The organism is Achromobacter sp. 2789STDY5608621 (assembly GCF_001299375.1).
Lineage (GTDB): Bacteria > Pseudomonadota > Gammaproteobacteria > Burkholderiales > Burkholderiaceae_B > Achromobacter > Achromobacter insuavis.
The window spans coordinates 402,795-459,077 of the sequence record NZ_CYTU01000001.1 but is presented as its reverse complement, the minus strand read 5'-3'; the positions used below and the strand labels follow the sequence as shown (position 1 = coordinate 459,077).

51 protein-coding genes are annotated in these 56,283 nt (G+C 69.6%); 27 read left to right on the top strand and 24 right to left on the bottom strand.

What is annotated here, in order from left to right; genetic code table 11:
• Positions 1-168 precede the first annotated feature (168 nt).
• Genes AOZ53_RS02160 through AOZ53_RS02130 form a run of 7 tightly spaced genes read right to left on the bottom strand, consistent with a single transcriptional unit; the run spans position 169 to position 7,090 of the window.
• Positions 169-720: a hypothetical protein gene (locus AOZ53_RS02160; protein ID WP_054431868.1), complete on the bottom strand. Its 552-nt coding sequence runs from the start codon at positions 718-720 to the stop codon at positions 169-171.
• A 58-nt stretch (positions 721-778) separates the two neighbouring features.
• The gene (locus AOZ53_RS02155; RefSeq protein WP_054486699.1) at positions 779-2,941 is read right to left on the bottom strand and encodes a TonB-dependent receptor; all 2,163 of its coding nucleotides are present in this window, start codon (positions 2,939-2,941) and stop codon (positions 779-781) included.
• A gap of 44 nt (positions 2,942-2,985) precedes the next feature.
• Positions 2,986-3,624 carry a hypothetical protein gene (locus AOZ53_RS02150; protein ID WP_054486698.1) on the bottom strand — a complete coding sequence of 213 codons (639 nt, stop codon included), beginning with the start codon at positions 3,622-3,624 and terminating at the stop codon, positions 2,986-2,988.
• A complete protein-coding gene (locus AOZ53_RS02145; RefSeq protein WP_054486697.1) occupies positions 3,621-4,223 on the bottom strand; it encodes a hypothetical protein in 603 nt (200 codons plus the stop codon). The genes AOZ53_RS02150 and AOZ53_RS02145 overlap by 4 nt, the downstream gene beginning before the upstream one ends.
• A 6-nt stretch (positions 4,224-4,229) precedes the next feature.
• Positions 4,230-4,967: an ABC transporter ATP-binding protein gene (locus AOZ53_RS02140; RefSeq protein WP_054486696.1), complete on the bottom strand. Its 738-nt coding sequence runs from the start codon at positions 4,965-4,967 to the stop codon at positions 4,230-4,232.
• On the bottom strand, positions 4,960-6,036 hold the full coding sequence (locus tag AOZ53_RS02135; RefSeq protein ID WP_231689782.1) for a FecCD family ABC transporter permease: 1,077 nt from the start codon (positions 6,034-6,036) through the stop codon (positions 4,960-4,962). Before AOZ53_RS02135 ends, AOZ53_RS02140 begins: the two co-directional genes overlap by 8 nt.
• Positions 6,020-7,090 (bottom strand): ABC transporter substrate-binding protein, encoded by a 1,071-nt coding sequence (locus AOZ53_RS02130; RefSeq protein WP_082385472.1) that lies wholly within the window; start codon positions 7,088-7,090, stop codon positions 6,020-6,022. The genes AOZ53_RS02135 and AOZ53_RS02130 overlap by 17 nt, the downstream gene beginning before the upstream one ends.
• A gap of 99 nt (positions 7,091-7,189) precedes the next feature.
• Here AOZ53_RS02130 and AOZ53_RS02125 point away from each other — a divergent pair, with 99 nt between their 5' ends.
• The gene (locus AOZ53_RS02125) at positions 7,190-7,888 is read left to right on the top strand and encodes a Crp/Fnr family transcriptional regulator (protein ID WP_054431873.1); all 699 of its coding nucleotides are present in this window, start codon (positions 7,190-7,192) and stop codon (positions 7,886-7,888) included.
• 76 nt (positions 7,889-7,964) lie between these two features.
• Here the strand turns inward: AOZ53_RS02125 and AOZ53_RS02120 are convergent, their stop codons facing one another.
• Positions 7,965-8,738, bottom strand: a complete 774-nt coding sequence (locus AOZ53_RS02120) for an alpha/beta fold hydrolase (protein WP_054431874.1) — start codon at positions 8,736-8,738, stop codon at positions 7,965-7,967.
• Positions 8,739-8,896: 158 nt separating this feature from the next.
• On the opposite strand from AOZ53_RS02120, the gene AOZ53_RS02115 reads away from it, so the two are divergent.
• A complete protein-coding gene (locus AOZ53_RS02115) occupies positions 8,897-10,342 on the top strand; it encodes an HD domain-containing phosphohydrolase (protein WP_054486695.1) in 1,446 nt (481 codons plus the stop codon).
• A 68-nt stretch (positions 10,343-10,410) separates the two neighbouring features.
• Here AOZ53_RS02115 and AOZ53_RS02110 read toward each other — a convergent pair whose 3' ends face one another.
• On the bottom strand, positions 10,411-11,598 hold the full coding sequence (locus AOZ53_RS02110) for a serine hydrolase domain-containing protein (RefSeq protein ID WP_231690540.1): 1,188 nt from the start codon (positions 11,596-11,598) through the stop codon (positions 10,411-10,413).
• Between the two features lie 169 nt (positions 11,599-11,767).
• On the opposite strand from AOZ53_RS02110, the gene AOZ53_RS02105 reads away from it, so the two are divergent.
• The 3 genes from AOZ53_RS02105 (at position 11,768) to AOZ53_RS02095 (ending at position 15,131) form a co-directional block, all read left to right on the top strand.
• Complete coding sequence (locus AOZ53_RS02105) at positions 11,768-12,811, top strand: alpha/beta hydrolase (RefSeq protein WP_054486693.1); 1,044 nt, start codon at positions 11,768-11,770, stop codon at positions 12,809-12,811.
• Between the two features lie 317 nt (positions 12,812-13,128).
• Positions 13,129-13,998, top strand: coding sequence for an RNA ligase family protein (locus AOZ53_RS02100; RefSeq protein WP_054486692.1), 870 nt, complete (start codon positions 13,129-13,131; stop codon positions 13,996-13,998).
• Entirely contained in the window at positions 13,995-15,131 is a 1,137-nt protein-coding gene (locus tag AOZ53_RS02095; RefSeq protein WP_054486691.1) for an AAA family ATPase, read from the top strand. The genes AOZ53_RS02100 and AOZ53_RS02095 overlap by 4 nt, the downstream gene beginning before the upstream one ends.
• 26 nt (positions 15,132-15,157) lie before the next feature.
• On the opposite strand, the gene AOZ53_RS02090 is transcribed toward AOZ53_RS02095, so the two are convergent.
• A complete protein-coding gene (locus AOZ53_RS02090; RefSeq protein ID WP_231690223.1) occupies positions 15,158-15,910 on the bottom strand; it encodes a GntR family transcriptional regulator in 753 nt (250 codons plus the stop codon).
• 94 nt (positions 15,911-16,004) lie between these two features.
• On the opposite strand from AOZ53_RS02090, the gene AOZ53_RS02085 reads away from it, so the two are divergent.
• The 4 genes from AOZ53_RS02085 to AOZ53_RS02070 all read left to right on the top strand — a co-directional run bounded on the left by AOZ53_RS02085 (position 16,005) and on the right by AOZ53_RS02070 (position 21,041).
• Positions 16,005-17,360 (top strand): class-II fumarase/aspartase family protein, encoded by a 1,356-nt coding sequence (locus AOZ53_RS02085; RefSeq protein WP_054474160.1) that lies wholly within the window; start codon positions 16,005-16,007, stop codon positions 17,358-17,360.
• Positions 17,361-17,410: 50 nt separating this feature from the next.
• Positions 17,411-18,391, top strand: coding sequence for a Bug family tripartite tricarboxylate transporter substrate binding protein (locus tag AOZ53_RS02080; protein ID WP_054431881.1), 981 nt, complete (start codon positions 17,411-17,413; stop codon positions 18,389-18,391).
• A gap of 12 nt (positions 18,392-18,403) precedes the next feature.
• Complete coding sequence (locus AOZ53_RS02075) at positions 18,404-19,906, top strand: fumarate hydratase (RefSeq protein WP_054486690.1); 1,503 nt, start codon at positions 18,404-18,406, stop codon at positions 19,904-19,906.
• Between the two features lie 139 nt (positions 19,907-20,045).
• Entirely contained in the window at positions 20,046-21,041 is a 996-nt protein-coding gene (locus AOZ53_RS02070; RefSeq protein ID WP_231689779.1) for an AraC family transcriptional regulator, read from the top strand.
• Between the two features lie 17 nt (positions 21,042-21,058).
• Here the strand turns inward: AOZ53_RS02070 and AOZ53_RS02065 are convergent, their stop codons facing one another.
• Genes AOZ53_RS02065 through AOZ53_RS02055 form a run of 3 tightly spaced genes read right to left on the bottom strand, consistent with a single transcriptional unit; the run spans position 21,059 to position 23,598 of the window.
• A complete protein-coding gene (locus AOZ53_RS02065) occupies positions 21,059-21,907 on the bottom strand; it encodes an IclR family transcriptional regulator (RefSeq protein ID WP_054474162.1) in 849 nt (282 codons plus the stop codon).
• A gap of 28 nt (positions 21,908-21,935) precedes the next feature.
• Positions 21,936-22,790, bottom strand: coding sequence for a fumarylacetoacetate hydrolase family protein (locus AOZ53_RS02060; RefSeq protein ID WP_054431885.1), 855 nt, complete (start codon positions 22,788-22,790; stop codon positions 21,936-21,938).
• Positions 22,791-22,827: 37 nt separating this feature from the next.
• Positions 22,828-23,598 carry an SDR family oxidoreductase gene (locus AOZ53_RS02055; RefSeq protein WP_054431886.1) on the bottom strand — a complete coding sequence of 257 codons (771 nt, stop codon included), beginning with the start codon at positions 23,596-23,598 and terminating at the stop codon, positions 22,828-22,830.
• Between the two features lie 249 nt (positions 23,599-23,847).
• Here AOZ53_RS02055 and AOZ53_RS02050 point away from each other — a divergent pair, with 249 nt between their 5' ends.
• Genes AOZ53_RS02050 through AOZ53_RS02020 form a run of 7 tightly spaced genes read left to right on the top strand, consistent with a single transcriptional unit; the run spans position 23,848 to position 29,496 of the window.
• A complete protein-coding gene (locus tag AOZ53_RS02050) occupies positions 23,848-24,174 on the top strand; it encodes a UxaA family hydrolase (RefSeq protein ID WP_054431974.1) in 327 nt (108 codons plus the stop codon).
• A 10-nt stretch (positions 24,175-24,184) separates the two neighbouring features.
• Complete coding sequence (locus AOZ53_RS02045) at positions 24,185-25,417, top strand: UxaA family hydrolase (protein WP_054431887.1); 1,233 nt, start codon at positions 24,185-24,187, stop codon at positions 25,415-25,417.
• Between the two features lie 22 nt (positions 25,418-25,439).
• On the top strand, positions 25,440-26,123 hold the full coding sequence (locus tag AOZ53_RS02040) for an amino acid ABC transporter permease (RefSeq protein WP_006387173.1): 684 nt from the start codon (positions 25,440-25,442) through the stop codon (positions 26,121-26,123).
• Positions 26,124-26,133: 10 nt separating this feature from the next.
• Positions 26,134-26,793 (top strand): amino acid ABC transporter permease, encoded by a 660-nt coding sequence (locus AOZ53_RS02035; protein ID WP_020928764.1) that lies wholly within the window; start codon positions 26,134-26,136, stop codon positions 26,791-26,793.
• Complete coding sequence (locus AOZ53_RS02030) at positions 26,777-27,508, top strand: amino acid ABC transporter ATP-binding protein (RefSeq protein ID WP_020928765.1); 732 nt, start codon at positions 26,777-26,779, stop codon at positions 27,506-27,508. Before AOZ53_RS02035 ends, AOZ53_RS02030 begins: the two co-directional genes overlap by 17 nt.
• Before the next feature lie 52 nt (positions 27,509-27,560).
• Positions 27,561-28,379 (top strand): transporter substrate-binding domain-containing protein, encoded by an 819-nt coding sequence (locus AOZ53_RS02025; RefSeq protein WP_054431888.1) that lies wholly within the window; start codon positions 27,561-27,563, stop codon positions 28,377-28,379.
• Positions 28,380-28,392: 13 nt separating this feature from the next.
• The gene (locus AOZ53_RS02020) at positions 28,393-29,496 is read left to right on the top strand and encodes a mandelate racemase/muconate lactonizing enzyme family protein (protein WP_054431889.1); all 1,104 of its coding nucleotides are present in this window, start codon (positions 28,393-28,395) and stop codon (positions 29,494-29,496) included.
• Positions 29,497-29,534: 38 nt separating this feature from the next.
• Here the strand turns inward: AOZ53_RS02020 and AOZ53_RS02015 are convergent, their stop codons facing one another.
• Genes AOZ53_RS02015 through AOZ53_RS02000 form a run of 4 tightly spaced genes read right to left on the bottom strand, consistent with a single transcriptional unit; the run spans position 29,535 to position 33,862 of the window.
• A complete protein-coding gene (locus AOZ53_RS02015; protein ID WP_054486689.1) occupies positions 29,535-31,133 on the bottom strand; it encodes a GMC family oxidoreductase in 1,599 nt (532 codons plus the stop codon).
• A gap of 18 nt (positions 31,134-31,151) precedes the next feature.
• The gene (locus AOZ53_RS02010) at positions 31,152-31,961 is read right to left on the bottom strand and encodes a shikimate dehydrogenase family protein (RefSeq protein ID WP_054486688.1); all 810 of its coding nucleotides are present in this window, start codon (positions 31,959-31,961) and stop codon (positions 31,152-31,154) included.
• A 56-nt stretch (positions 31,962-32,017) separates the two neighbouring features.
• The gene (locus AOZ53_RS02005) at positions 32,018-33,004 is read right to left on the bottom strand and encodes a transketolase family protein (RefSeq protein WP_054431892.1); all 987 of its coding nucleotides are present in this window, start codon (positions 33,002-33,004) and stop codon (positions 32,018-32,020) included.
• Positions 33,005-33,862, bottom strand: a complete 858-nt coding sequence (locus tag AOZ53_RS02000) for a transketolase (RefSeq protein WP_054431893.1) — start codon at positions 33,860-33,862, stop codon at positions 33,005-33,007.
• Positions 33,863-33,997: 135 nt separating this feature from the next.
• Here AOZ53_RS02000 and AOZ53_RS01995 point away from each other — a divergent pair, with 135 nt between their 5' ends.
• Positions 33,998-34,702: a GntR family transcriptional regulator gene (locus AOZ53_RS01995; RefSeq protein ID WP_054431894.1), complete on the top strand. Its 705-nt coding sequence runs from the start codon at positions 33,998-34,000 to the stop codon at positions 34,700-34,702.
• Between the two features lie 9 nt (positions 34,703-34,711).
• Positions 34,712-35,779 (top strand): glycerol dehydrogenase, encoded by a 1,068-nt coding sequence (locus tag AOZ53_RS01990; protein WP_054486687.1) that lies wholly within the window; start codon positions 34,712-34,714, stop codon positions 35,777-35,779.
• Between the two features lie 40 nt (positions 35,780-35,819).
• On the opposite strand, the gene AOZ53_RS01985 is transcribed toward AOZ53_RS01990, so the two are convergent.
• The 3 genes from AOZ53_RS01985 to AOZ53_RS01975 are packed head-to-tail and all read right to left on the bottom strand — an operon-like array spanning position 35,820 to position 38,492.
• Positions 35,820-36,755: a 3,5-dioxohexanoate:acetyl-CoA acetone transferase gene (locus AOZ53_RS01985; protein ID WP_054417316.1), complete on the bottom strand. Its 936-nt coding sequence runs from the start codon at positions 36,753-36,755 to the stop codon at positions 35,820-35,822.
• The gene (locus AOZ53_RS01980; protein WP_054486686.1) at positions 36,748-37,710 is read right to left on the bottom strand and encodes a 3-hydroxyacyl-CoA dehydrogenase; all 963 of its coding nucleotides are present in this window, start codon (positions 37,708-37,710) and stop codon (positions 36,748-36,750) included. The genes AOZ53_RS01985 and AOZ53_RS01980 overlap by 8 nt, the downstream gene beginning before the upstream one ends.
• A complete protein-coding gene (locus AOZ53_RS01975; RefSeq protein WP_054431896.1) occupies positions 37,710-38,492 on the bottom strand; it encodes an SDR family oxidoreductase in 783 nt (260 codons plus the stop codon). The genes AOZ53_RS01980 and AOZ53_RS01975 overlap by 1 nt, the downstream gene beginning before the upstream one ends.
• Before the next feature lie 332 nt (positions 38,493-38,824).
• Here AOZ53_RS01975 and AOZ53_RS01970 point away from each other — a divergent pair, with 332 nt between their 5' ends.
• The 6 genes from AOZ53_RS01970 (at position 38,825) to AOZ53_RS01945 (ending at position 45,323) form a co-directional block, all read left to right on the top strand.
• On the top strand, positions 38,825-40,024 hold the full coding sequence (locus AOZ53_RS01970; protein ID WP_054431897.1) for an ABC transporter substrate-binding protein: 1,200 nt from the start codon (positions 38,825-38,827) through the stop codon (positions 40,022-40,024).
• Between the two features lie 152 nt (positions 40,025-40,176).
• Positions 40,177-41,043, top strand: coding sequence for a branched-chain amino acid ABC transporter permease (locus AOZ53_RS01965; protein ID WP_006390231.1), 867 nt, complete (start codon positions 40,177-40,179; stop codon positions 41,041-41,043).
• Positions 41,044-41,065: 22 nt separating this feature from the next.
• A complete protein-coding gene (locus AOZ53_RS01960; RefSeq protein ID WP_054431898.1) occupies positions 41,066-42,847 on the top strand; it encodes a branched-chain amino acid ABC transporter ATP-binding protein/permease in 1,782 nt (593 codons plus the stop codon).
• On the top strand, positions 42,840-43,544 hold the full coding sequence (locus tag AOZ53_RS01955) for an ABC transporter ATP-binding protein (protein WP_054431899.1): 705 nt from the start codon (positions 42,840-42,842) through the stop codon (positions 43,542-43,544). The genes AOZ53_RS01960 and AOZ53_RS01955 overlap by 8 nt, the downstream gene beginning before the upstream one ends.
• Positions 43,545-43,563: 19 nt before the next feature.
• On the top strand, positions 43,564-44,559 hold the full coding sequence (locus AOZ53_RS01950; RefSeq protein ID WP_054486685.1) for an NAD(P)H-quinone oxidoreductase: 996 nt from the start codon (positions 43,564-43,566) through the stop codon (positions 44,557-44,559).
• Positions 44,556-45,323: an SDR family oxidoreductase gene (locus AOZ53_RS01945; protein WP_054486684.1), complete on the top strand. Its 768-nt coding sequence runs from the start codon at positions 44,556-44,558 to the stop codon at positions 45,321-45,323. Before AOZ53_RS01950 ends, AOZ53_RS01945 begins: the two co-directional genes overlap by 4 nt.
• A gap of 64 nt (positions 45,324-45,387) precedes the next feature.
• On the opposite strand, the gene AOZ53_RS01940 is transcribed toward AOZ53_RS01945, so the two are convergent.
• Both AOZ53_RS01940 and AOZ53_RS01935 read right to left on the bottom strand, forming a co-directional pair.
• Positions 45,388-47,586: a TonB-dependent receptor gene (locus AOZ53_RS01940; RefSeq protein ID WP_054486683.1), complete on the bottom strand. Its 2,199-nt coding sequence runs from the start codon at positions 47,584-47,586 to the stop codon at positions 45,388-45,390.
• Positions 47,587-47,852: 266 nt separating this feature from the next.
• Positions 47,853-48,830 carry a pirin family protein gene (locus AOZ53_RS01935; RefSeq protein WP_054486682.1) on the bottom strand — a complete coding sequence of 326 codons (978 nt, stop codon included), beginning with the start codon at positions 48,828-48,830 and terminating at the stop codon, positions 47,853-47,855.
• Positions 48,831-48,948: 118 nt separating this feature from the next.
• On the opposite strand from AOZ53_RS01935, the gene AOZ53_RS01930 reads away from it, so the two are divergent.
• Both AOZ53_RS01930 and acnA read left to right on the top strand, forming a co-directional pair.
• Positions 48,949-49,857: a LysR substrate-binding domain-containing protein gene (locus tag AOZ53_RS01930; protein WP_054474179.1), complete on the top strand. Its 909-nt coding sequence runs from the start codon at positions 48,949-48,951 to the stop codon at positions 49,855-49,857.
• A 259-nt stretch (positions 49,858-50,116) separates the two neighbouring features.
• Entirely contained in the window at positions 50,117-52,822 is a 2,706-nt protein-coding gene (acnA, locus tag AOZ53_RS01925; protein WP_054486681.1) for an aconitate hydratase AcnA, read from the top strand.
• Between the two features lie 170 nt (positions 52,823-52,992).
• Here the strand turns inward: acnA and AOZ53_RS01920 are convergent, their stop codons facing one another.
• Both AOZ53_RS01920 and AOZ53_RS01915 read right to left on the bottom strand, forming a co-directional pair.
• Complete coding sequence (locus tag AOZ53_RS01920) at positions 52,993-53,943, bottom strand: OmpA family protein (protein ID WP_231689778.1); 951 nt, start codon at positions 53,941-53,943, stop codon at positions 52,993-52,995.
• A 206-nt stretch (positions 53,944-54,149) separates the two neighbouring features.
• On the bottom strand, positions 54,150-55,043 hold the full coding sequence (locus tag AOZ53_RS01915) for a LysR family transcriptional regulator (RefSeq protein WP_231690539.1): 894 nt from the start codon (positions 55,041-55,043) through the stop codon (positions 54,150-54,152).
• 97 nt (positions 55,044-55,140) lie between these two features.
• On the opposite strand from AOZ53_RS01915, the gene AOZ53_RS01910 reads away from it, so the two are divergent.
• A partial coding sequence (locus AOZ53_RS01910; RefSeq protein ID WP_054486679.1) for an efflux transporter outer membrane subunit occupies positions 55,141-56,283 on the top strand: 1,143 nt, incomplete at its 3' end.

Here is a 56,283-nt window from a genome sequence, read left to right as displayed (position 1 = left end):
CGATCGCCGCGTGCAGGCACACGGCGCCAAGAATGGCCAGGGCGATTCCGATCCCGAACATGAGGGGTTCCTTGATCTGTTGGGCGGACTGGCCGGCGGCCAATCCGTTGGCTATGGACCGGGCCCAATCCTTTCAGTTCCCTGAATAAATAAATGACCGGATCCGCGTCAAGGAGCCGTAACGGCCTGGTCGAGCTGGTTGAACACGAACAACGCCTCCGGCGCCTGCCCCAGCACCGTTTCCGCGATCCGCGCCCGCAGCCGCGCATGTTCGCGCTGCGCCTCGGGCGCCGGGTTGCCCAGCAGGGCGAAGAACTCAGGCGGCAGCACGCCTTCGCGCAGCACCGCCTGCACCCGCCGCTCGCCGCGCGCCAGCCAGAAGCTGTACGACTTGTCCGCGGCCTGGCTGTAGCGCGCCTCGGGCAGCGACAGGTCGATCCGGTAACAGCCGCGGGTGACGGCGCGGGTGGCGAACTCGATGGCATCGCGCACGCCCGGCCCGGGATGGCCGCTGACCACGCTCAGTTCGCCGCGCGGCACCGGCGCCCCGCCCTCTTCCAGCCGGGCCAGCGCGCCGCGCAGCCCCTGGAAGATCAGCGCCAGCATGGCGAGCGCGCCGTGGCCGTGATAGGCCATGACGGCGTCGAACGGAATCCGCAGGGGGCCCTGCTCGCCCTGCACGCGCAGCTCGCTGCCGGCGGGAATGGTCGGAATGGTCATGAAGGTCTCCATAAGAAAAAAAGCCGGCCGCGCCAGGCGGCCGGCCAGCGGGGGGCTATCAGAAGCGCGTGCGCAGCGTCAGGCTGAAGCTGCGGCCCGGCTCCAGCAGCGGGTTCAGGTCGGTCATGGCGTAGGCCACGTTGGACGAGGTCGCGGCCGTGCGGTAGGCGCGGTCGAACAGGTTGTTCACGCCCAGCACCACCTGGGTATTGCCCAGTTGCGGCAGGCCCAGGCGGTCCAGCTGCAATTGCGCGTACAGGTTGACCACGCCGTAGCCGGCCGCCGGGTATTCGGTGCGGGCGTCATAGCGGCTCTGGCCCTTGGCCCACTGCACCTCGCCGCTCAGCGCGTAGGCCTCGTTGGCGCCCACATACTGCAGGCCCACGATGCCGCTGAGCGGTGCGATGGAGGCCAGCGGCCGGTCGGTGTTGCGGTTGGTGGCGTGCAGATAGCTGGCGTTGCCGTACAGGTTGACGGTGCGCGTCAGCTGCCAGCGCCAATCGGTCTCCACCCCCTGGATGCGCACCTTGCCGACGTTGCGGCGCTGGGTCGCGGGCAGGCCCAGGTAGGTCGTGGTGGCGTTCTCCAGGAAGTCGCGGTAGTCGCTGCGGAAAGCGGTCAGGCCGACCGTGGCGCTATCGAAGTGCAGGCGCGTGCCGCCCTCGACGGTGGTGCCGCGCTCGGGCTTCAGCTCGGGGTTGGGAATGGTGTAGCTGGTGCCGGTGTAGCCGGCGCTGAACATCTCGGACGTCCACGGCATGCGGAACGAGGTGCCGACGCTGCCCAGCAGTTCGACCACGTCGGTGGCGCGATACGACAGGCCCAGGCTGCCGGTGGTGGCGGTCTGCTTGCTGTCCTGCGCGGCGCGGAAGGCCGGCAGCAGGTTGGGCGACGGCAGCGCATCCAGGCCCACGTCGGAACGGAACCAGTCGAAGCGGCCGCCGGCGGTCACGGTCCACTTGGGCGCGGGCTTCCACTCCGTCGTCAGGAAGGCGCCGACGTTGGTCTGGTACTGATTGGGGCCGGTCTTGGCGTAGGGCGTGCTGGTGGTGGTCGAGGTGCCGTTGGGCCGGTAGACAGTGATGTCGCTTCGGCTTTCCGAGCCGGGCCGGCGCTCGTGCATGAAGTCCAGGCCGAAGGTGGTGGTGGTCTGCGCCCACGGCACCGTCGCGGCCACGCTGCCGCCATAGACCACCGGGCCGATCACATGGCTGCGGGTCTCGACCAGGCGCGCCGGGTTGGTCTGGTTACGCGCCGACATCCAGGTATCGAACTCGTTGACGTAGACGCTGGCCTTGAGCGCGCTGATGGCGCCGTCGAATTCGCCGGTATAGGCCAGCCGGGCCTGCTTGACGCGGTTGGGGTCGCGCCGGCTGCTGGCGGCGGGATACGGCGGCACGGTGCCGGCGGCGCCGTCCTTGACGTAGGCCACGCGCGCGCTGGCCTCGATGCGCTGGCGGGCATCGGGCATGTAGCCCAGCACGATGCCGCCGCCCGCGCCGCGGAAGTCGCTGTTGGGCACCTCGCCCGTGGCGCTGTCGTAGTTGCTGGCGCGGCGGCCGGTGGCGTAGACGCGCAGGTCGAAGCCATCGCCCGCGCCTTCCACCGCCACGTTGCTCTGCACGCCGTGGCCGTTGCTGCGGTACGTGACCGAGGCTTCGCCGCCGTTCAGGCTGAACGGCTGCTCCAGGTTGCCATGGCCGCGCTTGGTGACGAAGTTGATCAGGCCGCCCAGCCCGTCGCTGCCGAAGCGCGACGAATCCGGGCCGCGCACCACCTCGACCTGTTCGATCTCGGTCGGGCTGATCAGCATGAACTGCAGCGTGTTGCGGCCGCGGAAGCGGTCGCCGTCGATGAACATCGGCACCCGCATGTCGTTGGTGTTCAGCCCGCGCAGGAAGATAGTGCCGGCGATGCCGCCGCTGCGGCTGACGGTGGCGTTGGGCACGCGGCCCAGCAGGTCGAGGGTGCTGTCGGTGTTGAGGCGCTCGATGTCCTGGCGCTCGATCACCGTGACCGGCTGCGTCACCGCGTGGTCGATGGTGGCGGGCGCGGGCGTGGCGCCCAGGGGCCGCAGGCGTCCGTCATCGGCCGGACGCTCGGCGCTGACCTGGATGGCGGGAAGTTGCGGCGCGTCGGCGGCGGCCGCCGGCGCGCCAATGGCCGCGGCGGTCAGCAGGCTGGCGCGGACGAGGGGCGAGAGAGAGGAAGGACGTGACATACGTGGACGCGATAGAAAAGACCAAGGGGTCGGACCGCGCCGCCTCAGGCGGCGGGAGTGGAAGCTTTCAGCCAGGGCAGGAAGCCCCGCAGGAAACGGGACGCGGCGGGCATGAAATAGCTGCCGTGGTGGTACATCGGATCCAGCGAGGTCACGATCAGCCGCCCCGCCGTGCTGTGGCGGTCCTCGTACAGCACCGAGCCCGCGCCGGCCTTGTCGATCAGCGAGACCGCGCCCGGCGGCGGCGTGAAGGTGCCGTGCTGGTGCCAGGTGGCATCGGCCAGCGTCAGGTGCGAAAACAACGGGTGTTCCGGCCGCGCCAGGCGCAGGCCCGAATCGGCGCCCGGGGTCTTCCACCACCAGAAATTCACTTCGCAATCGGTCCAATGCACGCCGTCCAGCCAGCGGTGCGAGCCGGTCTCGCCCATCGCCACCAGCGTCCTGCCCGAGGCCAGGAAGCGGGCGAAGCGCGCGCGGTGCGGCACGAGCAGGTCCGGATGGGTCCGGCACGACACGATCAGGGCGTCGCAGTCCGCCAGCGCGGCGGCGTCCAGCTCGGGCAGGTAGATGAAGCGGTCGAGATACGGCGTCAGTTCGGGCGTATGGAAGGTGCGGTGGTGGTAATACGTGCCGGCGTCCAGCGCCGCGATCACGGGGGTGCGCGAGGTCATGGCGGCGGTCATGCGGCGTCTCCCCACAGCCAATCGAACAGCTGCGGCACGATGCGCCCGGCGCTGTCGGCGCTGCCCGCGTACATCCACAGGTCGTTGCCGCTGTGCGTCAGCAGGCGGCCGCCGCCGGGCAGCGCGAGCACCCAGTCCACCGGCAGGGCGTCCGGGCCCAGGGTGTTCAGCACCCGCGCGCCGTCGGGCGGCGGGTTGCCGCCCCGCGCGTAGAAGCCCGCCACGCCGCGCCGGAAGGTCAGGTGTTCGGGATCGACGCCCTCGAACACCGGATGCGCGGCGGCGCGATGCACCCGCAGGCCCTCCAGGCCGCGCACCGCCCCCGGCGCGAACGGCCGCAGCCAGCGCAGGAACGGATAGGCGACGTGGCCGTTGAACACCATGGCGCCGCCGGCCAGCAGCCAGGCTTCAAGCCGGTCGCGTTGCCCTAGCAGATAGCGCTGGTCGACGTTGGCGGGCACCAGCAAGGCGCGCACGCGCGCCAGGTCGAGCCGCGCCAAGCCATACAGCGGTTCGGCCACGGCGCGCGGCCGCTCGCCGCCAGTGAGCGCGGCAGGGCCATTGCCGCTCCAGTGGTTCAGGTAGACGATGGAGGTCATCAGGGATCAACGGAAAAGAGGAATCACGCCGCGCACCTCGCCGGCCTCGCCCGCCAGCGACGCCACCCGCACCGGCATGCGGTACAGGCGGCTCAGGCGCTCGTCGGTGCACATCAAGGGGGTCGGGCCGACCTCGCAGGCGTCGTCGTGCATCAGCAGGGTCTGGTCGGCGATGTGCTGCGCGTGCTGCGGCTGGTGGGTCGAGAACACCACCGCCAGGCCTTGCTCGCGCGCCAGCCGGCGCAGGAGCGACAGGATGATGTCCTGGTTGCGCAGGTCCAGCGCCGCGCCCGGTTCGTCGAGCACGATGACGGAACTGGCGCTGGCCATGGCCCGCGCGATGCACACCAGTTGCTGCTGGCCGCCGCTCAAGGCCTGGAACGGCCGCCCGGCCAACGGCTCCAGCCCCACCGCCCGCAGGCAGTCGCGGGCGATCTCGCGGTCGCGCGGGCCCGGCGACGCATACCAGCGCAGATGGCGGGCGCGGCCCATTGTCACCATCGCCAGCACGTCGTAGGCGAACAGCGCGTCGGTGCGCTGCGGCACGTAGGCGGCGTGGCCTTGCAGGCGCACCGCGCCGGCGGCCGGCGCCCGCAGGCCCAGCAGGGTCTTGAGCAGCGAGGTCTTGCCGCGGCCGTTCGGTCCCAGCACCGCCAGGATCTCGCCGCCGCGCACGCGCAGCGACAGGTCCGACAGCAGGCGGCGGCCGCCCGCCTGCACCGCCAGGCGATCGAGCTCAAGCATGGTGCGCTCCCCCGCCCTGCGTGCGGCGCAGCAGCCAGGCGAACAGCGGCGCGCCGATCAGCGCGGTGATCACGCCCAGCGGAATCTCGGCGCTGGTGGCGCTGCGCGCCACCGTATCGACCCACACCATGTAGGTGCCGCCGATGAGCGCGCTGGCCGGCAGCAGCGCGCGGTGATCCGGGCCGACCAGCATGCGCGCGATGTGCGGCACCACCAGCCCGACCCAGCCCACCGTGCCGGACACCGCCACGCTGGCCGACACCACCAGCGTGGCGCAGCCCAGCAGCAGCCAGCGCAGCGGCTCGACCGCGATGCCCATGGCGCTGGCCTGCTCATCGCCCAGCGACAGCACGTTGATGCGGAACCGCAGCGCATACAGCAGGCCCATGCCCGCCGCGATCGGCAGCGCGGCCGCGGCCAGCTTGACGTACGAGGCCGTGGCGAAGCTGCCCATCAGCCAGAACACGATCGCCGGCAGGCTGTCGTTGGGGTCCGCGAAGTACGTGGCCAGCGAGATCAGCGCGGAGAAGAAAGCGCTGGTGACCACGCCCGCCAGCACCAGCATCAGGATGGTGGTGCGGCCCTGCGTGCGTCCCAGCAGATAGACGATGGCCACCGCCAGCAGGCCGCCGGCGAAGGCCAGCCCCAGCGTCGCCCACAGCGACGAGAACAGCAGGATCGCGGCGCAGCCGCCGAACGCCGCGCCGGACGAGATGCCAAGGATCTGCGGCCCCACCAGCGGATTGCGGAACGCACCCTGCAGCGCCGCGCCGCACAGCGCCAGGCTGGAACCGGCCAGCACCGACAGCAGCACCCGCGGCAGCCGCACCTGCAGCACCACGCGCTGTTCGGCGCCGCTGACGGCCGGCAGCCAGTCGGCCAGGCCGTCGGGCAGCGCCAGCCCCGCCAGCACGCTGGACACATGCGCCAGCGGCAGCGGGTAGCGGCCCACGCACAGCGCCGCCAGCATCGACGCCGGCAACGCCAGCGCCATCAACAGCCACGGCCAGGCCAGGCGGCGGCGCGCCACGCCCGCCTCGAGCGGCACGGATTCAGCGCAGGCGGTCATAGCCGGCGGCTCCCAGGTTCTGCCGCGCGTGCAGCACGGTGTCGATATCCGCCGCATCGGGCGTGTGGCCATACAGCTGCGTGTAGGCCTGCGCGATGTGCTCGCGCAGCGGCCAGTCGAAGCGGTCCGGGTGCAGCAGCTGGCTCAGCCACTGCCAGTACAGCGGCGACTCCTGGCTGGGCGGATCCCACAGGTAGCCGCCGGCCGGGATCTTGTAGACGCGATGGTTGCGCACCGCCGGAATGTCGGCGAACAGGGGGTCTTGATACAGCATGGCCGGCGTCAGCCCGGGCTCGAAGTTGTTCAGCAGGATCACGTCCGGCGCCCACGCCATGAGCTGTTCGATGTTGATCGTCTGCCCGCTGCCGATCGCCGCCGCCACATTGCGGCCGCCGGCCAGGCGGATGTCATCGTCGAAGCTGGTGCCCGCGCCCGAGGCGCGCAGCTGCGGCGCGTAGCGCGCCAGGTACAGCACGCCCGGACGCTGGTCGGGCCGCAGGCCGTCGGTCACCTTGGCGATGTCCGCCCGCACCTGGTCGCGCCACGCCAGCTGCGCCGCGGCGCGCGCCTCCTGCCCCAGCGACCGGCCCATCAACCGGATCCATTCGCGGCTGCGCGCCTCGTCGCCATACAGCAGCGCCGCCACCGGCAGGCCGGCGTTGCGCAGCGGCGCGATCAGGTCGTCGCCCATGTGCCCCCACTGCCACACCAGGTCCGGCTGGATCTGCAGCAGCGTCTCGACGTTGGGCGCGAAGCCCGAACGCGTGATGTCCGTCCGGACGGCGGCGAGGGCCGGGAACATGCGCGCCAGCAGGCCGTCCTTCATCAGTTCATGGGCGTTGGGGTGCATGCCGGCCAGATGCTGCGCGCCGCCGTCCAGCGAAATCAGCAGCGAACCCGCGGGCATCGGCAGCGTGACCACGCGGCGCGCGGGCGCAGCCAGCGGCACCGGGTTGCCCAGCATGTCGGTGAAGGCGGTGGGGGCCGGCAGGACGGCGGGCGGCAACAGGACCAGCGCCGCGAACGCGGCACTGCGCAGGAATCGGATAGCCATGGGAAATGAGGGGAACGGACGGCGCCGGCTGGCGCGGTGGTACCATTACAAATAAGAATCAATCTTATTTAATTCTAAGCGGCGGGGCCGCTCCCTCAAATGACTATTGTCAATTCGTCAAAGTCCCTCCTGACGGCCGCCCTGCGCCGCCATCCCTGGTTCGACGGCGTCGGCGACGCGGCGCTGGCCACGCTGGCGGAACGCAGCCGCTGGCTGCGGTTCGAGGCCGGCGACACGCTGTTCTCGGAAGGCCAGGCCGCGACCTCGTGCCTGCTGGTCTGCGAAGGGTCGGTGCAGGGCCTGCGCTACACCGCCGACGGCGGCGACAAGGTCTTCGGCCACGTCGGGCCGGGCGGCTGGCTGTCGGCGCTGACGCTGTTCGAGACCTCGCCGCGCCACCTGCACAGCGTGCGCGCCCGCACCGACGGCAACGGCTGCCTGCTGCAGGCCGACGCCTTCCGGCAGCTGTGCCTGGACGACGCCCGCTTCGCCTGCCGCGTCATGACGCACGCCGCCAACCTGGTGCGCCACCACACCGACCAGATCGACTGGCTCACCTCCAGCTCGGCCGAGGAACGGCTGGCCGAATACGTGCTGCGCGCCGGCAAGCCACAGGCCGACCAGCCACTGGCGCTGCCGCTCAGCCACTCGCAGATCGCCGTCAAGCTCGGCATGCGGGCCGAGACCCTCAGCCGCATCTTCTCCAAGTGGCGCCGCGAAGGCATCATCGCCAGCCGCCGCGGCACGCTCTACGTGCTGCGGCTCGCGCCGCTCGAACAACTGGCGTCCGGATGCTGAAACGCCGCGCGTCCCGACGGACGCGCGGCGTTCATGCGTGACCGCCCGATGTCACGTCACCGGGCGGTCACAGCCCTCACTTCACGCTGGCCACCGCGTCCAGGATCACCCGCGCCACCGCTTCCGGCTGCGATTGCTGCGGCACGTGGCTGGTCTGCAGGTCGGTGACCTTGGCGCCGATGCGCTTGGCCATCTGGTGCTGCAGCGCCGGCAGGATCATGCGGTCATGGTTGCTGACCACGAACCACGACGGCTTGGTTTTCCACGCGGCGGTCGACACCGGTTCGCCAAAGGCGCTGGCCTTGATGGGACCCTGCGTGGCCGCCATCACCCTGGCCTGCGCGGCCGGCACGTCCTGCGCGAAATCGCGCGCCAGGCCGGCGGCCGACAGGCTCAGCCAGCCGTGGCTGTCGGCGCCGATGCTGTCCGAGCCCGGCGCCTTGGGCGTGCCTTCGGTCAGCGTCGCCACCGACTGGCCGGCGTCGGGCGCGAACGCGGCCACGTACACCAGGCTGGCGACCTTGGGATGGTTGCCGGCCTCGGTGATCACCGTGCCGCCCCACGAATGGCCGACCAGCACCACCTTGCCGGGCTGGTTGTCGATGGCGCGGTTGGCCGCGGCCACGTCGCCGGCCAGCGATTCGAGCGGGTTCTGCACCGCCTGCACCTGCACGCCCTTGGCCTGCAGCAGGGCGACCACCTTGGCCCAGTCCGAGCCGTCGGCGAAGGCGCCGTGCACGATGACGACGGACGGCCGCGCGGCGGCCGGCTCGGCGGCGAACGATTGCGAGACGGGCGCGGCGAACAGGCCGGCGACCAGGAGGGAGGCTGCGATAATATGGCGCTTCATGGAGATTCCTTTTTCGGGATCAAACGCCGACGTGGCGCTTGGTTGACGCCAGTGTCGTTTTCCCGCCGGTCGCGCGGTATCGGATGATTGACCGATGCGCCGGTCCCCGCCTTCCCGCCCTCTCCTGTTGCCGCCCATTCATCGCCCCGCCTGGCCCCATGATCGCCGATAGCGCCATTGAACTGACCGACGCCGTGCTGGCCATGGCCTTCATCGGCGACCTCAGCATGGGCCGCGCCACCGACCATTCGCGCCGCACCGCCTGCCTGGCGGGACTGCTGGCCGCGGCGCAAGGCCTGGACGCGGCTGGCCAGGACCACGCCCGCGCGGTGGCGCTGCTGCGCTGGTCCGGCTGCACCGCCAACGCCGGCGGCTTCGCCGAACTGCTGGGCGACGACATCGCCTCGCGCGAGGCCATGATGGCGCACACCCTGCCACCGCTGGATGCACGCACGCAGTCGCTGATCGTGCCGCTGGCGCTGATCCATTGCGAGATCTCCGGCGACGTCGCCGTCAGCCTGGGCATGCCCGACGCGGTGGTGGCCGGGCTACGCCACGCCTTCGAGCGCCACGACGGCAAGGGCATGCCGCAGGCGCTGGGCGGCGACGCCGTCTCGCCGCTGGCGTTCATCGTCAACGCCGCCAGCGACCTGGAGATCCTCAGTCGCGCCCATGGCCGCGACAGCGCGCTGGACTTCCTGCGCCAGCAGGCCGGCGCCAAGTATCCCGCCGACGTCGCCGCGCTGGCCGTGCGCCACGGCCCGGCCTGGCTCGACCGGATCGACGCCGATCCGCCCGACGGCGCCGACTGGAACCTGGCCGGCGGCCGCCCCGGCGCGCCCGCCGCGCTGACGCTGCTGGCCGACGTGGCCGAACTCAAGCTGCCCTGGCTGGCCGGCTATTCGCGCCGGGTGGCGGCGCTGGCGGTGGCCACCGCCGCGCGGCTCGACCTGGACGCGGCGACGCAGGCGCGCTTGCAGGCCGCCGCGCTGGTCCACGGCATCGGCCGCGCCGCGCTGCCGAACCGCCTGTGGAACACCGCCGGCAAGCTGTCGCCGGACCAATGGGAGCAGGTGCGCCTGATGCCCTACTGGACCGCGCGCGCGGCGCGCCAGATCAAGGGCCTGAGCGAGGCCGCCGAACTGGCCTCGTATGCCTACGAACGGCTGGACGGCAGCGGCTATTTCCGCGGCGCGGCGGGCGCGGCCCTGGGCTTGCCCCAGCGCGTGCTGGCCGCCTGCGTGACCTTGCAGGCGCTGCTCGAGGACCGCCCCTGGCGTCCCGCGCTTGCGCTGGCGGACGCGGCGCGGCAACTGCGCCGGGAGGCCGCCGCCGGCCGCTACGACGCCGACGTGGCCGAGGCCGCCATCGCCGCGGCGGGCGGCGAGACCGCCGCCCCGCGCCGCGCCGTCTCGCCGCTGTCGCAACGCGAACTCGAGGTGCTGCGGCAGATCAGCCTGGGGGCCAGCAACAAGGAAGCGGCGCGCGCCCTGAACATCAGCCCCAGCACGGTGCGCACCCATGTCGAAAGCGTGTTCCGCAAGCTGGAATGCTCGACCCGCGCGGCCGCCACGCTCAAGGCGCTGACCTCGGGTCTGCTGTAGCCGGCGTCACGCGCCGGCGGGGCAGGCAGTGATCGTGCCAGGCCCCCCGCCCCCGGCACGGCGCCGGCTCAACGATCGGCGATCGCCCGCAGGACCGCGTAGGTTTCCCGCTCGTCCTGGTTCTCGCCGTAGTCGCTGAGCTTGACGATCACCACGCGCCGGCCAGGATGGACGTACAGGTACTGGCCATGGATGCCCACGGCCGCGAAGTCCGGCCCGCCTGCGGGGTCCAGCTGCCACCATTGCGCGGCGTAGCCCCAGCCGTCGACCGGATGCGGCGCGGGACGCGCGATGCGCGCCACCCAGGCGGCCGGCACCAGGCCGCCGCCCTGCCCGGCCTCCAGCACGCGCTGCCCGACCCGGGCGAAGTCGCGCGCCGTGGCGTTCAGGCAGCAGAAGGCCTTCTCGATGCCGCCGGGCCGGTCCACGTTCCAGGTGGCGGCGGACTCCGCGCCCATCGGCCCCCAGAGCCGCTCGGCGAGCAGGTCGGCCAACGGCTTGCCGGTCGCCCGCGTCAGCGCCATGCCCAGCAACTGGGTGTCGATGCTGCGGTAGTCGCCGTCGCTGCCCGGCGTGAAATGCATGCGCCGGTGGTCGCGCGCAAAGCCGGCCAGGTCGCGCGTCAGGTACATGCGCGCGGCGCCGGCGAAGGGCCAGTAGGCCCGGTAGTTCTCCGACACGTCGATGCCCGAGGCCATGTCCAGCAGATGCCCGAGCGTGACGCGGTCGTAGTCGCCCGCGCCCGCCAGTTCGGGCAGCAGCGCGGTCAGGCGGTCGTCCTCGCGCAGCTCGCCGCGCGCGATCGCCTGGCCCACCAGCAGCGACACCACCGACTTGGCCATCGACCATGACGACTGCGTGTCGGTGGCGCGCACGCCCGGCCGATACCACTCGTATTCCAGCTGGCCGTCGCGCAGCACCACCAGCGCGTTGGTGGCGGTGCGTTGCAGGAACTGCTCGAACGGGATTTCGGCGCCCTTCCACGGCACCGTGGCGGGCGGCGGCCAGGCGCTGGCCGCCAGCACGGACGGCGTGGCCGAGGCCGGCACGACCCGCGCCGGCAACAGGTCGCCGCGGCGCGACGGCGCCGACACTTCCAGCTGCCACAGCGTGTGCGGCGGCGGGATCTCCATCACGGCGGTGGCCGCATAGGCGGCGGCCGCCAGCGCGGCCAGCCCCAAGGCCAGCCGCCAGGCGGCGCGGCCCGGGCGGCGGGCGCGCGGGCGCGTGATGCGGGAGGTCGGGTCCGTAGCCATGGCGCGGATCATGCCAAGTCCGCGCCGATTGCACAACAGGCATCGCGCGGTCGAGATTCAAGTCTCAATGTATCCGCCCGCCCGCGCCGTACATTGCGACACCCCCGGGTCCGCGCGCCTGGCTACAACGGCTCCACAACCTGTCACTTCCCTTTCTCGGAGACCCGCCATGCCGGACCCCATCGATACCCAACGCCGCCGCCTGCTCGGCACCACCTCGGCCCTGGCCGGCGCCAGCCTCTTGAACCTGGGCCTGGGCGCCAGCGCACGCGCCCAGGGCGCCGCGCCCACCGCCCCTCGCGCCGGCGGCGCCGCCACCTTCAGCGGCCTGCGCCAGATCCGCGCCGGCGACCTGGATATCGGCTACGTCGACGCCGGCCCGGCCAACGGCCCGGTCGCGATCCTGCTGCACGGCTGGCCCTACGACATCCACAGCTTCATCGACGTCGTGCCGCGCCTGACCGCCGCCGGCTACCGCGTCATCGTGCCGTACCTGCGCGGCTACGGCTCGACCCGCTTCCTGTCGGCCGACACCGCGCGCAATGGCGAACAGGCGGTGGTGGCGGTCGACATCATCGCGCTGATGGACGCCCTGAAGATCGGCAAGGCCGTGATCGCCGGCTTCGACTGGGGCGCGCGCACCGCCAACATCATGGCCGCGCTCTGGCCCGAACGCTGCCAGGCGCTGGTGTCGGTCAGCGGCTACCTGATCGGCAGCCAGGAAGGCAACCGCAAGCCGCTGCCGCCGCAGGCCGAGTTCCAGTGGTGGTACCAGTTCTACTTCGCCACAGAACGCGGCGCGGCCGGCTACGCCGCCAACGTCGACGCCTTCAACAAGCTGATCTGGCAGCTGGCCTCGCCGCAATGGCGCTTCGACGACGCCACCTATGCGCGCAGCGCCCGCGCGTTCGCCAATCCCGACCACGTCGCCATCGTCATCCACAACTACCGCTGGCGCCTGGGCCTGGCCCAGGGCGAAGCGCGCTACGACGAGCTGGAGCGGCGCCTGGCCGTGGCGCCGAAGATCGCGGTGCCGACCATCACGCTGGAAAGCGACGCCAACGGCGCGCCGCACCCCGCGCCCGCCGCCTACGCCGGCCAGTTCAGCGGCAAGTACCGCCACGTCGACGTCACCGGCGGCATCGGCCACAATCTGCCGCAGGAAGCGCCCGAGGCCTTCGCCGACGCGGTGCTGCAGGTGACGCGGCTGTGACGGCCGCGTGTCCGCCGGGCAACACCCGGCGGACACGGCGTTGACAGCGTCATCATCGCTGCCTTAGGATGCGCCCTTGCTTTTCGACAACCCCTTTTCTTCCGGGTGCCAACGTGTCTGCCATTCGTCAATTCGCCTAACGCCGACGACTACCTTCCGGTAATCGCGGTCTGCCTGCCCATTCCCGTGGCTCGACCTTCCCGGTCTTGAGCGCAACGCGTGGCAGGCGCGGTTCCGGAAAGCGCAACACATCCCCCCGCTTCCCTCCCTGCGCAAGACCGTGTCGTCGGCTTCCCCACTTTCCCTGGAGAAGACCCATGACGCCGGATTTCCGCGCCTGTGCGCAATCCCTTGAACTGTTCCGCTACCCCCGTACCCCGCACCTGGAAGGCTCGCGGCTGCAGGAGGGCGACCACGGCCACGACCACGTGCCCTACCGCGACCTGCGCGGCCTGCACCTGGTGGTGGAAGAGAAACTGGATGGCGCCAACACCGGCATCAGTTTCAGCCCCGCGGGCCACCTGCTGCTGCAATCGCGCGGCCACTACCTGGTGGGCGGCGGGCGCGAACGCCAATTCAATTTCATCAAGGCCTGGGCCCAGGCCCACGCCGGCTGGCTGCTGCAACGGCTCGAAGACCGCTACGTGATGTACGGCGAAACGCTGTCGAAGAAGCACTCGGTGTTCTACGACGCGCTGCCGCACCACTTCTTCGAGTTCGACGTGCTCGACCGCCGCACCGGCGCCTTCCTGTCCACGGCGGCGCGGCGCGCGCTGCTGGCCGGCGGCCCGGTGCTGTCGGTGCCGGTGCTGTACGAAGGCCTGGCGCCCGCGCGCCTGGCCGACCTGAAGGCCCTGCTGCGGCCCTCGCTGGCCAAGACGGCGCGATGGCGCGACGCGTTCGAGGCCACCGTGCGGCGCGAGGGCCTGGACCTGGCGCTGGCCTGGAAGCAATGCGACAAGTCGGATCTGTCGGAAGGCCTGTATCTCAAGGTGGAGGCCGACGGCAGAACGCTGGGCCGCTACAAGTGGGTGCGCGCCGACTTCGTCCAGGCCATCCTGGCGGCCGACAAGCACCATTCCGAGCAGCCCTACGTCCCCAACCAGCTCGCGCCCGGCGTCGACCTGTACGCCCCGCGTCCGCGGGTGGATTGGGACACGCTGCGCGGCGACAAGGAGGCATCATGAATTACGAACATCTGCGGGCCCTGGCGCCCGCCGCCGGCCAGGCGCCGGACTTTGCGGCCTGCCTGGCGGCGTTTCCAGCGCTGGCGCTGGCCAAGACCACGCCGCAGGACCCGCGCTACCACGGCGAAGGCGACGTCTGGACCCATACCCGCATGGTGGTCGAGGCGCTGCTGGCGCTGCCCGACTACCAGGCCGCGTCGCGCGCCGACCAGGAGATCGTGTTCCTGGCGGCGCTGCTGCACGACATCGCCAAGCACGCCACCACGGTGATCGACCCCGTCAGCGGCGCGATTTCGCAACCGGGCCATTCCGCCCGGGGCGCCATCGACGCGCGCATCGCGCTGTGGGACGCGGGCGTGCCCTTCGCCGTGCGCGAGGCGGTCTGCCGCCTGATCGCCGTGCACCAGGTGCCGTTCTTCGCCTTGTCCGGCTCGCGCCGCGGCAAATCGGTGGAATTCATCGTGCGCGAGCTGTCGTGGCAACTGAGCATTCCGCTGCTGGCGATGCTGGCCGAGGCCGACATGCGCGGCCGCATCTGCCGCGACCAGCAACAGGTGCTGGACAACATCGCGCTGTTCCGCGAGGCCGCCCGCGAGGAAGACTGCTACGGCCAGCCGCGGCGCTTCGCCGATGCGCACACCGCCGTCAGCTATTTCCGTGGCGCCGACGTCCATCCGGACTACGCCCTGTTCCAGGAGCCCGGCTCGCGCGTCATCGTGATGGCGGGCCTGCCGGCCAGCGGCAAGAACAGCTGGGTGGCGGCGCATCACCCCGACCTGCCGGTGGTGTCGTTCGACGATGCGCGCGAAGCGCTCGGCCTGGCGCACGGCAAGAACGAGGGCAAGGTGGCGCACCTGGCGATCGACCAGGCCAAGGCGCTGCTGCGCGAGCGCCGGCCGTTCGTGTGGAACGCCACCAACCTCAGCCCGCTGATGCGCAAGAAAACGCTGGATCTGCTGTACGCCTACCACGCCGAGGTCGAGCTGGTGTACCTGGAGCAGCCGCGCGCCGAGCTGCTGCGGCGCAACGCCCGGCGCGACACGTCGCTGCCGAACAAGACCCTGCTGGGCATGCTGCACCGCTGGGATCTGCCGTTGCCGACCGAAGCGCATCGGGTGGTGTACGCGGTGTAGGCGCGGCGGCGCCGGGATCAACCGGCTCAGTGCTCGCGGATCAGCGTCGTCGAAAACTCGTAGCGCCCGGCCGGATGGTACGAGCACGACGCTTCCACGATCTGTCCGGCCTGGTCCTTGTAGTGGCGCAGGATCAACAGGCCGGGCGACTCGGGCGTCACCTGCAATTCACCCGCCACCGCGGCCGGCATGGCGCAGGCCGAGATGGTCTGCTCGACCGAGGCGATGCGGCGGCCGTAGTGTTCCTCGATCAATTCCGACACCAGCCGGTCGGGATGCTGGCGCGCCAGCTTGCGCACGCCCTTGTAGTGGGCATCCACGTACAGCTCGGTCCACACCACCGGCGGCTGCCCCGGCGTGCCGCGGGTGGAGGCGAAGCGCAGCCAGCGCGTGCCGGGCCCGACGCCCAGGCGCGCGGCCAGCTCCAGGTCGGCCACGATTTCCTGCACCTGCAGGATGGTGCGCGGCGTGCGCGCGGCCAGTTGCACCAGGTCTTCCAGCGACCGCAGCGACTGGCTGAAACCGGCCTTGGGCCGGGCCGCCGTGACCACGGTGCCGCTGCCGCGCCGGCGCGCGATCAACCCCAGGTCCTGCAACTGGCGCAATGCCGCCCGCAGGGTGTGGCGGCTGGCGTCGAACTCTTCGGCCAGGGCATTCTCGGACGGCAGCACGGCCCCCACGGCATACACGCCGCCGGCGATCCGTCGTGCCAGTTCTTCGGAGATGCGGGTGTACAGCGAGATGGACATGGAACCGGGGGTGTTTGCGACAGGCTCCATTCTATCTGCTGCCCGGGCGCGGGTATTCCCCGGCATTGACGCCCGCCGACGGCCCTGCTTAAATGTACGTACAACTTTTTAAGAGCGTACATTTATGCCAGTCTCGGTCCTCGAATCCACCCTGTTCAAAGACATGTTCGGCACCGCCGCGATGCGGGCCGTGTTCGACGACGCCGCCACCGTGCGGCGCTATGTGGAAACCGAAGTCGCGCTGGCGCGGGTGCAGGGCCGGCTGGGCGTGATCCCGGCCGAGGCCGCCCGCGCCATCGAGGCCCGCGCCGACGCCGCCGCCCTCGACATGGCGCTGCTGCGCGAGGAAACCGAGATCGTCGGCTATCCGATCCTGCCGCTGGTGCACCAGCTGTCGCGCCAATGCGGCCCGGAGGGCGAATACCTGCACTGGGGCGCGACCACGCAGGACATCATGGACACCGCCACCGTGCTGCAGGTGCGCGAGGCGCTGGAACTGGTGGACGCCGACCTGGCGGCGCTGGACGCCATCCTCGACAACCTGGCGCGCGAATACCGTGACACCCCCATGGCGGGCCGCACCCACCTGCAGCACGCCCTGCCGATCACGTTCGGCTACAAGGCGGCCGTCTGGCTGCTGATGCTGCGGCGCCATCGCGAACGCCTGGCGCAACTGCGGCCGCGGGTGCTGATCGGGCAATTCGGCGGCGCGGCCGGCACGCTGGCCTCGCTCGGCGAACAGGGCCTGGCGGTGCATGGCGCCCTGATGGACGAACTGGGATTGGGCGCCGCGCCGGTGACCTGGCACGTGGCGCGCGACGGCCTGGCCGAAACGGTGCAGTTCCTGGCGCTGGTGTGCGGTTCGCTGGGCAAGATCGCGGTCGACATCATGCTGATGATGACCAACGAGCTGGGCGAGGCGTTCGAGCCGTTCGTGAAGGGCCGTGGCGCCTCCAGCACCATGCCGCAGAAGCGCAATCCGATCTCGTGCGAGCTGATGTGGGCGGCGTCCAAGACCGTGCGCCAGCACGCCGGGCTGGCGCTGGACGCCATGCTGCAGGACTTCGAGCGCGCCACCGGCCCCTGGCACATCGAATGGTCGGCCGTGCCCGAGGCCTTCGTGCTGACGGCCGGCTCGCTGCGCCAGGCCCGCTTCATGCTCGGCGGACTGGAAGTGGACACCGCGCGCATGGCGCGCAACCTGGATCTGTCCGGCGGCCTGATCGTGGCCGAGGCCGTGATGATGGGGCTGGCGCCGCACATCGGCCGCCAGACCGCGCATGACGTGGTCTACGACGCCTGCCGCGCGGCGGCCACGTCGCGCCGCCGGCTGGCCGACGTGCTGCGCGAGGACGCGCGGGTCGCGCAGCGGCTCGGCGCGGACCAGATCGAACGGCTGTGCGATCCGGCCCATTACCTCGGGGCCGCGCCCCGGATGGTGGACCGCATGCGCGCGCATCTCAACCCCGGCGCCGCCTGAACCGCGGCGCTGGCTTTCCCGCGATAAAAAAACACCCACGGAGACAAACCATGAAGAACTGGCTGGCGGCGATCACCGCCACGGCGGCGTTCGCCCTGACCCCGGGCGCGCACGCGCAGGACACCTACCCCAACCGCGCCATCACCTGGATCGTGCCGTTCGCGGCCGGCGGCCCCACCGACGCGATGGCGCGCAACATCGCCAACCGCGTCGCGCAGGAACTCAAGCAGACCATCCTGATCGAGAACGTGGGCGGCGCGGGCGGCACCATCGGCGCGGCCAAGGCGGCCAAGTCGACGCCCGACGGCTACACCTTCCTGGTGGGCCACATCGGCTACATGGCCGCCGCGCCGTCGCTGTACCAGCGGCTGCCGTACGACCCCACCAAGGACTTCCAGGCGGTGTTCCGCTTCCCCGACACGCCGCTGGTGCTGCTGGTGGGCGAAAGCTCGCCGTACAAGTCGGTGTCCGAACTGATCGCCTTCGGCAAGCAGCATCCGGGCAAGCTCAACTTCAGTAACGCCGGGGTCGGCTCGACCTCGCACCTGGTGGCCGCCATGTTCGCCAGCCAGGCCGGCATGGAGATCACGCCCATCGCCTACAAGGGCGCCGGGCCGGCGCTGAACGACCTGATGGGCAATCAGGTCGACGCCATGTTCGACCAGACCAACACCGCGCTGCCGCAGACCCGCGGCGGCAAGGTGCGCGCGCTGGGGCTGACCTCGGCCACCGCCATGCCGCAGTTCCCCGATGTGGCGCCGATGGGCGCGCAGGCGCTGCCGGGCTTCCAGGTGTCCACCTGGTACGGCCTGTACGCGCCCAGGGGCACGCCGGACGCGGTGGTGCAGACGATGTACCGCGCCTGGCAGAAGGCGCTGGCCGACAATGACTTCACCGGCAAGATGGTGGAACAGGGCATCCAGTTGCTGCCCGAGGGCCAGTACGCGCCCGCCGCCTTCCAGCAGTTCACCGCCGACGAAGGCAAGCGCTGGGCCGGCGTCATCAAGCAGGCCGGCATCACGCTGCAATAGGCCCGCCACGTCATGCGCGTCCTGCTCGCTTCCGATATCGAGACCAGCATCGCCCAGGCCCTGCAGGCGGTCAGCCACACGCATCCGCCCGATTTCGTGCGGGCGCTGAAGGCCGCCCACGACCGCGAAACCGCGCCGGCCGCGCGCCACGCGCTGCTGCAATTGCTGGTCAACAGCAAGATGAGCGCGCGGGCGCGGCGTCCGGTCTGCCAGGACACCGGCGTGGCGCATGTCTATGCCCGGCTCGGCATGGACGCGCGCATCCGCGCCGATGGCCCCGGCCCCACGCCCACCCTGCAGGCCCTGGCCGACCGGGCCGTGGCGCGCGCCTATGGCTGTGCCGCCAATCCGCTGCGCGCCTCGATGGTGCGCGACCCGCTGGGGCTGCGCCGCAACACCCGCGACAACACGCCCGCCGTGCTGCACGTGGAACTGGTGGAAGGCGACGGGCTGGAGCTGACCGTGGTCGCCAAGGGCGGCGGCGGCGACGTCAAGGCGCGCTACGCCATGCTCAATCCCAGCGACTCGGTGGCCGACTGGGTGGTGGCGCAGCTGCCGGGCATGGGCGCCGGCTGGTGTCCGCCGGGCGTGCTGGGGCTGGGCGTGGGCGGCTCGCCGGAACAGGCCATGGCGCTGGCCAAGCGCGCCCTCTTCACGCCGATCGACATGCCCGAGCTGCTGGCGCGCGGCGCTGGCGATCCGGCCGAGCGCTTGCGGATCGAGGTCCACCAGCGTGTCAACGCGCTGCGCATCGGCGCCCAGGGCCTGGGCGGCGACACCACGGTGCTCGACGTCAAGGTCGCGACCGCCGCCTCGCACGCGGCGCTGCTGCCGGTGGCGCTGCTGCCCAACTGCGCCGCCACCCGCTTCGTGACGTTCACCATGCCCGACAGCGGGCCGGCGCAATGGCCGCAACCGGACCCCGCGACGTGGGACGGCATTCCGGACGCCCTGCCCGCCAGCGCCGGCCGGCGCGTCGACCTGGACGCCCTGACACGCGCCGAGGTGGCATCGTGGAAGGTGGGCGAAACGCTGCTGCTGTCCGGCAGGCTGCTGACTGGCCGCGACGCCGCGCACAAGCGCATGGACGAATTGCTGGCGCGGGGCGAACCGCTGCCGGTGCCGCTGCAAGGGCGCGCGCTGTACTACGTCGGCCCGGTCGATCCGGTGGCCGGCGAAGCGGTCGGCCCGGCCGGCCCCACCACCGCGGCCCGCATGGACAAGTTCATGCCGCGCCTGCTGGCCGACAGCGGCCTGCTGGTGACCATCGGCAAGGCCGAGCGCGGGCCGCTGGCGGTGCAGGCGATCCAGACCCACGGCGGCGCCTACCTGAGCGCGGTGGGCGGCGCCGCCTACCTGGTGTCGCAGGCGGTGCGCGCGGCGCGCGTGGTCGCCTTCGCGGACCTGGGCATGGAGGCGATCTACGAATTCGAGGTGCGCGACATGCCGGTGACGGTGGCGATCGATGCACGCGGCCGCTCGGTGCATGCGGTGATCCCGATCCAGGCCGCTTGAGGCTGGCCACATGAGGCGGCTGCATGAAGCAGCCACGCCGTGCAGCCGGCGGCGCGATCTTCTATAGTGCCGCCAGGCGTCCGCCCCCGGGCGCCCGGCCGCATCGGCCGGTCACCGTTCCGTTCGTCGCGCCCCGGCCTTGAACCCACCCGCTTCCGACCTCCCGCCCGATACCGCCGCCCCGCTGCACCGCGCCGAATACGCGCGCCGCATGAACCGGGTGCTGGACCACATCGACCGCCACCTGGATACGCCGCTGGACCTGGCGCAGCTGGCGGACGTGGCCAACTTCTCGCGCTTCCATTTCCACCGCGTGTTCGCCGCCTGGATGGGCGAGACGCTGGGCGACTACGCACGCCGCCGGCGCCTGGAGTACGGCGCCTTCCTGCTGTGCTGCCGTCCGGCCGACGCCGTGCTCGACATCGCCCTGGCCACCGGCTTCGGCTCCGGCGAAGCGTTCGCGCGCGCCTTCAAGCAGAAGTTCGGCTGCACCCCCACGGCCTGGCGCGCCGGCGCCGACGCCCGCCGCCTGGCCGACATCCAGGAGCGCCGCCTGCGCCGGCGTGGCGCGGACAGCAATCCTGATCAGGCCGAGCGCAAGCCCGGTCAGGCGCCGGACGGGCAATCCCGCGACCATGACGGCTCCGTTTTCTTCAGCGAGCCCGCCATGGAAGTCCGCCTCATCGACCTGCCCGCGACCCGCGTCGCCTACCTGCGCAAGATCGGCCCCTACGGCCCTGCCATCGGCGAGTTCTGGCGCGGCGTGGTCAAGCCCTGGATGCTGTCGCACGGCCTGGACAACGCCGAGTGCTTCGGCGTCGGCCACGACGATCCGGCCATCACCGCGCCGGCCCGGTGCCGCTACGATGCCTGCGTCGCCGTGCCGGACGGCTTCCAGGCAGGCGGCCAGGCGCTGGTCACGACCTTGCCCGGCGGCCGCTACGCCGCCGCCGTGTTCAATGCGCCGCCCGCGCGCATCGCCGACGCCTGGATGACGCTGTGCCGCGAATGGCTGCCGGGCAGCGGCCTGCAATGCGACGAGCGGCCGCTGTTCGAACGCTTCCGCCCCGCCGACCAGGATCCTGCCAGCGGGCGTTTCGTGTGCGAGTTGTGCGTGCCGGTGCGGGCGCTGTAGTCAGCCGCCACCGCCCCCTAGGTCTGTTCCGGCAGGTAGCCGCTGTAGCCCATCAGGGTCGACAGCCGCTGGGCGACGTTGCCGACGATCTCCTGCACCTGGGCGATGCTGGGCGATTCCTTGCGGTCGATGCGCTCGATGTGCGGCACGTTGATCGCGGCGATGACGTGGTTGCCCACGCCCATCACCGGGTAGGCGACGTTGGTGATGCCGCGGATCTGGCGGCTGGCCATGCAGGCGCAGCCATTCTTGCGCACGTCCGCCAGGATCGGGAACAGTTCGCCCGGGTCGGACTCCAGCTCGCCTTCCACCTTGATGTGGGCGGCCAGCATGCGGGTGCGCTCGACCTCGTCGCGGAACGCCAGCAGCACGTGGCCCGAGGACGTGTCCGTCAGCCCCATCATCACGCCGACCTTCAGGCCGAACGACCAGCGCTCGGGGCTGTCGACCTGCGCGATCACCACCACCCGGCCGGCCTGGTAGACCGCCAGGTGGCAAGACTGGCGCGCGCGGTTGGCCAGTTCGCGCAGCAGCGGCAGCGCCACGCTCACCAGCGATTTCAGCGGCTGCTGACGGTGCGCCAGCTCGAACATCTTCAGCGTCAGCGTGTAGCGATCGTTGTCGTCGACCTGCACGAAGCCGCGTCGCTGCAGCGTCACCGCCATGCGGAAGATCTCGCTGACGCTGCGGCCGATCTTCTGCGCCAGCTCGGCCAGCGTGTAGCCGGCCGGGCTGGCCGCCAGCGCCTCCAGGATGTCCAGCCCCTTTTCCAGGGCGGGCGCGGCGTAGCGTTGCGCGCCCGGCGAGTCCGCGGCGTCGGCCTCGGGCGTGGCGGGATCGGGAACGGGAATCTTGGATGCGGTCATGGCGGCGGCAAAGGAGTGGAACCCGATTTTATTCGGCGCGGACCCAGGCCTGCAGGGCCTGGCGCTGCTCGCCCAGTCCGGCGATGCCCAGGCGCATCTCGTCGCCCGCCTTCAGGTAGACCGGCGGCTTCTGGCCCAGGCCCACGCCCGGCGGCGTGCCGGTGCTGATGATATCGCCCGGCATCAGCGACATGAAGCGGCTGATGTAGCTGACCAGCGTCTTCACGCCGAACACCATGGTGCGGGTGCTGCCGTTCTGGAAGCGGTGGCCGTTCACTTCCAGCCACATGTCCAGGTCCTGCGGATCGGCGATCTCGTCGCGCGTCACCAGCCACGGGCCGACCGGCGCGAAGGTGTCGCAGCCCTTGCCCTTGTCCCACTGGCCGCCGCGCTCGATCTGGTACTCGCGCTCGGACACGTCGTTGACCACGGTGTAGCCGGCCACGTAGTCCATGGCCTCGCTTTCTTCCACGTACGAGGCCTTCTTGCCGATGACCACGCCCAGCTCCACTTCCCAGTCGGTCTTGACCGAGCCGCGCGGGATGATCACCGGGTCGTTCGGGCCGCTCAGCGACGAGCTGGGCTTGAGGAACAGGACCGGCTCGGCGGGCACCGGCAGGCCGGACTCGGCGGCGTGGTCGGCGTAGTTCAGGCCGACGCAGACGATCTTGCCGACGCCGTTGACCGGGCAGCCGTAGCGCACCGCGCCGTCCACGCGCGGCAGGCCGGCGGGGTCGAGTTTGGCCAATCTGGCCAGCATCGCCGGGGCGATGGCGGCGGTGTCGATGTCGGCGACCACGCCCGACAGGTCGCGCAGCGCGCCCTGGGCGTCGATCAGGCCGGGTTTTTCCTGGCCGGGCTGGCCGTAGCGTACGAGTTTCATGCGGAATCCTTGAAAGGGAACAAAGCGGGACGGCGGCTCAGTTGGACCAGCCGCCGTCGATAACCTGGATGGTACCGGTGGTGAAGCCGGATTCGTCGCTGGCCAGGTAGACCACCAGCGCCGCGACCTCCTCGACCCGGCCGACGCGGCCGATCGGCTGGCGCGCCACGAAGGCGGCGCGCACCGCGGCCTCGTCGTTGCCCTGCAGCCGCGCCTGGGCGGCGATGCGTTCGCGCAGCGAGGGCGATTCGACCGTGCCGGGGCAGATGGCGTTGCAGCGGATGCCGCGCGCCACGAAGTCGGCCGCCACCGCCTTGGTCAGGCCGATCACGGCGGCCTTGGAGGCGCCATAGACGAAGCGGTTGGGCACGCCCTTCACGCTGGAGGCGGCCGAAGCCATGTTGATGATCGAGCCGCCGCGTTCCAGCATCGCCGGCAGGTAGGCGCGGAGGGTGCGGTACATGGTCTTGACGTTCAGGTCCATGCTGAAGTCCCAGTCGGCCTCGTCGCAGTCCAGCACCGAGCCCGCGTGGACGAAGCCGGCGCAATTGAACAGCACGTCGACCGCGCCGGTCTCGCGCGCGCAGTCGGCCACGGCGGCGCCATCGCGCACGTTCAGCACGCGGGTGCGCAATCCGTCCAGGCCGGCCGCGCGGGCCTCCTTCGCCAGGTCGGCCAGCGCGGCCTCATTGATGTCGGTGGCCCAGACCTGGGCGCCCTCGCGCGCCATGGCCAGGGCGCTGGCGCGGCCGATGCCGTTGCCGGCCGCCGTGACCAGCGCCCGCTTGTCCTGCAAACGTAGGGTCATGTCTCTTCCCGTGGGTGGATAGGCCTGGAGTGCCGGCCGGATGGCCGCCTTCATTTGCCTTATGAAAATTAAATTTCATTCATAAAAACAAATATACGGGATTTATGGCGCGCCGCAAGCCGACGACATGCCGAAAAACTCAGTAATTACCCGAATTTCAACCCCTTTTTCCTCACCCAAGGGCAAACGTGTGTTGACCACGAATATGAAACTTGCTTTTATATGCAAAACATCAACACACAAAAAATCATGACGAGACAAGCCACCCTGGACCCTCAGCTCCTGCTGATTTCCCCCGAAGACAACTGCCTGATCGTGCGCCACGCCCTGCCCGCCGGCGCCCGCGTGCAGCTCGAAGACGGCAGCGCCGTCATCGCCGCGCCGCTGGGCCTGGGCCACAAGCTGGCGCGCCACGCCATGCCGGCCGGCGAAAAGATCCTGAAGTACGGCGCCATCATCGGCAGCCTGACCGCCGCCGTCGCGGCCGGGGACCACATCCACACCCACAACCTCGACAGCGACTACACCCCCACCTACACGTTGGAAGAAGGCCGCGCCTTCACCGACCGGCACTGAGGTTTCCGCCATGACCGATCTGTCCCAGCCCCTGCAGGGCTATCCGCGCGCCGACGGCCGCAAAGGCATCCGCAACGTGGTCGTCGTCGCCTACCTGGTCGAATGCGCCCATCACGTGGCGCGCGAGATCGCGCTGGATTTCCGCGACCTGGCCGGCGACGTGCAGGTGCACCTGGTGGGTTTTCCCGGCTGCTACCCCAACGCCTATGCCGAACGCATGATGACGGCCATCGCCACCCACCCCAACGTCGGCGCCGCGCTGCTGGTGTCGCTGGGCTGTGAAAGCATGAACAAGCGCAAGCTGGAAGCGGCCATCGCCGACTCCGGCCGCCCGGTCCAGACCCTCACCATCCAGCAGCGCGGCGGCACCCGCAGCACCGTGGCCGAGGGCCGCGCCTGGGTGCGCGCCACCGCCCGGGACCTGGCGCAACAGCAGCGCGTGCCCATGGGCATCGACGAACTGGTGATCGGCACCATCTGCGGCGGCTCGGACGGCACCAGCGGCATCACCGCCAACCCGGCGGTGGGCCGCGCCTTCGACATGCTGATCGCGCAGGACGCCACCTGTATCTTCGAAGAGACCGGCGAACTGGTCGGCTGCGAATTCCACATGCGGCGCCGCGCCGCCACGCCCGAGCTGGGCGAGGAGATCGTGGCCTGCGTCAACAAGGCGGCGCGCTACTACAGCATCATGGGCCACGGCAGCTTCGCGCCCGGCAACGCCGACGGCGGTCTCTCGACCATCGAGGAAAAATCGCTCGGCGCCTACGCCAAGAGCGGCGCCTCGCCCATCGACGGCATCATCAAGCCGGGCGACGTGCCGCCCTTCGGCGGCCTGTACCTGCTGGACGTGGTGCCCGACGGCGAACCGCGCTTCGGCTTTCCCAACATCAGCGACAACGCCGAGATCGTCGAACTGATCGCCTGCGGCTCGCACGTGATCCTGTTCACCACCGGGCGCGGCTCGGTGGTGGGCTCCGCGGTCTCCCCGGTCATCAAGGTCTGCGCCAACCCCGACACCTACCGCGCCCTGGGCGAGGACATGGACGTGGACGCCGGCCGCATCCTGGAGGGCCGCGGCTCGCTGCAGGAGGTGGCCGAGGAGATCCACGCCCAGGTCCGCGCGGTCGCCAACGGCGCGCCCAGCAAATCCGAGGACCTGGGCCACCGCGAATTCATCCTCACCTACAAGGCGTTCGAGCCGATCGGCCCGTCCTGCCTGCCATTGAGCCGCGCCGCCTGACGCGGCCCCAGGGAGCGAGACGGTGAACTACACGTTTGATTTCGCCTCGGTGCTTGAACAGTGGCCCCTGCTCGCGCAGGGCGCGTGGGTCACGGTCAAGCTGTCGTTCTGCGCCACCGTGCTGGGCTTCATCCTCGGCACGCTGTGCGCGCTGGCGCGCAACAGCCGCCTGGGCTGGCTGCGCGCCGTGGCCGGCGGCTATGTGGAACTGATCCGCAACACGCCGCTGCTGATCCAGGCCTATTTCCTCATCTTCGGCCTGTCCAGCGCCGGCCTCACCATGCCGATCATGGCGGGCGCGGTGCTGGCGCTGGTGATCAACATCGGCGCCTACACCTGCGAGATCGTGCGAGCCGGCATCGAATCCATCCCCAAGGACCAGCTCGAGGCCGGCGAATGCCTGGCGCTGTCGCGGCTGCAGGTGTTCTGGCACGTGGTGCTGCGTCCCGCGGTCGAACGGGTCTATCCGTCGCTGACCAGCCAGTTCGTGCTGCTGATGCTGGCCTCCAGCATCATGTCGGCGGTGGGCGCCGAGGAACTGCTGGGCGTGGCCAACCGCATCCAGTCGGACACCTACCGCAACTTCGAGGTCTTCATCGTGCTGTGGGGCGTGTACCTGGCGCTGTCGTGGCTGATGCGGTTGGGGTTCTGGCTGCTGGCCCAGGTCGTGTTCCCGCGCCGGCGCAAGCTCGGCACGCCGCTGTAGGGGACGCGCCATGGCTTTCTTCATTCCCGAACAACACGCCTGGTATCTGGTGGAAGGCGCCTGGGGCACCGTCAAGCTGTCGGCCTGGACCTTCGCCGGCGGCGGCCTGGCCGGCCTGCTGCTGGCGCTGGCCCGCGTCTCGCCGCGCCGCGCCCTGCGCGCGGCCGCCGCCGGCTACATCCAGGTGATCCAGGGCACGCCGCTGCTGGTGCTGATGGGCCTGTGCTTCTTCGGCCCCAGCCTGTTCGGCCTGGGCGAGCTGTCGGCGCTGGCGGCGGCCGGCCTGGCCATGACGATCTACTCCAGCGCCTTCCTGGGCGAGATCTGGCGCGGCTGCATCCAGGCGGTGCCGAAGAACCAGTGGGAAGCGGCCGAATGCCTGGGCCTGTCGCGGCTGCAGCGCATGGCCAAGGTGGTGCTGCCGCAGGCGCTGCGCATCGCCACCCCGCCCACCGTCGGCTTCCTGGTCCAGATCATCAAGAACACCTCGATCGCCTCGCTGGTGATCGGCTATCCGGAGCTGGCCTACAACGCCAAGATCCTCAACAACTCGACCTTCCAGCCCTTCGTCTATTTCGGCTGCGCCGCCGTCCTGTACTTCCTCATGTGCTACCCGCTGTCGCGCTGGAGCCGTTCCTTGGAAAGGAGACTCAATGCATCCCGTCGTTGAACTGGACCAGGTCCACAAGCGCTTCGGCGGCACCCACGTGCTGCGCGGCGTGTCGTTTTCCGTCAACCGCGGCGAGGTCGCGGCCATCATCGGCAAGAGCGGCTCGGGCAAAAGCACCGCGCTGCGCTGCATGGACCGGCTCGAGACCACCGACGCCGGCACCATCCGCGTCTGCGGCCACGCGCTGCACGACAGCGACGGGCTGGACCTGCGCGCGCTGCGCAAGGACGTCGGCATCGTGTTCCAGAGCTACAACCTGTTCCCGCACATGACGGCGCTGCAGAACATCACGCTGGCGCCGCGCTCGGTCAAGGGCGTCAAGCCAGCCCAGGCGCGCGAACAGGCGATGCAGGCGCTGGCGCACGTCGGCCTGGCCGACAAGGCCGACGCCTATCCCGAGCAGCTGTCGGGCGGCCAGCAGCAGCGCGTGGCCATCGCCCGCTCGCTGGCGATGCAGCCCAAGGTGATGCTGTTCGACGAAGTGACCTCGGCGCTCGACCCGGAACTGACCGGCGAAGTGCTCAAGGTGATGGAAAACCTCGCCGCCGACGGCATGACCATGATCCTGGTCACGCACGAGATGGCGTTCGCGCGCGAAGTGGCCGACAAGGTCATCTTCATGCACCAGGGACAGGTCTGGGAGCAGGGGCCGGCCAGCATGCTGTCGGCCCCCGCCACGCCGGAACTGCGGCAGTTCCTGGGCAGCGGACTGTAGGGCCGCCGGCCCCGCCCCCTGCCCGATGACAACGACAATGGAGACAACCCGCATGAACAAGTCCGTATTTCCGCCGCGGCTGCGCGCCGCTTTCGCCGGCCTGGCCCTGATCGGCGGCCTGGCCGTGTCCGGCGCCGCCCACGCCGACCAGCTCGACGACATCATGAAGGCCGGCAAGCTGCGCGTGGCCATCGACCTGGGCGTGCCGCCCTACGGCATGAAGGACGCCGCGCTCAACCCCACCGGCTCCGACGTCGAGACCGCGCGCCTGCTGGCCAAGGGCCTGGGCGTGACGCTGGAGATCGTGCCCACCACCGGCGCCAACCGCGTGCCGTTCCTGCAGACCGGCAAGGCCGACATCGTCATCTCCAGCATGTCGGTCACGCCCGAGCGCCAGAAGGTCATCGACTTCTCCACGCCTTATGCCGCCATCCTGGCGGTGGTCGGCGCGCCCAGGGACATGAAGCTGACCAGCGCGGCCGACCTGTCCAACAAGAAGGTCATCGCCACCCGCGGCACCACCAACGACACCGAGCTGACCCGGATCGCCCCCAAGGACGCGCAGATCATCCGCTTCGACGACGACGCCACCTCGATCACCGCGGTGGTCAGCGGCCAGGCCGACATCTTCGCCACCGCGCCCGCCCTGCTGCGCACCATCAACGAAAAAGCGCCGGCCAAGCAGATGGAATCGAAGTTCGTGATGCGCCTGAACATGCTGGCCATCGGCCTGCGCAAGAACGAACCGGCGCTCAAGGACAAGCTGGACGGCTGGGTGCGCGCCAATCTCAAGAGCGGCGAGCTCAACACCATCTACAAGCAGTTCCACGGCGTCGACCTGCCGCAGGAAGTCGGCAAGGCCGGCGGCTGATCCAGGAGACCCCATGGCCCGCATCGCTTCCGTCGAGATCCTGCAGGTCGACCTGCAGCCCAAGGTCCGGCGCACCGACGCCGTGCAGAGCTTCGAGCGCCAGGAAACGCCGATCGTGCGCATCACCGACGCCGACGGCGTCACCGGCACCGGCTACAGCTACACCATCGGCACCGGCGGCTCGTCCGTGATCCGGCTGCTGGACGACCACCTGGCGCCGCTGCTCCTGGGGCGCGAGGCCGACGACATCGAACAGCTCTGGCGCGACCTGATGTACCGCGTCCACGCCACCACCGTCGGCGCGCTGACCTCGATCGCGCTGGCCGCCATCGACACCGCGTTGTGGGACCTGCGCGCGCGCCGCGCCGGGCTGCCGCTGCACCGGCTGGCGGGCGGCGCCAAGGCGGACATCCCGCTCTACACCACCGAGGGCGGCTGGCTGCACCTGCCGCCCTCGCAACTGGTGGAAGAGGCCCTCAAGGCGCGCGAGGCCGGCTTCGGCGGCGCCAAGATCAAAGTCGGCCGGCCGCACGTGGCCGAGGACGTGGCGCGGCTGTCCGCGGTGCGCGCCGCCGTCGGCGCGGACTGGGACATCATGACCGACGCCAACCAGGGTTTCTCGTTGCCCGAGGCGATCCGCCGCGCGCGCTGCTTCGAGCCGCTGGACCTGGCCTGGTTCGAGGAGCCCATCCACGCCGACGACGTGCAGGCCCATCGCCGGCTGAGCCAGTCCACCACCCTGCCCGTCGCCGTGGGCGAATCGCTCTACAGCCTGTCGCAGTTCAAGGACTACCTGCAGAGCGAAGCCTGCTCCATCGTCCAGGTGGACGTGGGCCGCATCGGCGGCATCACGCCGTGGCTCAAGGTGGCGCACATGGCCGAGGCCTACAACGTGCCGGTGTGCCCGCACTTCCTGATGGAGATCCACGTGGCGCTGTGCTGCGCGGTGCCCAACAGCCGCTGGCTGGAATACATCCCGCAGCTGGACATGGTGACCGAACACGGCATGCGCATCGAGAACGGCCGCGCCATTCCATCAGACGCGCCCGGCCTGGGCATCGCCTGGGACTGGGACCGCATCGGCAAGCTGACCCTGCACCGCAGCCGGCACGGTTGAAAGCGCGAGGCGGCCGGCCCATGCGGGCCGACCCGCCCTCACGCGGCGGCGGCATCCTCCAGGATCATCTCGGCGCCGCGCTCGGCCACCATCATCACCGCCGCCTGGGTGTTGCCCGACACCATCTTCGGCATCACCGAGGCGTCCACCACCCGCAGGCCGGCAATGCCGTTGACCCGCAGGCGCGGATCGGTCACCGCGCCGGCGTCCGCGCCCATGCGGCAGGTGCCGATCGGGTGATAGATGGTCTGGCCGTTGCGGCGCGCGAAATCCAGCCATTGCTCGTCGCTGTCCACGTCCGCCCCCGGACTCAGCTCGCGCTCGATATAGCGCTGCAGGGCCGGCCGCTGCACGATGCGCCGCGCCACCCGCATGCCGCCCACCAGGCTGTCGCGGTCGACCTGCGCCGACAGGAAGTTCGGCCGGATCGACGGCGCGGCCAGCGGGTCGGCCGATTTCAGGTGGATCGAGCCCACCGACTCCGGCCGCAGCTGCGCCACGCCGATGGTCATGCCCGGCTCGCGGTCGAGAATGCGCTCGGCCGCGTTGGCGTAGCTGGCGTGCACGAAGAAATACTGCACGTCGGCCGCCGGCAGGTCCGGCGCGCTCTTGACGAAGCCGTGCACCAGGCCCGTGCCCAGCGTCAGGATGCCCTTGTGGCGGGTGTAGTAGCGCGCCACCTGCCGCGCCAGGCGCCAGCCGCGCGACATCTCGTTGAGCGTCACGGTGTTCCGGACCCGCCAGTTCATGCGCGTGGCGAAGTGGTCGATGTAGTTCTCGCCCACCTGCGGCTGCGCGTGCACCAGCGGAATGCCGAACGATTGCAGCAGCGCTGGGCTGCCCACGCCCGACAGCTCCAGCAGTTGCGGCGACTGCACCGCCCCCAGGCACAGCAGCGTCTCGCGCCGCGCCCGCACGGTGAACTCCTGGCCGTTCTTGCGATAGGCCACGCCGACGCAGCGCTTGCCCTCGAACAGCAGCCGCGTCACGTGCGCGCCGCACTCCACCGTCAGGTTCCTGCGGCCGGCGGCCGGCTTGAGGTAGCCGTCCACCACGCTCCAGCGGCGGCCATGGCGCTGCGCCACCTGGTAGTAGCCGACCCCGTCCTGGCGGCCGGCGTTGTAGTCGGGATTGAGCGGCAGGCCGTCTTCCTGCGCCGCGCGCAGGAAGGCGTCGGACACCGGAAAGCGTTCGGCCACTTCCTCCACGTGCATCGGCCCGGACTTGCCGCGGGTCTCGCCGCCCGGCTCATAGCATTCAATCTTGCGGAACACGCGCTCGGCGGTGCCGGCGCCCCAGCCGCTGGCGCCGGCCGCCTCCCAGCCGTCGTAGTCCTGCGGCCGGCCGCGCACGTAGATCATGCCGTTGATCAGCGTCGAACCGCCCAGGCCCTTGCCGCGCGGCACGGCGATGGTGCGGCCGTAGACGTTGTCCTCCGGCTCGGTGGCGAAACGCCAGTTGTAGTCCGGGTTCACCAGCAGCTTGGAAAAGCCCGCCGGGATCGAGATCCACATGCTGCGCGCCTCGTGCCCGGCTTCCAGCATCAGCACCCGGTGGCGGCCGTCGGCCGTCAGGCGGTTGGCCAGGATGCAGCCGGCGGTGCCGCCGCCCGCGATAATGAAGTCGTAGTCGCCCATCGTCTCGTCCGTCGCGCCTCAGCGTTGCGCGGCCGGCGCCACGCCCATCATTTCCGCCATCAGCTCGATCTGCCCGGCCAGCATCGGCGCGCCGTAGTGCACCTTGCAGCCGCGCGCCCGCGCCGCCACCAGCAACGGCGTGTCGGCCGGCTGCATGATGACCTCGCACACCAGCTGGTCCGGCGTCAGCCGCGCCGCGTCCAGCGGCATCGCGTCATCGGGCTTCATGCCGAGCGAGGTGCCGTTGACCACCAGGTCATGGCCCGACGGATCGGCCGTGCCGACGCTGATGCGGGCCTCGGGATGCAGCGACAGGATGCGCGCCTTCAGGTCCTCGGCCTTGGCCGGCGTGCGGTTGGCGATGGTCAACCGCGACACGCCCGCCTGCACCAGCGCGAAGCCGATGGCGTTGGCCGCGCCGCCGGCGCCGGCCAGATAGGCGCTCTTGCCCTCGGGCGCCACGCCGTGCGTGCGCAGGCCGCGCACGAAGCCCTCGCCGTCCAGCATGTGCGCCACCAGGCGGCCGTCCGCCTCGCGCCGCACCACGTTGGCGGCGCCGATCTTGCGCGCCACCGGCGTGGCCTCGTCGGCCAGCGCCAGGATCGCCGCCTTGTGCGGCATGGTGACGATCAGGCCGCCCAGGTTCTCCAGCCGCCGCAGTCCGGCCACCACCTCGGCCAGATTGTCGGGCCGCGCATGGAACGGCACGCAGACGCCGTCAAAGCCGATGCGGGCGAAATGCTCGTTCAGGCGCTGCGGGGTTTTGACGTGATAGATCGGATCGGCCAGGATGCCGAACAGGCGGGTGTTGCCGCTGATTTCCTTCATTGCTTTGTCTCCTTGTCGGGGCGCCGGCGTCCGGCGCCCGTGAATGCTGGCATGCCCTATCGCGCGATGAGTTCGCGCGCCACCGCCTCGATGCCGGCGCCGTCCAGCTGGTAATGCGCGTACAGCGTGGTGGGCGGGGCGATCAGGCTGTATTCGTCGTAGATGCCATGGCGCCGCAGCCGCGTGCCGCTGCCGGCATCGGCCAGCACCTCGGCCACCGCCGAGCCCAGGCCGCCCATCACATTGTGCTCTTCCACCGTCAGCAGGACGCGCGCCTGCCCGGCGGCCGCCAGCACCGCCTCGCGGTCCAGCGGCTTGATGGTGGGCATGTCGATCACGCCCACCGACAGGCCGTCCTCGCGCATCCGGGCGGCCGCTTCCAGCGCCGCGTGCAGCGTGATGCCGCAGGCGATGATGTTCAGGTCGCTGCCGGTCGAATGGACGATGGCGCGGCCGAACGTGAACGGCGCGCCGTCTTCATACACCTGCGGATCGCGGCCGCGCCCGATGCGGAAATAGATCGGCTCGGGCCAGTCCACCGAGGCCTTGATGGCGGCGGCCAGCTGCGGCCCGTCGGCCGGCGACACCACCGTCAGGCCGGCGATGGCGCGCATGGTCGAGATGTCCTCGGTGGCGTGGTGCGAGGTGCCGTAGAAGCCCAGGCTGATGCCGGTGTGATGGCCGATCAGCCGCACCGGCAGCCTGGTGTAGGCCACGTCCATGCGGATCTGCTCGCAGCACAGCAGGCCCAGGAACGAAGCGAAGGTCGCCACGAACGGCATCGCGCCGGTGGTGGCCAATCCGGCCGCGGCCGACACCATGTTCTGCTCGGAGATGCCGAACTGCACGTAGCGCTCGGGATAGGCCGAGGCGAAGCGGTTCAGGCCGTTGGAATACTGCAGGTCCGCCGAGCCGGCCACCACCGGATGCCCGGCCTGCGCCAGCGCGATCAGCGCGTCGGAAAGATACGACAGCCCGGGGTTCACCGCGTTCAGCGCGCGGTACTGCCAGGAATCGGGAGAAAGCGTCTGTGCCTGTGCCATTCAGATCTCGCGGGTCATGATTTCGTCGATGGCGGCCTGCGCGTCCTGCGGCGCCAGGTAGCCCAGATGCCAGCCGGGTTCGGTTTCCATATAGGACACGCCCTTGCCCTTGACGGTCCTGGCGATGACGCAGGCCGGCCGTTCGCGCGCCTCGTCCGCGCGCAGGCGCCGCAGCAGCGCGGTCAGCGCCACCAGGTCATGGCCGTCGACCTCGTGCACCTCCCAGCCAAAGGCCTGCCACTTGTCGCGCAGCGATTCCACGCCGATCACGTCGTCGACCTTGCCGTCGAGCTGATAACCGTTGCGGTCGATGATGGCCACCAGGCGAGACAGCTGGTGGTGCGCCGCGAACAGCGCCGCCTCCCACACCTGCCCTTCCTGCATCTCGCCGTCGCCCAGCATCACGAACACGTTGAAGTCGCGCTGGCTCATGCGGCCGCCCAGCGCCATGCCGGCGCCATTGGAGAGCGCGTGGCCGATGGAGCCGGAACTGAAATCGACGCCCGGCACCTTGGTCATGTCGGGGTGGTCGCCCAGCGGGCTGCCCAGGCGGGTGTAGCCGTCCAGCAATTCATGCGGAATGAAACCGTGGTCGGCCAGCACCGGGAACAGGCCCACGGCCGCATGGCCCTTGCCCATCAGGAAGCGGTCGCGGTCCGGCCAGGCCGGCTCGCCCGGCCGCAGCCGCATCACGTCGTAATACAGGGCGGCAAAGATCTCGGCGCACGAAAAGACCGAGCTGTAATGCCCGACCTTGGCGATCTCGATCAGCCTGATGGTCTCCAACCGGATGTGGCGGGCCTTTTCCCGCAACACCCGGACCTCGTCTTCGCTTGGGTCTCCCCGGTCCTGGCGCATGGCGTCTCCTTCGCTTATCAGAATATATGATATATAATATACCCATCGCGCTTGAATTGGCCAGGGCGGGATAGAATTCAGCCGGGCGCCGTTTCACGGCTTCCGCCATTCCATCGAACCCAAGCCTCGACCGTCATGCCCAGCCTTAAACCGGTAAAAAAAGAGAACCTCTCCGTCAAGGTCTACAACGAGATCCGCAACGCCCTGATCAACGGGCAGTACGAACCCGGAGAGCGCCTCATCATTGGCGAGCTGGCCCAGGAAATGGGCGTCTCGATCACGCCCGTGCGCGAGGCCATCTTCCGCCTCATCAGCGAACAGGGCCTGGAAATGCAGGCCGCCACCGCGGTCTACGTGCCCTATGTCAATTCGGAAAAGCTGCGCGAGATCCAGCAGATCCGCTTCCACCTGGAAGGCATGGGCGCGGCCGAGGCCGCCAGGAACATCACGCGCAAGCAGCTGGACAACCTGATCGCGCTGCAGAAGGACTTCATCTCCTGCACCTCGACCGACCCCAAGCGCGCCAGCTACCTGAACCGCAAGTTCCACTTCGGCATCCTGGAAGCCAGCAACAAGCCCATCCTGCGCAACACCGTGGAATCGTTCTGGGTCATCACCGGCCCGATCCTCAAGGTGTTCCACGTCAAGACGGCCGGGCTCGACTACTCCCAGGACGAACACCGCCACGAGGCGGTGCTGGCCGCGCTGGAGGCGCGCGACCCCGAAGCCGCCACCAAGGCGATCCAGGCCGACCTGGTGTGGGGCGGCAAGATCATGATCGACTGGCTGGTCGAACGCGAAAAAGAACTCGACTACCGCCCGCCCGGGCCTCGCAAATAGGAAGACTCGATGCTGAAGATTTTCGGCGCTCCCGGCCGCTACATCCAGGGAGCCGGCGCGCTCGACGCGCTGGGCGGATACGCCGCCCTGTTCGGCCGCCGCGCCGCCCTGGTCATCGACCGCTACGTGCAGGGCGTGCTGGGCCCGAGAATCGAGGCATTGTGCGGCGCCCACGGCGTGGCGCTGACGGCCCTGCCGGTCGAGGGCGACATCACGCCCGAATCGATCGCGGCGCTGCGCGCGCAGGCCGCGGCCGCCGGCATCGACATGGTGATCGCGGTGGGCGGCGGCAAGGCGCTGGACGCCGGCAAGGCGGTCGCCAAGGCCGCCCACTGCCACCTGGTCACGGTGCCGACGGTGGCCTCGAACGATGCCCCCACCAGCAAGAACTACGTGCTGTACGACGCCCATCACAACCTCCTGGCGGTCGAACACATGCTGTTCAACCCCACCATCGTGCTGGTCGACACCGCCGTCATCGCCACCGCGCCGGCGGCGTTCTTCCGCGCCGGCCTGGGTGACGCCATCTCCAAGAAATTCGAAGCCGAGCAATGCGCCCGCAACGGCGGACGCAACATGTACGACGGCGTCCCGCCGCTGACCGCCCAGCTGATCGCCGACGGCTGCCTGCGCACGCTGCTGGCCGACGGCGCCGACGCGCTGGCCGTGGCCGGCAGCGGCCAGCCCACGCCCGCCTTCGAGCGGGTGGTGGAAGCCATGATCCTGATGAGCGGCCTGGGCTTCGAAAGCGGCGGCCTGTCGATCGCCCACGCCCTGACGCGCGGCCTGCCGAAGATCGCCGGCCTGGCCAGCGCGCCGCACGGCCTGCAGGTGGCCGTCGGCCTGCTGGTGCAGCTGGACCTGGAGGCGCGCCAGGACGGCATGCTGGCCACGCTGACGCAATGGTACGAACAGGTGGGGCTGCCCACCACGCTGGCGGCGCTGGGCGCGGCCGCGCCGTCCGATGCCGAACTGGCGCGGGCGGCCGAGCTGACGCTGGCCGCGCGCCATGCCGCCAATTTCGATCGTCCGCTGGACATCAAGACCCTCGTCGACGCCTTGCGCCGCCACGCCTGACGCCCCGGCGGCGGCGCGCACGCCCTTGCCCGGATTGGCGTCAGAACGCCACGTTGTCGCCGCCCTTCAATCCCAGCTTGGCGCGGGTGTCGGCGGGCGTGGCCACTTCCAGGTTGAGCGCCTCCAGAATGGTGCGGATGCGTTCGACCTGCGACCGGTTCGACTCGGCCAGCTGGCCCGGCCCGATCCACAGCGAATCCTCCAGCCCCACCCGCACATTCGAGCCCATGGCGGCACCGATGGTGGCCAGCGGCATCTGGTTGCGGCCGGCGCCCAGGATCGACCATTCGTACTCATTGCCGAACAGGCGGTCTGCGGTGCGCTTCATGTGCATCAGGTCTTCGGGGTGCGGGCCGATGCCGCCCAGGATGCCGAACACCGACTGGATGAATGGCGGCGACTTCACCAGGCCGCGGTCGACGAAGTGCGCCAGGTTGTACAGGTGGCTGATGTCGTAGCACTCGAACTCGAAGCGGGTGCCGTTGGCGTTGCCCAGCTCCAGGATCGACTCGATGTCCTGGTAGGTGTTGCGGAAGATCAGCGAGCGGCTGTTCTCCAGGTGCTCGCGCTCCCACTCGTGCTTGAAGTCCTGGAAGCGGCCCAGCATCGGGAACAGGCCGAAGTTCATCGAACCCATGTTCAGCGACGCCAGCTCCGGCTTGAAGGTGGTGGCCGGCCGCATGCGCTCCTGCACCGTCATGTGCGGGCTGCCGCCGGTGGTGATGTTGATGATGGCGTCGGTCTCGGCCTTGATGCGCTTGAGGAACGGCTCGAACAGCGCCGGGTCCTGCGACGGCTTGCCGGTTTCCGGGTCGCGCGCGTGCAGGTGCAGCACGGCGGCGCCGGCGCGGGCCGCGCCGATGGCGGCCTCGGCGATCTCGTCGGCCGTCACCGGCAGGTGCGGCGACATGCTGGGCGTGTGGATGGCGCCCGTCACGGCGCAGGTGATCACGACTTTCTGTTTCGGCTTAGCCATTTCCGTCTCCGTTGTCTTGCTGTTGCTTGTGGCGCATCAGGCGCATCAGTTGTTCGTCGCGCCAGTAGCGGCGCGCCGTCAGGTCGTCGGCGGGCAGCAGGCCGCGCCGTTCGGCCGCCAGGGCCTCGACCAGCGCGCCGTCCCAGGGCACGCTGTCGGCCTGGGTGGCGCCGATGGATTGGTACAGCCCGCCGTAGCGCGCGCAGTAGTCGGCAAGGCCGCCAGGCGCGTTCAGGTCGATGGTCTCGAACGGCCCCATGAACGACCAGCGCAGGCCCAGGCCGTCCTTGACGGTGGTGTCGATGTCCTCGGCGCTGGCGATGCCGGCGGCGGCCAGGCGGAAAGCCTCGTGCAGCAGCGCGCCCTGCAGCCGGTTGAGGATGAAGCCCTCGATCTCGCGCCGCATCGTCACCGGCTTCTGGCCGATATCCAGCATGATGTCGCGCGCCGCCTGCATGGCGGCCTCGCTGGTCCAGGGCGCCGGGCACAGCTCCACCACCGGGATCAGGTACGGCGGATTGACCGGATGCGCCACCAGGCAGCGCGCCCGGCCGGGCAGGCCTTCGGTGAATTCGCTGGCGGGGATGCTGGACGTGGAACTGCCGATGATGGCGTCGGGGTCGGCCGCCGCGTCCAGTTGCGCGAACAGGTCGCGCTTCAGATCCAGCCGCTCGGGCGAGTTCTCCTGGATGTAGCGGGCGCCCGCCAGCGCCTCCTGCAGGCTGGCGGCGGCCTGGATGCGGCCGGCCGCGGCCGCCGCGTCGCGCAACAGGCCGTGCGCCTGCAATTCATCCAGCTGGCGCCGGATCAGCGCGCCGGCCTCGGCCAGCATGGCGGCGTTGACGTCGTACAGCCGCACCTGCCAGCCCTGGCGCGCGAACACGATGGCCCAGGCCTGGCCGATCAGGCCGGTGCCGATGATGGCGGCGTGGCGCCGCTGCGGATCGGCCGCCATCAGTAGAGCTTCTGCGTGAAGCCGTCCACCACGATGGCCTGCCCCGTGACGCTGCGGGCGGCCTCGCTGGCGTTGAACAGCACCATGTTGGCGATGTCGCGCGCGGTGACCATGCGGCCCAGCGCCGCCTGGTTCTCGTAGAGCGCGGCGATTTCCTCGACCGGCTTGTCCAGCGTCCTGGCCTTGGCGTCGATCACGGCGCGGATGCGCGGCCCTTCGACCGCGCCCGGCAGGATGGCGTTGACGCGGATGCCGTGGCCGCCCAGCTCGATCGCCAGCGACTTGGTGAAGCCGATCACCGCCCACTTCGAGGCCGAATAGACCGAGCGCCCGGCAAAGCCCAGGTGGCCCGCGGCCGACGACAGGTTGATCATGACGCCGGCGCGCGACTGCTTGAGCAGCGGGATGGCCTGGCGCGCGCACAGGAACTGGCCCGTGATGTTGACGGCCAGGGTGCGGTCCCAATCGGCCTTGGACAGCGTCTCGACGAAGCCGGTGGGGCCGGCCACGCCGGCGTTGTTGACCAGGATGTCCAGGCCGCCCAGCTGCTGGCGCACGGCGTCGAACAGGGCGGCCACGCTGGCCTCATCCGACACGTCGGCATGGACGGCGCGCACGCCCGGCAGCTCGGCCGGCAAGGCCGCCAGCCGCTCGCGGTTGACATCGCACACCAGCACCGACGCCCCGGCCCGGTGGAACACCTGGGCCATTTCCAGGCCCAGCCCATCGGCGCCGGCGGTGATGAGTACCTTTTTTCCGGCGAAATCCACTTCCTCGAACATGCTTCTGTCTCCTGGATTCTTGTGCTCAAACGCCTTTTGATCATATAGGATATATGATTTAAAGGGGAACTTTCTTGCCAGGAAAGCAGCCATGAACGGGTCCGTGAAACCGGGTCCGGACAGCGGAATTTGACCTGCTCCGCAGAGGAAAACTGCCCGCAAACGCTTTATTCATGCGGCTTGAGGGAAATCCCCGATTCAGCCGGACAAGTCCGGCACTAGAATCCAGGACGAGGTTCTCACACCCCGCCGGCACATATATCATATATTCAAAAACAGACGGACGATTCAGACAACAGTCCGCACCCCATACCCACAAAGGAGCGTAGACAGTGTTCAAGATCAACAAATTCGCCATCGCGCTGGGCCTGTGCGGCGCCATGGCCAGCGGCGCCGCGGCGGCCGACATGAAGGTGGGCGCCCTCTTCCCGTTCAGCGGCGCCCTGGCGCTGCTGGGACAAGAGAGCTATCGCGGCCTGGAGTTGGCCGTCAACGAGATCAACGCCGCCGGGGGCATCAACGGCGAGAAGATCCAGATCATCAAGGCCGACGCGGTCGACCCGACCCAGGCGGTATCCGAGACCAAGCGCCTGATCTCGTCCAACGTGGTCGGGGTGTTCGGCAGCTACGCCTCGGGCATCTCGTACGCGGCCTCGCCCGTGACCGAGCTGGCCGGCGTGCCCTACTTCGAGCTGGGCGCCACCGCCCACAAGATCACCACGCGCGGCTACAAATACCTGTTCCGCAGCAACCCCAACACCGCGCTGTACGGCGTCTCGGTGGTCAACGCGCTGCACGACATCATCGGGCCGGGCATGGGCCTGAACCCGAAGGAAGTGCGCATCGGCATCATCCACGAGGACGGCCCCTACGGCACCGACGTGGCCGCCACCGAGAAAAAGCGCGCCCAGGAACTCGGCTACACCGTGGCCGAGGTGCTGCCGTACTCGGCCAAGACGGTCGACCTGTCCTCGCTGATCCTGCGCCTGAAGGGCGCCAAGGTCGACGTGGTGCTGCAGACCGCCTACCAGAACGACGCCATCCTGTACTTCAGCCAGGCGCGCGCGGCCGGCTTCAAGCCCAAGGTGGTGATCGGCGCCGGCGGCGGCTACTCGCTGGCCGACACCGCCAAGGCCGTGGGCGCCGACATGAACGGCGTGTTCGACCTGGACTTCCCGCAATCGTCCATCAACCCGGCCGGCGCGCCGGGCCTGGACAAGTTCCTGGAAGCCTACAAGGCCACCTACAAAAGCGACCCGCAGTCCGGCCACAGCCTGACCAACTACGTCGGCGCCAAGGCCTTCTTCGAAGCCATCGCCAACGCCAAGTCGACCGACAAGGACAAGATCCGCGCGGCCGTGCTGGCGTACAAGAAGCCCGCCGGCCAGACCGCCAACGGCTGGGCCTTCGACTTCGGCGAGGATGGCCAGAACAACGCCTCGACCTTCTACGTGATGCAGTGGCAGGACGGCAAGCTGGTCACCATCGCGCCGGACAACCTCGCGCTGGGCAAGCCCGTCTTCAATAAATAGAACGCCGGGGCTGCCTTCCGGCAGGCCCGGCACGGCAAGCCAGCAAACCGGACGCTCGGGGGCGTCCGGCGTTTCACTGGGGCCCGCGGGCCCCGGTTCCGCGTCGGCCACGCCGCGGCGCCGGGGCGCACCCCGTTCCAAGAGGTTGCACCATGGATATCTTCATTCAACTGGTCATCAATGGCCTGTTGCTGGGCGGCGCCTACACCATCATCAGCCTGGGGCTGACGCTGATCTTCGGCGTGGTCCGCGTCGTCAACTTCGCGCACGGCGAATTCCTGATGATCGGCATGTACCTGGTCTATCTGATCGCGGCGCAGTTCGGCGTGCATCCGTACATCGGCCTGGTGCCGGTGGCGGTCATCCTGTTCGCGCTGGGCGCGCTGACGCAGAAAGGCATCATCCAGCCGCTGCTCAACGCCGACCAGCACATCCAGATCTTCGCCACGGTGGGCGTGTCCACCATCCTGCTGAACCTGGCGCTGGTGATCTTCGGCGCCAACGTGTTCCGCGCCCCGGTGCAACTGGGCACCAGCGCCATCGACGTCGGCAACTACTCCATGGTCACCGGCCAGCTGGTGACCTTCGTGGTCGGCCTGAGCCTGGCCGTGCTGCTGCACCTGTTCATGCACCGCACCTACCTGGGCCGCGCGCTGCGGGCGGTGGCGCAGCACCGCTATGCCGCGACGCTGATGGGCGTGAACGTCAACAACGTCTACGCCATCGCCTTCGGCCTGGGCACCGCCTTCGTCGGCATCGCCGCGGGCCTCCTGGCGCCGCAGTATCCGGTGTTCCCGACGGTGGGCACGTACTTCGTGCTGACCGCCTTCGTGATCGTGGTGCTGGGCGGCCTGGGCAGCCTGTACGGCGCGGTGGCCGGGTCCATGATCATCGGCATCGTCGATACGCTGGCCGGCTACTACATCGCCCCCGACCTCAAAGAGGTCGTCTATTTCGGGATCTTCCTCTTGATCCTTGTCCTGCGTCCGACCGGCCTGTTCGGCGTCGGCACAGAGTGATCAGAGCCACAAGGAGCGAGACGTGTTTCCCGACTTTCGAAGCCCCAAAGCCTACGTCAGCCTGATTCTGCTGATCGTCATGTTCATCGTGCCCGTCGTCACGGGCACGCCGTTCTGGACCAACCTGTTCGTCCTGCTGTTCGTCTTCTCCGCGCTGTCGGTGGCGTGGAACATCGTCGGCGGCTACGCCGGCCAGCTGTCGCTGGGCCACGCGGTGTTCTACGGCATCGGCGGCTACACCGCCACCCTGCTGACGCAGAACTTCGGCATCTCGCCGTGGTTCGGCATGCTGGCGGGCGCGGCCATCTCGGCCGTCGTGGCCATCATCATCAGCTATCCCACGCTGCGGCTGCGCGGTCCGTTCTTCGCGCTGGCCACCATCGCCATCCTGGAAGTGGTGCGGCTGCTGGTGATCCACGAGGAAAGCTGGACCGGCGGCTCCAGCGGCATCAGCCTGCCGCTGAACATCGGCTGGGCCTGGATCGTGTTCCGCGAGAAGATCAACTACGTGATCATCGCCTTCGGCCTGTTCCTGCTGGTGACCTGGGTCTCGTGGTACATCCGCAAGTCGCGCATCGGCCATTACCTGATCGCCATCCGCGAGCGCGAGGACGCGGCGCTGGCGGTGGGCATCCACACGGTGCGCGTCAAGATCATCGCCGCGGTGGTGTCGGCCATGCTGACCAGCGTGATCGGCACCTTCCACATCACTTACCTGACCTTCGTCGATCCCAGCTCGGCCTTCTCGCTGGAGCTGTCTATCCAGGTGGCGATGTTCGCGCTGATCGGCGGCCTGGGCACGGTGGCCGGCCCCATCGCCGGCACCTTCCTGGTGCTGCCGATCGCCGAGCTGGCGCGCGGCTGGCTGTCCAGCGTGGGCAACGGCATGCACGGGCTGATCTACGGCCTGATCCTGGTGGCGGTGGTGCTGACCATTCCGCGCGGCCTGGCCGGCGCCTTCGGTCCGGCCATCGAGCGCGCGCTGGCGCGCCTGCCCTACCTGGGCACGCCGCGCGCCCGGCGCCAGCGGGTCGAACCGGCCCGTCCGACCGACGCGGCGCGGCGCGAACAGCCGGTGCTCAAGGCCGAGAACCTGTTCAAGAGCTTCGGCGGCCTGCGCGCCACCAACGACGTCTCGCTGACGCTGAACCAGCACGAGATCCTGGGCATGATCGGCCCCAACGGCGCCGGCAAGACCACGGTGTTCAACCTGCTGTCCGGCTTCCTGTCGCCCGACAAGGGCGCGGTGTCGATGGTCGATGCCAAGGGCAACTGGGTCTCGTGCAACACGCCGGACGAGTTCGCGCACCAGGGGCTGGGCCGCACCTTCCAGATCGCCAAGCCGTTCACCGGCCTGACGGTATTGGAGAACATCATGCTGGGCGCCTTCATCCGCACCGCCGACCGCGAGGAGGCCGAGCAGATCGCGCTCAAGGTGGCCGAGGAAACCGACCTGCTCAAGTACCTGAACACCGAGGCCCGCAGCCTGACGGTGGGCGGCATGAAGCGGCTGGAGATCGCCCGCGCCCTGGCGATCCGGCCGCGCATCCTGCTGCTGGACGAGGTCATGGCGGGGCTGAACCCCACCGACATCGAGAAGTCGATCAAGATGATCCGCCGCATCCGCGATTCGGGCGTGTCGGTGCTGCTGATCGAGCACATGATGCAGGCCACCATGGCGCTGTCGGACCGCATCATCGTGCTGAACGAAGGCGCGGTGCTGGTGAGCGGCGCCCCCAAGGACGTGGTCGAGAACCCCGCCGTCATCGAAGCCTATTTGGGCAAGGAGTACCAGGATGCTTAAGGTTTCGGATCTGTCGTCGGGCTACGGCAAGAGCCAGGTGCTCAACGGCCTGAACTTCGAGGTCAGGGCCGGCGAGATCGTGACGCTGATCGGCGCCAACGGCGCCGGCAAGACCACCACCCTGAAGACGCTGTGCGGCGTGGTCGCCGCCACCACCGGAAGGGTCGAGTTCGAGGGCCGCGACCTGACCAACCGCACGCCCTACGACATCGTCGACGCCGGGATCACCATGATTCCCGAAGGCCGCCAGCTGTTTCCGCATTTCACGGTGCGCGACAACCTGCTGATGGGCTCGTACAAGCGCGCCGCCCGCCCCATCGTGCAGCGCAAGCTGGAGGAAGTGCTGCAGATCTTCCCGCGGGTGCGCGAACGCCTGGCGCAGTACGCCGGCTCGCTGTCCGGCGGCGAGCAGCAGATGGTGGCGATCGCGCGCGGCATGATGGCCGACCCCAAGCTGCTGGTGTTCGACGAGCCCTCGCTGGGCCTGTCGCCGCTGCTGGTGCAGCAGATGTTCGACATCATCCGCGACGTCACGTCCCACGGCGTCACGGTGCTGCTGGTGGAGCAGAACGTGTTCCGCACGCTGCGCCTGGCCGACCGCGGCTACGTGCTGGAGAACGGCGCCATCGTGCGCACCGGCACCGGCGCCGAACTGCTGGCCGATCCCCATGTCAAGAAGGCCTATCTGGGCCACTGAAATCCGAAGGACCGCATTCATGTCTCTACGCTGCACATTCATCGACCACGGCACGGGCGGCGCGCCCGATTGCCTGCGCCTGGCCGAACGCGAGATGGCCGCGCCCGCCGGCCGCCAGGTGTTGATCGAGGTCGCCTACGCCGGCGTCAACCGACCCGACGTGCTGCAACGCTCCGGCTCGTATCCGCCGCCGCCCGGCGCCTCGCCCTACCTGGGACTGGAGGTCGCGGGCACCATCGTCGCCGTCGGTCCCGACGCCACGCGCTGGCAGGTCGGCGACCGGGTCTGCGCGCTGACGCCCGGCGGCGGCTACGCGCAGTACTGCCTGGCCGACGAGCGCCACTGCCTGCCGGTGCCGCGCGGCCTGGACCTGCTGTCCGCCGCCGCCATCCCGGAGAACTACTTCACCGTCTGGACCAACGTGTTCGAGCGCGCCCGCCTCGCGGCCGGCGAGAAGTTCCTGGTGCACGGCGGCTCCAGCGGCATCGGCCTGACCGCGATCCAGCTGGCGCGCGCCTTCGGCGCCGAGGTCTGGACCACGGTGGGCAACCAGGAAAAAGCCGAGGCCTGCCTGAAGGCCGGCGCGCAGCACGCGCTGATCTACCGCGACACCGACTTCGAGGCGGAGGTCCACCAGGCCACCGGCGGCCAGGGCGTGGACGTGATCCTCGACATGGTCGGCGGCGCCTACATCAACAAGAACATCCGCCTGCTGGCGGTGAATGGCCGGCTGGTGCAGATCGCCTTCCTGGAAGGCAGCAAGGCCGAGATCGACGCCCTGCCCATCATGACCCGCCGGCTGTCGTTCACCGGCTCCACCCTGCGGCCGCGTTCCGACGACGACAAGGGCGCCATCGCCCAGGCGCTGGCCGACAAGGTGCTGCCGCTGATGGAACAGGGACGCTGCCTGCCGCTGATCCACCAGGTGTTCCCGCTGGAAGAAGCCGCCCAGGCCCACGCGCTGATGGAAAGCAGCCGGCACATCGGCAAGATCATGTTGAAGGTGCGGGCATGAGCGCGCGCTTCCAGGATCAGGTCATCATCGTCACCGGCGCGGTCGGCGGCATCGGTTCGGCCATCGTCGAGGGCTTCCTGGCCGAAGGCGGCAAGGTCGGGCTGATCGACTTCAATTCGCAGGGCGGCCAGGCCTACGAGCAGGAACTGAAAAAGCGCGGCCATGCCGTGACCTTCGTGCACGCCGACGTCTCGCATTTCGACCAGTGCCAGGCCGCCTACGACCGCATCACCCGCGACCTCGGCCCGGCCACCATCCTGGTCAACAACGTCGGCATCTCGCCCAAGACCGACGGCCGCGCGTTGAAGGTGTGGGAGATGACGCCGGGCGAGTGGGACAAGGTGGTGGCGGTCAACCTGAACAGCGTGTTCTACATGACCCACCTGACCACGCCGCACATGGTGCGCCAGCGCCAGGGGCGCGTGATCAACATGTCGTCGGTGGCGGGCAAGGCCTATTGCGACATCGTCGCCGCGCACTACGCCGCCACCAAGGCCGCCCTGCTGGGCCTGACGCGGCACTGGGCCGCGGAACTGGGCGAGCACGACGTCACCGTCAACGGCCTGGCGCCGGGGCGCATCAGCACCCCGCTGCTGAAAAGCGTGCCCAAGGAGATCAACGACGCCGTGGCCGACGTCACCGCGCTGCGCCGGCTCGGCACGCCCGAGGAAGTGGCCGACGCCTGCCTGTTCTTCGCCTCGGACCAGGCCCGGTTCGTGACCGGGCAGGTGCTGGACGTGGCGGGCGGCTGGTTGATGACCTAGCTCGCCGGCGGGGCGTTGCTTTTCCTGGCCTGCGTGACGTCCGCCCGAAGGCGGACAGCCGCGATCAGAAGTCCATGCTGGCGCTCAGCGAGAAGGTGCGCGGGCCGCCCAGCACCAGGTAGCCGTTGCCGGGGTAGCCGCCCACCGATGCCCAGTAGTTGCGGTTGGCGATGTTCTCGACGCGGGCGCGCAGCGTCACCACGTGGCCGTCCACGTCCATCATGTAGCGCAGGCCGGCATCGAAGCGGGTCCAGCCGGGCACCTTGAGGGTGTTGGCGTCATCCGCGTAGGACGCGCCGGTGTAGACCACGCGGCCGTCCACGGCCAGGCCCTGCACGCCGGGGATGTCCCATTCCGCGCCCAGGTTGGCCTGGAAGCGCGGCACGCCGATCACGCGGTTGCCGTCGATGGCGGTATTGCCGGTGGAACGCTGCTTGGCGTCCAGGAAGGTCAGGCCGCCCAGCACGCGCACGCGGTCGATCGGCTCGCCGAACACGGTCAGCTCGATGCCCTGGTGGCGGTCCTTGCCGGAGGCGGTGAACCGATTGGACGCGTCGTAGGCCGCGCGCGGCTTGTCGGTGGAGAACAGCGCCAGGCCCGCGCCCAGGCCGCCGCCGTCGTACTTGACGCCGACTTCCTTCTGCTTGGACACGTACGGCTGCAGGCTTTCGCCGCCGTTGGGCACGGGTTTGCCGTTGGCGTTGAGCGGCGCGGTATCGCCCGCGACCAGGGCCTCGATGTAGTTGGCATACAGCGACACGCTCGGCGTCACCTTGAAGACGATGCCGGCGGCGGGCGAATTGCGGCTGGCGTCATAGGCGCCGTTTTCCGTGCCGGTGTTGTAGGCGTAGCTGCGCGAGGACAGGCGCTGGTGGCGGATGCCCAGCGTCAGCAGCACCTTGTCGTCCAGGAACGACATCGTGTCGCCCAGCGCATAGCTGCTCAGGCGGGTGCGGCCCTGCAGCGCCGGATCGTCCAGGTCGTTGCCCACCAGCGCGCCGGCGCTGAAGGCGGGCCGGCTGTAGGTGGTCGGGTTGTAGAGGTTGGTCTGGAACGTGTTCAGGTAGTCCATGACATACGCGTTCTTCTTCTTGAGATCGAAGAAGGACGCGGACGCGACGAACTCGTGGCCGACCGGGCCGGTGCGCACCTTGGCGCGCAGGCCCAGTTCGCCGGTGTTGACGCTGTCCTTGCGGGTATTGTCGAAGCGGTAGAAGTTGCCGTCGCCGGTGCTGCCGTTGGTCACGGTGACGTTGGCGAGCGAGTTGGCTTCGTCGCTGCGGCGCATGCCGAAGGCGGCCCAGCCGGTCAGCTTGTCGCTGAAGTCATGCTCGGCGCGCACGGTGCCGAACACGTCGCGCTCGTTCGAGTACGACCAGGGCTGGGCGAAGTTGGAGCTGGCGTCCGGCGCGTCCGGCACGCTGGTCACGCCGCGCAGCGTCACGTTCGGACGGGCGCGCTTGAGCTTGTTTTCCTGCCAGCCGATGTCGGCCGACAGGCGCGTATCGGCCGAGCGCCAATCCAGGCCCAGCGACACCAGGCTGGTGCGAGAGTGTTCGTCGTCGATGGCGGTGTCGCCGCTGCGATTGGCCACGTTCAGGCGGATGCCGGTGCTGTCGCCGGGGCCGAAGCGGCGCGCGATGTCGGTGGATACCGAGAACTGGCCGCCGCTGGAGAAGCCGGTGGTGAAGCGCGTGAGCGGATCGTTCGGGGCGCGCTTGGGCACCAGGTTGACGGTGCCGCCGATGCCGTCGCCGCCGGGCGAGGCGCCCGTCAGGAAGGTCGACGCGCCGCGCAGCACTTCGACGCGCTCGAACAGTTCGGTGGCGATGTACTGGCGCGGCAGCAGGCTGTACAGGCCGTTGTAGGCCACGTCATCCGAGCTCAGGATGAAACCGCGGATGAAGTACGACTCCTGGAAATTGCCGAAACCGCGCGCCACGCGCACGCCCGGATCGTTCTGCAGCACGTCGCCGACGCTGCGCGCCTGCCGGTCCTGGATCAGCTCGTTGGTATAGCTGGTGATGCTGAACGGCGTGCTCATGATGTCTTGCGTGCCCAGCAGCCCCACCCGGCCGCCACGGGCCACCTGGCCGCCGGCATAGGGCTGGGCCAGGCCGCCGGCCGAGGCGTCGGCGCTGGCCTCGACCTTGATCGCGTCCATCGAGACGACGGAGCCGTCGGTGGGCGTGGCGGATTGGGCGTGGACGATGACGGTGTACGGCAGGGCCGCGACCACGCACGCGAGGGTTCGTAATTTCATATCGGGAGTCTGTAGGCGGGCGCTTCGCGAGAAGCGGAAAATCGCAAAAATCCCGATGGGGTCACGCGCGGGTAACGGCTTGCCACTCGAACTGCCGCAGAGCCGGTCATCCCGGCCTTGTCGAGCCCGTTCTCCAAGGGGTATTGAGATCGTGCGGTACAGATTCTAAATAAAACGGAATCATTCTCATTCCGTCCCCTATATAGAATTCTGTTTCCGTTGCTACGGAACAACGAGGCCCGGCCGGCCGCCGCCGGCCCGCGGCCTTACCCGGGAACGCCGCTTTCCTGGCGCAACTGCCCGAATTCCCCGGCTTCGTAGGCCGCCATGGCCTGCGTCAGGGCGCGCGCGTCCGCCATCACGAACGGGCCGCGCTGGATCACCGGCTCGTCGATGGCGGGGCCGGCCACCAGGATGAAATGGACCGGCGCGCCGGCCGCGATCACCTGCAACAGGCCCTCGCTGTCGGCCGAGGCGGCCAGCGCCGCCCCCGCCGGCAGGACGGCGAAGTCCGGGTCGGCGACCCGCGTGCTGGCGACCCGCGTGCGCCCCGGCGGCCGGAACGCCGCCACCGGCGACGGTTCGGCCGGGACCGCGTCCGGCGCCGCCCGCGGCGGCGTGGTCTGATGGCGCGCCCGCGCGCCCAGCTCCCCCTGCACCGCGTACAGCCAGGCGTTCCAGCCCGCCGGCAGCGGCACCAGGCGCGACGCGCCCGGACGCAGCCAGCCGTCCAGGATCAGCAGCGGCTCGGGCGTTTCCAGCGGCGCGTCCCAGCCGTCGAAACGGCCCGAGGCCACCCGCACCCGGCCGGCATCGCCTTGCACCACCGGCATTTCCCAGGCGCGCAGCAGCGACGTCGCCGGCGGCAGCGTCTTGAGCCGCTCCGGCAGGTTCACGAACAGTTGCAGGCCATTCAGCCGCGCCTCGCCCACCGGCTGCTGGGTATGCACGATGCCGCGCCCCGCCAGCGTCCAGTGCAGGTCGCCCGCGCGGATCTCGTGGTCGTTGTGGACGCTGTCGCGGCTGCGCATGACGCCGCGGCTGTCTTCCAGCAGCAGCGTCACGGCCGACATGCCGGCGTGGGGATGGGGCGCGAACGTCGGCCCGGTCATGACGAAATGGTCGACCAGCACGAGGGGCGACATGCCCAGGGGAAAATCGGTGTGGCGGAACTGCCGGATGGAACAGGCGTCGCCGACCGGTTCGAAGGGCCGCGCGACGGGGGGACTGAGACGGATGGTCAAGGATGTGCTGCCAGGTTTTTACGTGGCGCAGAGCTTATGGGTTCTGCCGCCGGCACAGTAGAGGCCAATTTCAGGAATAATTGTCCTGTTAAGTAGGACAATCACTCGCGTAAACCCCATGCACACCTATCTCCATCATCTCGACGACCTGCTGCTCTTTAGCGAGGTGGTGGAGAAAGGCGGCTTTTCCGCCGCCGCCCGGGTGCTGAACATGCAGCGCTCCAAGTTGAGCCGACGGGTGGCCGAACTGGAGGCGCGCCTGGGCCTGCGGTTGCTCCAGCGCAACACCCGGCGGGTCTCGCTCACGCCCATGGGCGAGCAGATCTACGTGCACGCGCTGGCCATGGCGCGCGAGGCCCGCAGCGCCTTCGACCTGGCGGCGGCCATGGGCGACACGCCCAGCGGCCTGCTGCGCATGACAGCGCCATCGGCGCTGGCGGTGACGCTGCTGGGCGAACTGGTGGCGCGCTTCTGCCTGAAGCACCCCGGCGTGCGGGTGCTGCTGGACACCCGCGACCAGATCATCGACCTGGTGGGCGAAGGCTATGACCTGGCCTTCCGCGCCCAGGGCGCCTCGCTGACCGATTCCCGCCTGGTGGCGCGCGAACTCGCGCCGGTGCCGCTGATCCTGGTGGGCACCCCAGCCCTGGCGCAGGCGGCGGCGCGCCATCCGCGCGAGCTGAACGCCCTGCCGCTGCTGGCCCATGCCACCCAGGACAGCCCGCAGAGCTGGCACTTCACCGGGCCGGCCGGCGAAACCGAGTCGGTCGAGTACCTGCCGCGCTGCCTGAGCAGCAACCTGGCGGCGCTGCGGGAAATGGCCCGCGCCGGCCTGGGCGTGGCGCTGCTGCCCCACTACCTGTGCGCCGGCGCCCTGGCCAAGGGCGATCTGGTCCACATGCTGCCCGGCTGGCAGGCGGCGCCGGCCCGCATCTACGCGGTGATGCCCGCCCGCCGCGGCGCGCCGCTGGCCCTGCGCCGGTTCCTGGACTTCGCGGTGGCGGAACTGCCGGCGCTGCTGGGCTGAGCGGCGACGCCACGCGCCTGTAGGACTTTTTTGTTAAAAAAAGGGGACTTGCAGGGACGGCACGCCTGCTCCACAGTACGGGGTGGCGGCGCCGCCACGCAACCCGCCCCCGGGCGCGGGCCGGAACTTTGACGCGTCGCCCAGGTCTTATATAAGATATAAGACATACAGCCAATCGCGCCGCTGTCGCCCGGAATGACAAACGCGCCGAAACGCCTGAAAATGCCGGCTTTACGCGGGCAAAACCACGGAGTCCATCATGCCGCACAACACCCTCGACACACTCAAGAATTTCAAGATCGGCAACAAGTCCTGTCAGTACTATTCGCTGCCGGCGCTGGGCAAGTCCCTGGGCATCGATGTGCAGCGGCTGCCGGTCTCCATCCGCATCGTGCTGGAATCCGTGCTGCGCAACTGCGACGGCAAGAAGGTCACCGAGGAACACGTGCGCCAGCTCGCCAACTGGCAGGCCAACGCCAAGCGCGAGGATGAAATCCCGTTCGTGGTGGCCCGCGTGGTGCTGCAGGACTTCACCGGCGTGCCGCTGCTGGCCGACATCGCCGCCATGCGCTCGGTCGCCGACAAGATGGGCAAGAGCCCCAAGAGCATCGAGCCGCTGGTGCCGGTCGACCTGGTGGTGGACCACTCGGTCATGATCGACTACTTCGGCACCAAGAACGCTCTCGACCTGAACATGAAGCTGGAATTCAAGCGCAACCAGGAGCGTTACCAGTTCATGAAATGGGGCATGCAAGCCTTCGACACCTTCGGCGTGGTGCCCCCGGGCTTCGGCATCGTCCACCAGGTGAACCTGGAATACCTGGCGCGCGGCGTGCACCAGGACAAGAAGAACAACGTCTACTACCCCGACTCGCTGGTGGGCACCGACAGCCACACCACCATGATCAACGGCATCGGCGTGGTCGGCTGGGGCGTGGGCGGCATCGAGGCCGAGGCCGGCATGCTGGGCCAGCCGGTGTACTTCCTGACCCCCGACGTGGTCGGCGTGGAGCTCAAGGGCAAGCTGCGCGGCGGCGTCACCGCCACCGACCTGGTGCTGACCATCACCGAAATGCTGCGCCGTGAAAAAGTGGTCGGCAAGTTCGTCGAGTTCTGTGGCGAGGGCACGGCCAGCCTGTCCGTGGCCGAACGCGCCACCATCGGCAACATGGCGCCCGAGTACGGCGCCACCATGGGCTTCTTCCCGGTCGACGGCCGCACCATCGACTACTTCCGCGGCACCGGCCGCACCGAAGCCGAAATCGACGCGTTCGAGGCCTACTTCAAGGCCCAGGACATGTTCGGCGTGCCCGCCGCCAAGGACATCAACTTCACCAAGCTGCTGACGCTGGACCTGTCCACCGTCGCGCCGTCGCTGGCCGGCCCCAAGCGCCCCCAGGACCGCATCGAGATCGGCAACGTCAAGAGCACCTTCATCGACCTGTTCTCCAAGCCGGTCGCCGAGAACGGCTTCAACCAGCCGGCCGAGAAGCTGCAGCAGACCTTCACCACCAGCACCGGCACCCAGGTCAAGAACGGCGACATCCTGATCGCCGCCATCACCTCGTGCACCAACACCTCCAACCCCAGCGTGCTGCTGGCGGCGGGCCTGCTGGCCAAGAAGGCCGTCGAGGCCGGCCTGAAGGTGCCCAAGCACATCAAGACCTCGCTGGCCCCCGGATCGCGCGTGGTCACCGAATACCTGACCAAGACGGGCCTGCTGCCCTACCTGGAGAAGCTGGGCTTCGACGTGGCCGCCTACGGCTGCACCACCTGCATCGGCAACGCCGGCGACCTGACGCCCGACCTGAACGACGTCATCACCAGCAATGACCTGGTGTGCTCGGCGGTGCTGTCCGGCAACCGCAACTTCGAGGCGCGCATCCACCCGAACATCAAGGCCAACTTCCTGGCCTCGCCGCCGCTGGTGGTGGCCTACGCCCTGGCCGGCACCGTGACGCGCGACCTGATGACCGAACCGGTCGGCCGCGGCAAGAACGGCGACATCTGGCTGGGCGACATCTGGCCGACCACCGAGGAAGTCGAGGCCCTGCTCAAGTACGCGCTGGACCCGAAGGCCTTCGAGGCCAACTACGGCCAGGTCAAGAGCAACCCCGGCAAGCTGTGGGAGAACATCAAGGGCGTCACGGGCGAGACCTACAACTGGCCCGACTCCACCTACATCGCCGAGCCGCCGTTCTTCGAAGGCTTCGGCATGACGCCGGGCGCGATGCCGACCGTCAAGAACGCCCGCGCGCTGGGCGTGTTCGGCGACTCGGTCACCACCGACCACATCTCGCCGGCCGGTTCCATCAAGGAAACCTCGCCCGCGGGCAAGTGGCTCAAGGAAAACGGCGTCATGAAGGCCGATTTCAACAGCTACGGCTCGCGCCGCGGCAACCATGAAATCATGATGCGCGGCACCTTCGCCAACGTGCGCATCAAGAACCTGATGATCCCGGCGCGTCCGGACGGCAGCCGCTTCGAGGGCGGCGAGACCCTGTTCCAGCCGAGCGGCGAACAGATGTCGATCTACGACGCGGCCATGCAGTACGTGGCGGCCGGCACGCCCACCGTGGTGTTCGGCGGCGAAGAGTACGGCACCGGCTCGTCGCGCGACTGGGCCGCCAAGGGCACCCAGCTGCTGGGCGTCAAGGCCGTCATCACGCGCAGCTTCGAGCGCATCCACCGCAGCAACCTGGTGGGCATGGGCGTGCTGCCGCTGCAGTTCAAGGGCAACGACAGCGTGCAGTCGCTGGGCATCACCGGCGAGGAAACCTACGACATCTCGGGCCTGGAAAACGGCATCAAGCCGATGCAGGACGTGACGCTGACGATCACCCGCAAGGATGGTTCGAAGCAGGACGTGACGGTGCTGCTGCGCATCGACACCCCGATCGAGGTCGACTACTACCAGCACGGCGGCATCCTGCCCTTCGTGCTGCGCCAGCTGCTGGCCGCGTAACGCGCGAGCCTCAAAGGCAAAGCCCCTGGAACCGCGAGGTTCCAGGGGCTTTTTCATCGCCGAGCCGCCTCAAGATGAAAACGCCCCCCTCGGGGGGCAGCAAGCCGAAGGCGCGGCGTGGGGGCCCTTTTCATCGCCGAACCGCCTCAAGATTAGGCAGGCTCACCGCGTCATTGGGCGACCAGTTCGACCCGGCGGTTCTTGGCGCGGCCGGCCTCGGCGTCGTTGGCCGCCACCGGCGCCAGCGACGCCACGCCCCGCGCCGACAGGCGCGCGGCCGGGATCTTGTAGCCCGCTTCCAGCGCCTTGACCACGGCGTCGGCGCGCTTTTGCGACAGGTCCAGGTTGCCGGCAAGCGTGCCCTGGTTGTCGGTGTGGCCGACCACGTAGACCTTCAGCTTCGGGTTGGCGTTGAGCAGCTTGCCCATCTCGTCGAGCGCGGCCTTCGATTCGGGCTTGACCTCGGCCTTGTCCGTATCGAAGTAGACGCCGTAGACCGCGACGCGGCCCGATTCGGCCAGCGATTTCTGCATGGCGGCCATGTCCAGCACCTTGACCTGCCCGGTCTGCATGGGCTTGGTCTCGATCACCTGCTGGAACACCGGCGTGATGTTGTTGGAGTTGTCGTCCATCACATCCAGGAACACATAGATGTCGCCCGTGGGCGCCTCTTTCTTCGCCAGCACCGCGTAGTACTTGCCGCCGAAGGCCGCGTCGCCCTGCCCCGGCTGGCTGACCTTGCCGCTGTTCAGGACGAACGACTGGAAGTCGCCGCCGCACTGCTCGTCGCCCTTGCATTCGAACAGGGTCTTGAAGCCGCCGGCCTGCAGCGCGCCCTGGTAATTGCGATAGACCTCCAGCGCCGACTTCTTGCCGTCGATGCGATAGGCGATGCGCGTCAGCTTGCCTTCCAGCGTCAGGCCCTTGGCCTCGCTTTCGCGGGTGATGGCCTGGTTGGGCATCAGGGCTTCGTCGTAGTCCTTGAATTCGTAGGCGCGGATCTCGGCGCCCGCGAAGCGGGTCAGGGCGGGATGGTCGCGCGAGCCCTCGACGTCCCCGGCCCAGGCGGACGATGCCGCCGCCAGCGTCGCGGCGGCGAAGGCCAGGCACGCGGATTTCACGATATGCGCATTCACGATCTCTACCCTCCCGGCCGGATGGCTCCGGCATGCGTCCAGAACAGGAAAACGCCCGCAGCGCGGGCGGCTGCCATTATGCATAGCCGGTCCGGCATTTGGAACCGCATCGGGTAACCAAACGTTGGCCGCGGTGACCAAGGCCGACAGGCCGCGGCGAAGCGCGCGCGCTTTTGCGGGATCCGCCCGGGTCAACGGCCGCTGATCGCCAGGCTGATCCGGTGCACCATCTGCCGGATCGCCCGGTGGGCCGGGTCTTCGTTGAAACGCGGATGCCAGGCCTGCGAGATCACCACGGCGGGCGTGTCGAATGGCAAGGCGCGCATCAGCAGGTCGTCGCGCAGGTGCAGCGTCAGCAGGTCCGGCACGGTGGCGACCAGGTCGGAGTTGCGGGTGATCGCCAGCGCCTCGGCAAAGGAATACGTGACGGTGCTGATGTGGCGCGCCAGGCCGGCCTTGCCCAGCTCCACATCCACCGGGCCGCTCAACACGCCACGACGCGAGACCGTGGCGTGGCGCGCCTTGGCGAAGCGTTCGGGGGTCAGCTTGCGATGCCGCGCCAGCGGGTTGGCCGGCCGGAACACCGCGACGAAGCGGTCGGGGAACAGGCGCTGCCGCACGATCTCCGGCCCCATGTCCTCGATCACGCCGATGTCCAGGTCGATGGCGCCCTCGCGCAATGACAGCACGTCCTGCTTGCCCTGCGAGATGAAGCGCACCGTGACGCGCGGCGCTTCCTTGGCCAGCGTGTCCAGCAGGGCCGGCCCGAGCGTGCTGACGGCGCCGTCGTCGGCGCGGATCGTGAACACGCGCCGCAGGGTCTTCAGATCGAACGTGGCATCGCGCGCCAGCAGTTCCTGCGCCTGGGCCACCAGGGCCCGCACGGGTTCGCGCAGCGCTTCGGCGCGCGGCGTCGGCACCAGGCCGCGCCCGGCGCGCACGAACAATGGGTCGCCCATCATGCGGCGCACGCGGTCGAGCGTGCGGCTCATGGCGGGCACGCTCAATTGCAGGCGTTCGGCGGCGCCGGTGACGCTGCCTTCGGCCAGCAAGGCATCGAGCGCGACCAGCAGATTCATATCCATGGATTGCACCCAACGCAACTATTACTTATCAGCTTGTCCATATACGCAACTGTAGCGCAGCGGCACCATGGCGGCCAGTTCAACACGGAAGCACGCCATGATTCACTCAACACGGTATCGCCCCGACGCCCGGCCCGTCCGCCGCGCGCGGTGGCGGCATGCCCCGCTCGCCGCCGCGCTGGCGGCGCTCGTCAGCGTCGCGGGATGCGCCAGCCACGGCGGCCTGCGGCCCGCCGGCAAGCCCCTGGACCCCGCCGCGCTGGATGCCGGCCGCGACATCGCCGCCGCCGTCCGCGACACGGCCGACGACGGCGCGCCCTGGTGGCGCGCCTGGGGCGACGATCAACTCGACCGCCTGATGGCCGATGCGCAGCGGCAGGCGCCCGGCGTCCGCGCCGCGCAGGCGCGGCTGCGCCAGGCCGAAGCCGCGCTCGGCAACGCCGACGCGGCGCGCCAGCCGACGCTGGATGCCAGCGCCAGCGTCAGCGCCGATCGCTACCCCGGCCACTACACCTACGGCGCGCCCTACGCCGACAACACCGGCGGCAGCGGTTCGCTGCTGGCCTCGCTGCGCCTGCGCCTGGATGTCTGGGGCAAATGGCGCGCGCTGGTCGACGCCGCCCGGCTGGATGCCGAAGGCGCGGCCCTGGCCCATGCCGATGCGCAGCTGGCGTTGCAGCAAGGCATCGCGGCGGCCTACCTGCGCCTGGACGCCGCCTTCCGCCTGCACGAGCTGGCGCAGCAACAGCGCGAACGGCAACGCCAATTGCTGGACCTGCACCAGACGCGCCGCCAGGCCGGCCTGGGCAGCGACGTCCCGGTCGCCGAGGCGCGCAGCCGCCTGGCGCAGAGCGATGCCCAGGTCGACGCGCTGGACCGCGAGATCGCGCGCCAGCGCCACGCGCTGGCCGCGCTGGCGGGCCAGGCGCCGGGCTACGCCGACGCGCTGCGGCGCCCCCGGCTGGCGCTGCGCGCCGACCCCGCCCTGCCTGCGGCGCTGCCCGCGCGCCTGCTGGGCCTGCGCCCGGACGTGCTGGCCCGGCGCAAGCGCCTGGACGCGGCCGACCGCCGCATCGACGCGGCCAAGGCCGAGTTCTATCCCGATATCGACCTGAAGGCCTTTGCCGGCCTGCAGAGCCTGGGCCTGTCGCATCTGCTGCAAGGCAACAGCCTGGCGGCCGGCATCGGCCCGGCGCTGACCCTGCCCATCTTCGACGGCGGCCGCCTGCGCGCCGGACTG

Coding starts and splice junctions, on each gene's coding strand:
- AOZ53_RS02080 (WP_054431881.1), top strand. CDS start 17,411: ATGAAGAACTGGCTGGCGGCGATCACCGCCACGGCGGCGTTCGCCCTG.
- AOZ53_RS02055 (WP_054431886.1), bottom strand. CDS start 23,598: ATGACCCTACGTTTGCAGGACAAGCGGGCGCTGGTCACGGCGGCCGGC.
- AOZ53_RS01915 (WP_231690539.1), bottom strand. CDS start 55,043: ATGGATATGAATCTGCTGGTCGCGCTCGATGCCTTGCTGGCCGAAGGC.
- AOZ53_RS02100 (WP_054486692.1), top strand. CDS start 13,129: ATGACGCCGGATTTCCGCGCCTGTGCGCAATCCCTTGAACTGTTCCGC.
- AOZ53_RS02095 (WP_054486691.1), top strand. CDS start 13,995: ATGAATTACGAACATCTGCGGGCCCTGGCGCCCGCCGCCGGCCAGGCG.
- AOZ53_RS02160 (WP_054431868.1), bottom strand. CDS start 720: ATGACCATTCCGACCATTCCCGCCGGCAGCGAGCTGCGCGTGCAGGGC.
- AOZ53_RS01965 (WP_006390231.1), top strand. CDS start 40,177: ATGGATATCTTCATTCAACTGGTCATCAATGGCCTGTTGCTGGGCGGC.
- AOZ53_RS01980 (WP_054486686.1), bottom strand. CDS start 37,710: ATGGCGGCCGATCCGCAGCGGCGCCACGCCGCCATCATCGGCACCGGC.
- AOZ53_RS01955 (WP_054431899.1), top strand. CDS start 42,840: ATGCTTAAGGTTTCGGATCTGTCGTCGGGCTACGGCAAGAGCCAGGTG.
- AOZ53_RS02155 (WP_054486699.1), bottom strand. CDS start 2,941: ATGTCACGTCCTTCCTCTCTCTCGCCCCTCGTCCGCGCCAGCCTGCTG.
- AOZ53_RS02120 (WP_054431874.1), bottom strand. CDS start 8,738: ATGAAGCGCCATATTATCGCAGCCTCCCTCCTGGTCGCCGGCCTGTTC.
- AOZ53_RS02050 (WP_054431974.1), top strand. CDS start 23,848: ATGACGAGACAAGCCACCCTGGACCCTCAGCTCCTGCTGATTTCCCCC.
- AOZ53_RS02075 (WP_054486690.1), top strand. CDS start 18,404: ATGCGCGTCCTGCTCGCTTCCGATATCGAGACCAGCATCGCCCAGGCC.
- AOZ53_RS01930 (WP_054474179.1), top strand. CDS start 48,949: ATGCACACCTATCTCCATCATCTCGACGACCTGCTGCTCTTTAGCGAG.
- AOZ53_RS02135 (WP_231689782.1), bottom strand. CDS start 6,036: ATGACCGCCTGCGCTGAATCCGTGCCGCTCGAGGCGGGCGTGGCGCGC.
- AOZ53_RS02030 (WP_020928765.1), top strand. CDS start 26,777: ATGCATCCCGTCGTTGAACTGGACCAGGTCCACAAGCGCTTCGGCGGC.
- AOZ53_RS02045 (WP_054431887.1), top strand. CDS start 24,185: ATGACCGATCTGTCCCAGCCCCTGCAGGGCTATCCGCGCGCCGACGGC.
- AOZ53_RS02010 (WP_054486688.1), bottom strand. CDS start 31,961: ATGAAGGAAATCAGCGGCAACACCCGCCTGTTCGGCATCCTGGCCGAT.
- AOZ53_RS02035 (WP_020928764.1), top strand. CDS start 26,134: ATGGCTTTCTTCATTCCCGAACAACACGCCTGGTATCTGGTGGAAGGC.
- AOZ53_RS02085 (WP_054474160.1), top strand. CDS start 16,005: ATGCCAGTCTCGGTCCTCGAATCCACCCTGTTCAAAGACATGTTCGGC.
- AOZ53_RS02060 (WP_054431885.1), bottom strand. CDS start 22,790: ATGAAACTCGTACGCTACGGCCAGCCCGGCCAGGAAAAACCCGGCCTG.
- AOZ53_RS02105 (WP_054486693.1), top strand. CDS start 11,768: ATGCCGGACCCCATCGATACCCAACGCCGCCGCCTGCTCGGCACCACC.
- AOZ53_RS02150 (WP_054486698.1), bottom strand. CDS start 3,624: ATGACCGCCGCCATGACCTCGCGCACCCCCGTGATCGCGGCGCTGGAC.
- AOZ53_RS01990 (WP_054486687.1), top strand. CDS start 34,712: ATGCTGAAGATTTTCGGCGCTCCCGGCCGCTACATCCAGGGAGCCGGC.
- AOZ53_RS01950 (WP_054486685.1), top strand. CDS start 43,564: ATGTCTCTACGCTGCACATTCATCGACCACGGCACGGGCGGCGCGCCC.
- AOZ53_RS02115 (WP_054486695.1), top strand. CDS start 8,897: ATGATCGCCGATAGCGCCATTGAACTGACCGACGCCGTGCTGGCCATG.
- AOZ53_RS02000 (WP_054431893.1), bottom strand. CDS start 33,862: ATGCGCCAGGACCGGGGAGACCCAAGCGAAGACGAGGTCCGGGTGTTG.
- AOZ53_RS02020 (WP_054431889.1), top strand. CDS start 28,393: ATGGCCCGCATCGCTTCCGTCGAGATCCTGCAGGTCGACCTGCAGCCC.
- AOZ53_RS02065 (WP_054474162.1), bottom strand. CDS start 21,907: ATGACCGCATCCAAGATTCCCGTTCCCGATCCCGCCACGCCCGAGGCC.
- AOZ53_RS02005 (WP_054431892.1), bottom strand. CDS start 33,004: ATGGCACAGGCACAGACGCTTTCTCCCGATTCCTGGCAGTACCGCGCG.
- AOZ53_RS02130 (WP_082385472.1), bottom strand. CDS start 7,090: ATGGCTATCCGATTCCTGCGCAGTGCCGCGTTCGCGGCGCTGGTCCTG.
- AOZ53_RS01995 (WP_054431894.1), top strand. CDS start 33,998: ATGCCCAGCCTTAAACCGGTAAAAAAAGAGAACCTCTCCGTCAAGGTC.
- AOZ53_RS01940 (WP_054486683.1), bottom strand. CDS start 47,586: ATGAAATTACGAACCCTCGCGTGCGTGGTCGCGGCCCTGCCGTACACC.
- AOZ53_RS01945 (WP_054486684.1), top strand. CDS start 44,556: ATGAGCGCGCGCTTCCAGGATCAGGTCATCATCGTCACCGGCGCGGTC.
- AOZ53_RS02140 (WP_054486696.1), bottom strand. CDS start 4,967: ATGCTTGAGCTCGATCGCCTGGCGGTGCAGGCGGGCGGCCGCCGCCTG.
- AOZ53_RS02145 (WP_054486697.1), bottom strand. CDS start 4,223: ATGACCTCCATCGTCTACCTGAACCACTGGAGCGGCAATGGCCCTGCC.
- AOZ53_RS02110 (WP_231690540.1), bottom strand. CDS start 11,598: ATGGCTACGGACCCGACCTCCCGCATCACGCGCCCGCGCGCCCGCCGC.
- AOZ53_RS02125 (WP_054431873.1), top strand. CDS start 7,190: ATGACTATTGTCAATTCGTCAAAGTCCCTCCTGACGGCCGCCCTGCGC.
- AOZ53_RS01975 (WP_054431896.1), bottom strand. CDS start 38,492: ATGTTCGAGGAAGTGGATTTCGCCGGAAAAAAGGTACTCATCACCGCC.
- AOZ53_RS02025 (WP_054431888.1), top strand. CDS start 27,561: ATGAACAAGTCCGTATTTCCGCCGCGGCTGCGCGCCGCTTTCGCCGGC.
- AOZ53_RS01985 (WP_054417316.1), bottom strand. CDS start 36,755: ATGGCTAAGCCGAAACAGAAAGTCGTGATCACCTGCGCCGTGACGGGC.
- AOZ53_RS02015 (WP_054486689.1), bottom strand. CDS start 31,133: ATGGGCGACTACGACTTCATTATCGCGGGCGGCGGCACCGCCGGCTGC.
- acnA (WP_054486681.1), top strand. CDS start 50,117: ATGCCGCACAACACCCTCGACACACTCAAGAATTTCAAGATCGGCAAC.
- AOZ53_RS02090 (WP_231690223.1), bottom strand. CDS start 15,910: ATGGAGCCTGTCGCAAACACCCCCGGTTCCATGTCCATCTCGCTGTAC.